Below are 57,282 nucleotides of genomic sequence, written 5' to 3'. Positions count from 1 at the left end.
CTCCAACTMAGACYGCTAAGTGGCTTAGTGAGGAGTTTCTCTTAGATGTTCCCGGCAAAGAAACTCAAATGTACGCGCAGGCGTGTAAAGAGGCGGGAGTCTTTGGGGTGTTCTCTGTGATGGAGCGCAATCCTGATCCTAATAAAAATCCTTACAACACCGCTATTATTATTAATCCTAAGGGTGAGATTGTTTTAAAATACCGCAAACTCTTCCCTTGGAATCCTATTGAACCTTGGTATCCCGGAGATTTGGGTATGCCTGTGTGTGAGGGTCCGGGTGGCTCAAAACTGGCTGTGTGTATTTGCCATGATGGCATGATCCCTGAGCTAGCGCGTGAAGCCGCCTATAAGGGGTGCAATGTTTATATCCGCATCTCTGGTTATAGCACTCAAGTTAATGACCAGTGGATTCTCACCAACCGCTCCAATGCATGGCATAACCTAATGTACACCGTGAGCGTGAATTTGGCGGGGTATGATAATGTCTTTTACTACTTTGGAGAAGGACAAATCTGTAACTTTGATGGCACCACTCTTGTTCAAGGGCATCGCAATCCTTGGGAAATTGTTACGGGCGAGATTTACCCCAAAATGGCTGACAACGCCCGCTTGAGCTGGGGCTTAGAGAATAACATTTACAACTTAGGCCATCGTGGGTATGTCGCCAAACCCGGAGGCGAAAGCGATGCGGGCTTGACCTATATCAAAGATTTGGCCGCTGGAAAATACAAACTCCCATGGGAAGACCACATGAAAATCAAAGACGGGTCTATTTATGGTTATCCTACCACTGGCGGACGCTTTGGGAAATAGGTTTTAGGCAAGTAAGGAGGGGGAAATTCAAATTCTTTTGGTAAAATCTAGGTAAAAAACCAAGGGGATTTTTCGTGTACAAAAAGGTTTTTTTGGCCATGGTCGGGGGCGTTTTGGGCGGCTTACTTTTTACTGGTTGCTCACCGGTCATAGATGCCAGAGTGCAAGGCTTTCAATATACTATTTATTTCAATGCCAATGATTTTAATATAGGGCGTGTTGTCAGTGCGGAGATTCCCTACGATCCGTCCAATCCTCATATCTACGAAATGTTGCTCAATAAGGCCATCGCGGATAATAAGTGTGATACCATCATTTTTCCGCGTTATGAAATCATTGGGAAGACCTTTGGGCGGGATAGAATCCGCCTCACTGGCAGGGTAGCGACTTATAAGGGGAAATAAGCCCCTAAAACTTCTTTTTGTTCGTATCCTCCAAAATATCTGTGGCGATGCGTTGGACATCCTTGCTTATGCTCAAACATTCATTGGCGATTTCAATATTATGACTTAAATTTCCATCAAAACGGGCAATCACTTGATTAATATCCAACACAGCATCGGCTTGTTCTTTGATCGCCATAGAGTTATCTGCAATGCTTTGTACCAAAACATTGATATTGCTCTCAATCTCTCCTAGAGATTTTTGTGTTCTCTCGGCTAGTTTTCTCACTTCATCAGCCACCACAGCAAAACCTCTGCCATGTTCTCCAGCTCTTGCAGCTTCAATAGCTGCATTGAGCGCAAGCAAGTTTGTTTGATCGGCAATATCTCTAATCATCTCTACCACGCTTTTAATCTCTTGACTTTGAGCAATCATGCTATCGCTCTTATCGCTCACATCGCTAATGCGTTGAGTGATGGTTTCAATGCTTTCTGTGGTGTTTTTGATTTCTTGACTTTGTTGTGCTGAGTTTTGCGCCAATTTGTCCATACTGGATTTAAGACCGACAGCTTTTTCACTCAAAGCGTTAGCAAAACTTAAAGACACATGGAGCATTTTTGTGATCTCTGTACCTAATTGATTAATGGCTAGTTCCACATCTCCGCTTGCATTTTCAATATTGCTTGTAAAATCTAAATTTTGATAAGCATGCACTACACTTAAGATTTTTTGTAAATCCGATCCGACATTTTTTTCTAAACTAGCGATCATGGTGTGCAGGGTTGTAATGAGTTCGCAAATTTGAGGAGTAGTTCCCTGCTCGCATTGCAAGCTCTTAGCTACAATCAAGCCTTTTTCTACATTAGTAGCACTCAAAGTGGCCTGACCTACCATCTTGTTGTCAATGTTAAAGGTGGTTTGGATTCGGCGGACATTCTCCATAATGCCTTCAGACATTTTTCCAATCTCGTCGTTGTAAACTACCTGATAAAATTGGACATTCTCGCCTTCATGGCGCAAGAATTTAAAGAAAGATTCGAGCATGCCCCCCATGCGTTGGAGACGCCTCAGCACCTGATTGTGTAGGAAGAAATAGAGCGCGATAATGATACAAATCATTGTTAAGAGGCCACCAAGAATGATGATTTTACGCATCACATACAAATCGCCAAACACCTTTTTCTTATCCAATACAGACGCAATCACCCAATTAAAATTGACATTGGGCAAAATTTTAGAAAAGGGAGCAAAGGCATAAAGAGTAGCAATGGTTGGGGCTTTAAAGATACTAGAATACCATTCCACAATCGCTAAATCTCCGGGTCTAGCTTCTTTGCGAAACTCAATGATCTTTTGTGCGCTAGCATCTTTCATCACATCTAAAAAGTTACGGCCCTGAACGCCGTGATCGGCATGGAGGGCTAGAATAGTATCACGCCGTCCAAGTAAGAAGCCATTTTGTTCCCCCTTAGGAAAGAATTGTTCTTGGATGCGCTCAAAGTCAATCAGTATGCCTACAACAGCGATCATTTTTCCATCACGCGTGATGGGTAAGGCGATGGTGTTACCAAAAATTGTGTCTCCATTTAGGGCTTTTATCAATGCTGTAGGACTTCTAGCACCATCTTTAGTTTCTAACACCTTGTGCACTATAGCTGATTCGGCGATATTAGTGCTATTGTGGAAAACTTCAACCTTGTTATCCTTTGTTTTAAAAACTCCCAAATTTTTCTGAGGATTGGATTGCGAATCTAGAGTAACTAGGAAAGCCTCACGAATGTGCCCCCTATCATTGGTTTCAATAAGGTTAGTGAGCATGGCCTGTATTTTGGCATCCTCTAATAAAATTTTAGGGTTAGATGCCATATAGCTTGTGAAATTTGTGATAGCACGGCTGATATTGCGCAATGCACGCACAAGCGTGCTAGCCTTGATCGTGGTTTGTTCCCTCAAGATTTTCTCAGCATTGTCCCTAAGCATAGTGGTCGCATTCGTCAGCAAAACCGCGCCTAAAACCCCATACGCAAAAAGTAGCACCAAAGAGATCACCAAAATAACCTTTGTGCCTAATTTCATATTTTTAACCATGCAGCTTCCCTTTATTTAGTGATTTGACAGCAACGCTTTAAAAAGTTTGAATATGATGGCCTTTGTAAATGAGTTGTGAGTTGTGAGTTGTGAGTTGTGAGTTGTGAGTTGTGAGTTGTGAGTTGTGAGTTGTGAGTTGTGAGTTGTGAGTTGTGAGTTGTGAGTTGTGAGTTGTGAGTTGTGAGTTGTGAGTTGTGAGTTGTGAGTTGTGGCACGTTGATCCTTAAAATTTCTTTTTATTAGTATCATCTAAAATATCCGTAGCAACAGCCTCAATATCTTTGCTAATATCCAAACACTTATTAGCGATGCTAACATTATGGCTTAAATTGGCATCAAATTGTGCAATCACTTGATTAATATCCAACACAGCATCGGCTTGTTCTTTGATCGCCATAGAGTTATCTGCAATGCTTTGTACCAAAACATTGATATTGCTCTCAATCTCTCCTAGAGATTTTTGTGTTCTCTCGGCTAGTTTTCTCACTTCATCAGCCACCACAGCAAAACCTCTGCCATGTTCTCCAGCTCTTGCAGCTTCAATAGAGGCATTTAAAGCTAATAAATTGGTTTGATCGGCGATGTCAGAAATCATCTCTACCACGCTTTTAATTTCATGACTTTGAGCAATCATCGAGTCGCTCTTACTACTCACAGCAGCAATATTTTGAGTGATTGTCTCAATGCTCTGTGTCGTGTGCTTGATCTCTTTGGATTGTTGTGCAGACTGAGCTACAAGTTCGTCCATACTAGATTTTAAACCTTGACACTTTGTATTGAGGATATTGGCAAAATTTAAGGAGGTGCGCAACATCGCCACGATCTCGCTACCTAATTGGTTGGTAGCGACCTCAAAATCACCTTTGGGGTGTGGAATCTTAGAAGTAAAATCTAAATTTTGATAAGCGCGTACAACTTCTAAGATCGCATTTAAATCCCCACCTACGCGCCGCTCCAAAAAGGCAATCATCGCGTTAGTTGTCAGTATCAATTCAGAGAGACTAGGGGTCTTGGCCTGCGCGTACACGCGCCGGGTGATATTTCCCCGCTCTATTGCAAGTGCCACAGAAGTTACATCTTGCATCACCGCGTTGTCATTCTTAAATGTTTCTTGGATATTGGTGATGTTTTTGTTAATCGAGCGCAACATATCTGCGATCTCATCCGTACCTTTAGGCTCAAGCATCACAATTTCAACATTCTCTTCATGATTAAGAAGTTTGAAGAAACTTCTAAGAGTTCTGGACACGCGTGCGATACGGCGCACAATACTATGACGCATATAGAAAAAGACTGCGATCATCGTAACAACATAAATGGCTGCAATAATGCCTGCTACTCCAAGACGCATGCGCGAGACATGCGATAAAGCTCTTTTTTGGAGATAACCGCACCAATCATCCAGTTATGATCTTGAGGGATGGCTTTCAGAGGGCGGAAAGTATAAAGAGCCAAAATTGCTTCTGAGTGCAACACTTCAGAATAAAAATTTGTGAGTTTTTGGCTATTGGGAGGGGCGTTTTCTCTGAACTCCTCAATCTCTTGCACTTCTTGACCCTTCATCACATCGCGAAAATCTCTACCTTGAAGACTATGATCGCGATTGATTGCAAAAAGACGATTGCCCCCTCCCATGAAAAATCCATTTTCAATACCTGTTGTAGGAAAATACCGATCCTGCACCATTTCTATACTCACAAACACACCAGCTACAGCAACAAGCTCTTGATGCACATCAAAAATAGGCATAGCCATGACATAACCAAAATGTTGTTTGCCATTAAGCAGGAGGGTTGGCCCAGTGGAACGGCGAGCAGGTCGCCCTGTAGAGATCACCTTTTTAAGCAATGGAGATTGCAAAATGATCGGCGTATTGCTATATAAGCCCACGCTACCATCAGGTCTTTCAAAGGCTTCGTAACTGAAATAGGGTTGTTTTTCATGCAGAAAAACTAACCACGCTTCACGTACAAACTCTTTATTGAGCACTAATTTTTTAACATTATCTTGCAGGCTTTGTTCTTTAGCATTTTTTAAAAATGCAAAACCATGACCGGAAAAATAGGTGGTGTAATTGAGTAAAGATTGCGTTACAGCATTAAGGTCTAAGGTAATCTTGTCAACTTTATTAGAAGCCTGTTTAGTAACTGATACATTGGCATTATGGAGTAAAACCTCAGTGGTTTCATGGACAAAATAAGCCCCCAACGCCACAAAAGAAGCAATCAAAATGATGGACATCATCAAGACGCTTTTAGTTCCAAGTTTTAACTTAGGCATTTAAATCCTTGAGTGGGGATTGCAGGCTTTTTGGCACACTTTCTAAATAAACACTTTGAGAAGGGAAGGCAAAGCTCAAGCCCAGCCCCTCTACAATTTGCATGATTTTTAGCATAACATCTTCCTTAATAGCTAACCATTCTCCCCAAACGACACTTTTGGAGAAACAATAAACTAGAATATTGATCGAGCTGTCTCCAAAATTATCTACAAAAACAAATAAGTTAGATTTGTAGCCCATTAAGTCATCAATAGAAACGATGTGTTCACGATCCATCATATAATCGTGCTGGGCACTCAGCTCGCGTTTTGCAGAGGCATCCAAATCGGAAACCTTAGCAATATGGGGATGTTCCTCTAGCATCGTGCGGATTGCTAGCACACATTGACTGAGTTGCTCCCTAGTAGAGCCATAGGTAAGACCAATACTCATTTTGATTCTGCGCCCCACTTTGCGGCGATTCCAGTTACGAATAGACCTACCTGCTAGTTCTGAGTTAGGCACAAATAAAAGGGCATTATCAAAGCCTCTCACCGTGGTGCGTCTAAGTCCCATCTCTACCACCGTCCCTTCTACCTCCCCGCACACAATCCAATCTCCCTGCCCAAAAGAATTGTCTAAAAGCAAGATCACAGAGGCAAAGAAATTGGCTAGTAAATCCTTAACCGCCAAAGCGACTGCCAAACCACCGATGCCCAAAGAAGCGATGATGGCCGAAATATTGAAACCTAGCTGTTTGAGCATAGCCAAAATTGTGATGGTAACGATGAAGAAATAAGCCACTTTCAAAATAAGATTCACCACTTCTCGCCTGAAGCCGTTCTTCTTAGAAGCCAAACTAGCTAAAAGAGCAGCACCATAAGCTTTAAATAGCGCAATTCCCAGCCAACCTAGCAAAGAGATGTAAATTACACCCAGATACATATTAAATTTAATGGGAGCGGGGTGAGGATAGTGCAAAATATCTATAGAAATGTCAAAGCTATAGATGAGTAAAAAAGTGGAAATGGGGGTGATAATGCTATTGCGGATTCTTTGCTGCACCTGTTCATTTTTACGACTGAAGCGCACAAAGAGATCTAAAAAGCGGATAAAAAGTGTAGTAATGAGCTTTCTTAAGGCAAGCAAAAAGAGCAACAAGACAAGGGAAAGTAAAATCTTAGCACTTTGTAACCCATGTGAAGAGGGAAAAAACTTATTAATGGTGGTAGCAATACGCTCCAAAACCCATTGCATATCAATATTAAAGAGGATATTCTTAGCAAGAACCTGACGGGGATGTTTGTGGATATAGTGAAGCACTTCTAAGTAGGTTTTAAGCTTGAGTTTGTAGTCGCTTAAAAGCTCTTGGAGCTGTTGCGCTTTGATAGAATCAAGGTTGGCTGGGATCACATAATGCCTAGAAGAAGCATCCTCGAATTTAAGCAGGGTAGCCATGCTGAGTGCATTAATATCCTTCTCTTGACTAAAAAAGTCAAGAGAAGTGCGTAACTTTTTTAGAAAATCATACATCTGCTGATCAGCTTCTAAGGTTTTGAGCTCGAGAGTGCTGCGCATATACACGAAAATATCATTCGTATGACTGCTCTTAAGTAAGGCCTTTTTGAGCTTATGTTGCTGTTCTAGGTTAGCTTTGATATTGATACCTATTTGTTCTTGACTATTGAGTAGGCGGAGTGCAAAGGTATGGATGAGATCATTTTTTTGATCGCTATAGAGGGGAATTTCTGAGCGTTTTGTGGGGTCTTGCTCATAGCGGGCAATCACTTGGTTAAGCTGATTAATCTGTTTTAAAAGCAAATAAAGATCAATGGTATCTGGATCGCTCTCTGCGCGCGCCAAAGAACACGCACACACAAGGCAGAGGAAAAGGATGCGTAGGAGCTTCATGGGGCTAACACACATGCCCTAAAGAGATCGCCCCGCTCTTGATAAGAGCTGAACTGATCTAGACTAGCCGCACTAGGTGAAAGAAGCGCGACTTGATCCTCTTTTAAAGAGATTTTAATTGCGTCCACCGCGTGCGCTAAATCTCCACATAATAGCGCGCTTACGCCATATTGATTAGCCATCTCAACCATCAAGTGTGCGCTAGCCCCAATGGTGTAAATGCGCGTTTGCATACCGGTTAAAACCTCAAAGAGCGGGGTCAAATCCACCCCTTTAGTGTCCCCCCCTACAATCAAATGCACAAAGGAATCTGTAAAACATGCTAAAGCCTTAAGAGTGGCATCTACATTAGTTGCCTTGCTGTCATTGATCCATGTGCGACCTTGTGAATCGGTGATCTTTTCTAGGCGATGGGGTTTTAGAGTGTAGCTATTGAGGCGATCGTAATCTACCTGCCCTGTCATCAGTTTAGTTGCGCTCAAGGCCAATAAAGCATCGAGCAAGAAAGGCTCTTTAAAGCGCACACGCGAGCTATCTAAACCCATATTCTTAGCTAAGTGGTTTGAATCTTCATAAAAAATTAGATCAAGGTCTTTGGCCTCACGCACTAAAACATGATCTCTAAGACTCGCTTGCAGAAACACGGGGCTTTTTTTGTCCATGAGGCGCAGAGGTTTTAACTTTGCTTCTACATAAGCTTCATAACTTCCATGCCAACTTAAATGATCTTGAGCTAGAGGAAGCAAGACATAGTAATGAGGAGCGTATCGTTGCGTGTAGTGTAGGCTAAAAGAGCTGGTTTCTAAAATCCATAGCGGGGCTTGTGGAAAAAGATTGATGAGGGGCGTGCCGATATTGCCCCCCACAACACTTCCAAAAGGGGCACAAAGCAGACCTAACATTTCTGTTGTGGTAGTTTTGCCATTCGTGCCACTCACAAAACAAGTTTTAGGCACAGACACACGGGAGGCAACATAGTCGTATTCGCTAATAAGATGTTCACTAGCCAAAACTAAGGGGTGTTTGGGGGGAAATCCGGGGCTGACAATCTCCAAGCAAGAAATTTGAGGATCAAAAAGAGTAGAGGGGAGGAGAGGTTGACCATACAAATCGCTTTTGGGTGTCAAGGTCGCATCGTCATAAATGCGGTAAGGAAGGGCACACCGGTGTAGGTAGTTAGCGAAAGCCCGGTTAGTGCGCCCATATCCAAGCAGAGAGATCATATCATCCACCTATAACCTAACTTAAAGGTTTCCATTCTAACATAGAAAGTCTGAATTTAGCGCACTTTCAGACTGAGCAAGGCTACAAGATTGCTTAGAATAGCCACAATCCAAAAACGCAAGATGATCTTATTTTCAGGCCACCCTTTCGATTCAAAGTGGTGATGCAAAGGTGCCATGCGAAAGATTCGCTTTTTGCGCACCTTATAGCTCCCCACCTGCAAGATAACCGAAGTAGCCTCTAATACAAAAACTAAACCGATTAAAAATAATAAAATTTCGTTATTGGTGATGATAGCCATGTAGGCAATAAAACCTCCAATGCCCAAACTCCCACTATCTCCCATAAAAACTTCTGCTGGAAAAGCATTGAACCACAAAAAGCCCAATAAAGCCCCCATCAGTGCAGAAGAAACTACCACGACCTCCCCGCTGTGTACGACCTTTGGGTAAAGCAAATATTTACTAAACTCTGCATTACCCACAACATAAATAAAAACACTGAGACTTAATAGGGCGCAGACACTAGGCACGGTTACCAAACCATCTAAACCATCGGTTAAATTAACGGCGTTTGTTGTAGAGAGAAAAACAAGCACCCAAAAACCTAGCAACAAGAAAGGATGATCTTGGAAAGAAAAAACTGGGTTTTTCAAAAAGGGCACATAGAGATTTTTTTCTTCCATTAGAATATACAGACAATAAGCAATACTCAAAGACACCACAAACAGCAAGCCCATTTTGAGGCGTGCAGAAATACCAGCATTCTTGTTTTGACGAATTTTGGTGTAATCATCTTGCATGCCAATAGCACCAAAAGCCAACAGGCTGAAAATGGCTAAAAGCACGAATGGATTATCTAATCTGGCCGTAAGCAAAGAGGCTATAATGGCCGTACCCAAAAACACGATACCTCCCATCGTGGGGGTGTCTTTCTTATTTTGGTGGGGAATGTAGTTAGAAATGGGCTGACTTCTCTTGGTTGCCTTAGCCCAAGCAATAAATCTAGGCATCAAATAGACACAGGCAAAAAAACTGATAAAAAAGGCCAAACCCGCACGAAAGGTGAGGTATTGGAAAATATTCACGCTAAAGTAGGTGTAAAGGTAGTAGAGCATGGCCAATCTTTAATGAAGTGGAATGTCAAATTCTAGCACAAGCACCTTAGCTTTAAGCTTGTAATCTCTGAATTTAAGTGTAATAAAGTAACTCAGACATTCATTCATCCTTCATAGTATAAGCAATGGGTATCTTGAGGCGCACGGTTTGTTTGGGTGTAGGAAAGAGCCTAGAAGCCTCTTTGACTGCCTGCACAGCCGCATGGTTTAAAATATCCGATCCTGAACTCTTGGCGACTTTAATATCTGTGGTCGTGCCATCCATATTGAGTACAAATTCCACCAACACTTCTCCCTCAATTCCGCGTATCATTGCCATGCGAGGGTATCGATTTCTTGAAGAAATGGCCATTTGTATTTTCATCAAAAATTCATTACTTACCCCGGGGTTATAGGCCATAGCACTTGTTTGTGCACCCTCAGATTGCTGGTTGGATGCTTCTTGTTTTTGTTGTTTGCGATCAGTTTTTGTAACACTCTTGGCAGGTTTGGCATCGCTGTTGGCATCGTGAGAAGTTTCTTGGGGTGCAGACTTGGCAGGCTGGGGTGCGGGTTCTGGCTTAGGAGGAGTTGGCTCGGGTTTGGGTTCTGGTTTGGGAGGTGCTGGCTCAGGTTTAGGCTCAGGTTTGGGTTCTGGTTTTGGCTCAGGTTTGAGGATAGGAGTAGGTTTTGGGGTTGGTTGTGGTTTGGGTTCTGGTTTAGGGGTGGGTTTAGGCTCGGGTTTGGGTTTAGGCTTTGGATGAGGCTTTGGTTTATGATGGGGTTTATGTTCTTCTTTTTTTGGTTTTTCTTGAGGTTTGGGTGCTGGTGCTGCGGGCTTAGAAGCTTGGGCATGTTGGAGCTGATCAGAGCGTGTATTAATACTGGCCAAACTCATGGTCATGCGCTGTGTGCCCATATGCGCTAATTGCTCTATTTTAGGCGGATTAGTCAAGAAAAACCACAGGCCTAGGGCATATACTCCAACAGCACTTAAAAAACCTGCGCGGTTAGAAAATTTACTTTGTTGCTGTAGAGATGGAGAAGTTTTCATGATTTTGAGCTTTGAGAATATCCATAATCTCAATGAAAGTGCCAAATTTAGAGTCTTTATCGCTACGCAAATCCACTAGGGTTTTAGGGTCGGCCTTGGCGATCAAGTTTTTTAAATCCTCTAAACTTTGTGGTTTGTCATTCACATAAATCTCATCAGATTTGCTGACTACAATGGTGATTTTTTTCTCTTCCTGGTGTATTTTCTGTGCACTGCTTGCACTAGGGAGATTAACCTTGATCTTGCCCTCTGCAATAAAAGTAGACACGCTCAACACCAATGCCAAGAGCACAAGCATTACATCAATGAAAGGCACAACATTTAGGCCGTCCCCTCGCCTTAGTCTAACCTTCATGTTCTAAGCCCCTTTTTTATGCAGTTTAAAGCGTTCTGAAAGAATGTCTACCTTGCGCAAAAAGGCATTATAAACAATTAGGGTAGGAATAGCCACCAACAACCCAAAAGCGGTGGCTTTAAGTGCTAAGGAAAGCCCTAAAGTAATGGCTTTAGCGTCCAAACCGGTCGCGCTTGTGCTCATGTCATAAAAAGTAACCATCACGCCTAAAATCGTGCCCAAAAGCCCCACATAGGGAGCGTTAGAGTAGATGATATAAAGCATGGTGAGATTTTTTGTTAAATCCATATCCAATCTATCCGGGTCTTCATAAAGGCTAAAGTCTATACGCGCGTAAAAGATGATGCGCTCAATAGTGAACCATAGTGCCAAAAACCCCATAATCCCTAGTGCGCTAAAAACCCCAATATCTACATATTCACCGACTAGCTTTGCTGAAAACCCTTCACCCATCATGTACCCTTCAATGTTTAATGTTTAAAAATAGGGAAAGATTGTATTTGTTTTGTAATAAAAAGTCAAGTTAAAAAAAATTTTCGGTAATACTATGCTAGAAAAGATACGCATAGCCTAAAAAAAACTGGCTAAGAGGGGTAATGCTCAGAGTTTGCGTTAAGGTTTGTTGTGTGCCAGGATTACTATTGCCATAGTTGTACCAGTTTTGCGCGCTGAATTTATAGTAAGGAAACTTCCATCCTAGAGTGAGGCGGTTACGCTTGCCTACATAGAGTTGTGTGCCCACATTCACAAAAAAGCCACTCCCTGCAGCAAAAAAACGGGTTTTCTTGCCCAACGCCTGATTGACAAAACGATCGCTCCAAAACATTGTGTATTCCACACCCCCACCCACAAACACGCCCCACTTCAAAAAGAGAAATTTAGGATTGTGCTTTCTCACCCAGTAATCTATAGGCACATTGAGAAAAAAATCAACATTTAAACCCAAAGAGATCGCATTGGACGGGTGTTGGAGTAAACTCTCTTGAGGGGTTGGAGTGGGACAAAGTCCTAGAGGATTACTTGCACCCAATCTAGCGCAAGGGGAGCTGTAGTTATTAGGCACAGCCAAATCACCCCCCACATTTTTAAAGCCATCAGGGGGAGGGTTGCCATTTGTAACCGCTTGAGGAATCACATTTCCGGTAGTTGGATCGATGGCTTTGATGTATTGAGGATCGTAATTTTTGCCCCCTTTATTTTCCACCTTGTAACGCTCTCCTAGTGTTGCATTAGTGTATTGCATTGTCCCATAAATACGCAATCCACTAATAGCCAATTTATCAAAAAAAAGCTCATCACCCACCGCGTAAGTGAAGGCAAAACTAGGCTGTTTGGCATGGGTATAAAAACCCACAAGTTCATCACCCTTACAACTGCTATTAGGGCAGGCAGATGATCCATCCGGTTTGGTGCTCGGATTAACCATGCTCGCCTGTTGGCCATAACTGCTATTAAAACCCAAGCTTCCCCCCAAACGCGCGCCTGTAAAAATATGATTGCTCACCCCCATTAAGGGCAAAAAACTCACCCACAAAACTATTGAATTTTTAAACATTGATTAAATACTTTGGTTATTTAAAGAAATAATCTGATGGAGATCGCGTAAATCTTGCGCTTGACTAAAAAACTCCTCCACCTGCGCGCGTGCGATGAGCGGATCGCTCATGCTATTGACCACTCCCTTAAACGCGCTTGCTCCAGCATGCCCTTTAGCATAGGCGTGTAAATTCTTGCGAAACATCACCACCCCCCTGTCTCCATAAAATTCCACCATCTTATCAAAATGTTCCAAGACCAAATCTTTTTTGAGCACAGGAGGTAATTCCTGCGTATTGTGTTTGATCTGCCAAAAAATCCAAGGTTTGATCAAACTAGCCCGCCCGATCATCACCCCTTGAGCTCCCGTATAAGCACGCACCTCTTGGGCTTTGGCTACGCTGTCAATCTCCCCATTGACAATCAAGGGCCTATTTAAGATAGAGCGCATCAAGCGCACACTTTCATAATCAATCTTTTCTTTTTTGTAGCGATCTGCACGCGTGCGCGCATGCACCACCACAAAATCCACAGGGGCATCATTGAGCGCATGCGCGATTTCTTCTGGAATTTTGCGCTCAAAGCCTAAGCGCACTTTCACGCTGGTATAAGGTTTATTAGTGTGCTCGCGCACTACGCTTAAGAGCTTAACCAAATGCTTTAAGTCTTTGAGAAGTCCGCTCCCATTGCCATGGTTGGCCACTTTGGGGGCTGGGCAACCACAATTAAAATCTATAATGTCGATTCCTTCCACCTGGTTGAGCAACTCGACCGCTCTTTGCACAATCTCTACTTTAGAGCCGGCAATTTGCACGCTAAAGGGGTTTTCATGGGGGGATTTCTCTAGCATCTTAGCAGTTTTCTCAAAAGCATGCACGAGCGCGTGGCTACTCACCATCTCACTCACGGTTACATCTACCCCAAAGCGTTTCACCACACTTCTAAAAGGCAAATCCGTATAACCCGCTAAAGGGGCTAAAAATAATAAATTATCAAATTGGAGTTTAGACATGCGAGGCATTTTAACTAATTTTCTCTTAACACGGGGCATTCTTTGGCATATTGCAATAACGCTTCTCTCTGATTGCACACAACCCCGCACATTACCCCCTCCAAACACGCTATTAAAAGCACGCCCACTTGCGCGCCTTGAAAACCAAGTTCTAACAAGTCCGTGCCCTTGATCGCCAAATGGCGCAACGCATAAGCTTCGCGTTTGTGCAAAATATCTTTAAGTTCACTTTTTAAGCGCGCGCTTAAAACGGGGTCTTGGGTTTGATAAAAGCCTAGCAAAGCGCGCAGTTCGCCTAAATACAAACTTTGTAATTGTGTTTTGAGCCAAAGGCGGAGAGGCTCTTTAGGCTCTAAGGGGAGGTGGGCATGCAGTTTGTGTAAGGATTGGGTGAGTTTTTTAGAAAATTTTAAACGTGTGCAAAAATCACGCAGGGTTTGGGTATCCCAAGATTGGGCTAAATAGAGCAAGCGCGCGCGCAAATTCAAAGGGGTGTTTTCTAATCCCTCTAAGGGCTTTAAGCGCGCTTTTAAAGTCTTTTCTAAGAGAGATTGAAAAGGCGCACAAGAGCGCACAAAATCCCCCAACAAGAGTTTAAAAAACTCCATGCAGATGCGCTCTTTGGCGATGTGTGTTAATAAGGGAGCTTGTTTCCATAGAGCTTTTTGAGTAGCGTCTTCCAAACTAAAACCTAGCACGCTAGCAAAACGCAAAGCGCGTAAAATCCGCAAAGCGTCCTCTTGCAGGCGCAAAGTCGGATCACCCACTAATCTTAAAACCCCCTTTTTTAAATCTTCCAACCCACCATATAAATCTAAAAGTCCTTTTTGAGGGTGGAGGGCTAGGGCGTTGATGGTGAAATCACGCCGTGCTAAGTCGCTTTCTATAGACTCTACAAATCTTAATGCGCTAGGGTGGCGGTGATCTCTATATTCTCCCTCCTGCCTAAAAGTGGTGATCTCAAAAAGCCAGCCCTCAAAGCTCACTCCTAAAGTGCCAAAGGCGCGCCCTAGCTCTATAATTTTTATCCCCTCTATGCCCTCTAGGAGAGCTTTTAACTGGTCTGGAGTCGCGCTAGAGGCTAGATCGTAATCTTTGGGCTTTTTACCCAAGAGCAGATCGCGCACACTTCCCCCCACGATACATGCTTGATAACCGCCCTGCTCGATCATGGTATGCAAAGTTAGCAGACTGGAGGGCAGAGCGCGTTTTAAGCGCAAAAAAGAAGCGTTCCAATCTGCCATGTTATAATGATTCTAAAAGGTCAATCATGTTTCATCCCTTTGATCTAGCAAAAATGCTCGCCATTCAAGATTTTAAAACACACACCTGTGTGATCTGCTTTAGCGGGGGGCAGGATAGCACCACTCTAGCCCTTTGGGCAAAACGCGTTTTTGAACAAGTTTATTTATTGGGCTTTAATTACGATCAAAAACACGCCATCGAACTCGCCCAAGCGCGCAAAATCGCGCGCATGCTAGAGTTGCCCTATAAAGTGCTAAGTTTACCTTGTTTACAAGAAATCAGCACTTCTGCCCTTTTTGCCCACACTTCCCATGCGCTCAACACACCCCACCCCCAAGCTCAAGACCTGCCTAGCTCTTTTGTGCCCGATCGCAACGCGCTTTTTACCACGCTAGCGCACGCCTACGCTTTTAATTTGGGCGCGCAAGCGGTGTTGCTAGGGGTATCTATGCAGGATTATAGCGGGTATTTTGATTGTCGGCAGAATTTTATAGAAAGTTTGCAAATTAGCTTGAATTTGGGGGCTTTTGGCACACAAGAGGGGATCAGTTTGCTAGCTCCCTTGATGTTTGCTAGCAAAGCCCAAGAGTTTCAGCTCGCTCACGCTTTGGGGGGGTTAGAGCTGATCTTAGAGCACACCCATACATGCTATGAGGGAGTGCGAGAGAGTCGCCATAAGTTTGGTTATGGGTGCGGGGTTTGTCCTGCATGCCAACTGCGCCAACAGGGCTATACAGAATTTTTAGACACTAAATAAAATTGATAGTATAAGACTAAAGTTTTATGCTATAATGATTCTAAATTTTTAAAAAAAGGATCACAATGGGAAAGAGTCTCTACCAAACTTTAGAAGTCAGCGAAAACGCCAGTCCTGAAGAAATCAAGCGATCCTATCGCAAATTGGCGCGCAAATACCACCCCGATCTCAACAAGGGCAAGGAAGCCGAAGAGAAGTTTAAAGAGATCAACGCCGCCTATGAAATCTTGAGTGATAACCAAAAACGCGCCCAATACGATCAATTTGGAGATAGCATGTTTGGGGGGCAGAATTTTAGCGATTTTGCCCGCACACAAGGGAGGAATGCCAATTTTGATGACATTATATCCCAAATTTTTGGGGGAGGTTTTGGAGGTTTTAATACGGGTTTTAGGAGTGCGGGTTTTGGTTTTAATCGAGAAATGCTAGATATTCAAATTGATTTGCAAATCAATTTGAAAGAGGCAGTGCTAGGCACGCAACGCAAGATACAAGTTTCTGCCAATGAGAGTTTTGAGATCAAAATTCCTGCGGGTGTGAAAGAGGGCGAGGTGTTGCGCGCGCGGGGCAAAGGACACCAACAAGCGGGCATGCGCGGGGACGCGCTTTTAAAAGTGCATGTGCTAGAAGACACAGAATACACTAGGAAAGGGGACGACCTGATTAAAAACTTTGATGTGCCTTTAAAGACGGCGTTGTTTGGGGGTAAAGTAGATGTTCAGACCCTCTATAAAGATGTGTCTTTGAAAATTCCCCCCAATACTAAAAACGCCCAAAAATTCCGCCTCAAAGAACTCGGGGTTAAAAACCGCAAGAGCGGACAGATAGGAGATTTATATTTAAACGCCAATGTGATCTTGCCTCACACCGATCACATGAGCATAGAGGTCAAACAGGCTTTACAGCAACTCCCCTAAAGGATCGCCCATGCTAGATTATGATGCGCCGCTGTATTTAATTAGCGTGGTGGCTAAGATTTTAGGAGTGCACCCCCAAACTTTGCGCCAATATGAAAAAGAAGGTCTAGTAGAGCCCAAGCGCACGGATGGCAAAATGCGCCTCTACTCACAAAGAGATGTGGACAAAATCAAGACAATCTTGCGTCTCACGCGCGATATGGGTGTGAATTTGGCCGGAGTAGATATTATTTTGCGTCTTAAAGATCGCCTAGATGAATTAGATCGCTTAAATGAGGAGCTTCAAACTCATTTGCAAACAAATGTCCCCACAAAGCCCGAAGTAAAGCGTCTTGAAAAGACCTCTTATGAATTGATTTTATTTAAGAAAGCTTGAGAGTTTTGCCCCGCCTGTAAGGCAGGGCAGGCAGACTACAGAACTATTTTTCTTTAAAAGTTGCCGCTCTGCCAGTAACTCTGAGTACAGGCTCTTTGGAACCTTGACGCACAACTTCATATCTTGGCAAAAGAAGTGTATCGCATTTGCAAGCCCTAATCGCTTTGCTGAGCAATAATTCAGTCAGATTAGGATTAGCAGGATTGTAGGGCATTTCTGCACTAACTACGCCACCTATTTTAAAATCATTACTACTAAATTGCACAGAATAGTTGACATTGCGATCGAACTTTGCTGCCATTACTTTTTTCACCGGTGGCGCACATCCACTCACCAACAAAGCCACACCAATACCCGTCAACAACAGCTTTGGATGCATAAACGCCCTTCTGTAATAAATTTCCCCCAACTTGAAATTATACTCTATTTTTCAACCAAAATCTGCATTTTACCCTTTTCAAGTGCCACAAAAAGGACTTTAGTCCCATGAGAGGAATAGACAAGTTTTTTATTCTTGTAGGCATCGTAGTCTTGATCAAAAGCAATACGGAAGATGCGCTTATGGTCGTTATTGGGGTAAGGAGTGATATTGACTTTAGAGAAGCGGATAGTTTTATCCTCATTTTTACCAAAAACATGGGTTTTAAATTTTTCATAAGTCTTATAATCCATACCATTGGCGTGCTTGAAATCTGGAGCATAAAAACTCATGTAGCTCACAAGGTCATTTTTCGCCCATGCACTGCGCCATGTATAAAGGGAGCTAAGCAAGGTCGCTAACTCATCTTGAGTTGCGTATTTAAACTCTCCCTCATAAACAATGAGCAAGGTTTTTTTATCCTTGAGGCGTGTGCCATAATCTTTTAAAATGGGGTTTTGTATGGCAATGCAACCTTTGGTGTTGAGCTCATCGCGCTTGCCATCTAAAGGCAGCCCATGAATCCAAATACCATGTCCGCTTCGCTTACGCGCCACATCAAAAGGATTAGGGTAATTAGTTTCTAGGGCAAAAGGTCCATAGTAGGCATTTAAACCTGTGAGTTTTTTTAGAATCTGATAAACCCCAATAGGCGTGGCCTTATCCCCTTCTGTAATTTTCTCTCCCGCTTTAGAGCCTACTAAGGCGGTGCTCTCATTGACCTTAACAATCTTTTCGCCCTGCAAAGCATATAGAGTTAATTTTGGATCGGCCTTATTGATGACAAAAAGGTAATCAAGATCTTCATAGTAGCCATAGCTGATGTCATGTTTTTCTAGCACATCTTCCCAAAACTCTTTTTGGGTCAAATAGGATTGCAAGAGCCGTTCGATAGAGGCGATCCCTTTTTTATGATAGGCCTTAACAAAGCCCATCAAGGTGTCTGCGCGCAGACCCACAGCGCAAAGAAATGCAACTAACAAAACCCTTGCCCATAAAACCCTTTCTAACATAAATACCCCTATAAAATTAAAAAATGTCCCTATTCTACCACATAACCCATTTTTTTTAACCCCTCTCTTTCCCTACTCCAATTTTTACACACCACAACCTCCAATTGCAAAAAAACTTTTTTGTCCCCCAAAGATTCCATCTGTAAGCGGGCTGCACGCCCAATTTTTTTAATAACATTCCCCTCCTTGCCAATGATCATCTTTTTTTGACTTTCTTTTTCCACAACAATTTGTGCTTTGATGCGATCGAGTTTGTCCTCCTCCTTAAAATGCGTCAATACAACCGCGCTCGCATAGGGAATCTCCTCACTCAAATACACAAAAAGTTGTTCGCGGATCATCTCTGCATAAATCTCTTTTATTTGCGCATCGCTTAAACTTTGGGGATCGTAGTAAAAGGGAGATTCGGGCAAGAGTTCTGCCACATTGGCTAATAAAATGTCTATGTTTTTATATTTGCTCGCGCTCAAGGGCACTAAGGCATGGAATTTATCGCTATAAGCCTGATAGGGCGCGATCTTGGCGAGCAGATCTGCATGAGTGAGGGTGTCGATCTTATTGAGAGCTAGAATGTGGGGTTTTGTGCTAGCATAACTTAAAAAGTTCTCATAATCTCTTAAGTCATCATGCACGCTTGCTAAGAAAAGCACCAAATCGCAATCTTGCAAAGCCCGCATACTCTCCTCTTGCATGGCTTGCTCTAGAAGTTTTTTGGGCGAAGCGATTCCAGGAGTGTCTACAAACACCATTTGGCAGGCATTTCCTTGAGAATCTGTATAAGGCACAATGGCTTTAAGAGCCTTGCGTGTGGCGTGCGCTTTGTGCGAAGTTAAAGCTAAGTGTTCATTCACCAACGCATTTAACAAAGTGCTCTTACCCGCATTGGGGCGACCAATGAGGGCAATAAAACCGGCTTTGCTCATAAAATAAAACGGGCGCGATCCACATTATCCACAAGATTTTCTAGCTTCTTAGCAACATTTTCTTTTGTGATCAACACTTGTTGCCCCTTGTAGCTAGACGCATTGAAGCTCAAATCTTCTAAGACCTTTTCAATAGTGGTGTGTAAACGGCGCGCACCAATATCTTCGGCATTTTGATTGGCCAAATAAGAAAGTCTAGCTAGCTCTCTAAGAGCCTCCGGGTCAAAGACAAGTTCTACGCCCTCCACAGATAAGAGAGCTTGATATTGTCTGATGATCGAGCTTTTAGTGCGTGTGAGAATAGCAAACATGATCTCCTCAGAGAGACTTTCTAATTCCACCCGCAAGGGGAAACGCCCCTGTAGTTCAGGAATGAGATCGCTAGGCTTGCTTAATTGGAATGCGCCCGCTGCAATGAATAAAATATGATCAGTGGCCACAGGGCCATATTTGGTATTGATCACACTCCCCTCTACAATGGGTAAAAGATCGCGTTGCACGCCCTCCTTGCTGGGGTCTTGGCGGCTTCCCTCTTTGACACCAACAGCGATCTTGTCAATTTCATCAATAAAGATCACCCCAGATTGCATGGCGCGCTCCACGCCCTCAGCCTGCACGCGTTCCATATCCAAAATCGTTTGGGAAACATCATGGCGCAGAGCTTCCTTCGCCTCCTTGATACTCATCTCTTTGCTGACTTTCTCCCCCTCACGATTTAAGACTTTAATCAGACTCTCTTGCACTTTAATAATTTCAGGAGGCACGTTAAAGTCTCCCTCTAAATGCTTTTTACGCAACTCGATCTCAATTTGCACATGATCTAAAGCCCCGCTCTTGATCTTCTCTTTGGTTTTTTCAAAATTGGAGGCGTATTCCTCCTTTTTGGTCTCACTCACCCCATTAGGCAAAGCCGGGAGCAACTTTTTAGCAATGCGTTCCACAATAAGCTCTTCGATCTTTCCTCTATTTCTTTCCTTGTGTTCGTTCTCCACTAAATTAATGCTCGTGGCGACCAAATCGCGCACCATAGACTCCACATCGCGCCCCACAAAACCCACTTCAGTATACTTGCTTGCCTCCACTTTGATAAAGGGTAAGCCCATCATCTTGGCCATGCGCCGTGCGATCTCTGTCTTGCCCACCCCCGTTGAGCCGATCATTAAAATATTCTTAGGGGTTACCTCTTCTTGCAACTCTTTGGGCAGTTGTAACCTGCGCCAGCGGTTGCGCAAAGCAATGGCGATCATTTTCTTAGCGTCTTTTTGTTCGATAATATAATCGTCCAAATAATCTACAATCTCTTGGGGAGTCATCTCTAATTTCATGGTAATTCCAAGATTTTAATGTTGGTGTTGGTGTAAATGCAGATTTCTCCGGCAATTTTGAGCGACTCTTCTACTAAAGTTTTAGGGGGCAGTTTGGCGAATTGATCTAGCGCGCGCGCTGCACTCAGCGCGTAATTGCCCCCACTCCCAATAGCGGCAATCTTACCATCCTCAGGTTCGACCACATCCCCCGTTCCACTCAAAATAAAGATGGATTGCTTGTTGAGGACAATCATCATCGCCTCTAAACGGCGCAAAAATTTATCTCTGCGCCATTCCTTGCTAAAATCCACCACACTTTTAAATAAATCCCCTTTTTTGCCCTCCAAAATGCGCTCAAACATATCAAAGAGACTAAAAGCGTCCGCAGTGCTTCCAGCAAATCCGCTTAAAATTTGTCCGTGATAGAGGGTGCGAATCTTGGTCGCGTTGCCCTTGAGGACACAATTCCCAAAACTCACTTGCCCATCGCCCCCGATGATGGCGTAATCCTTGCCCTCAAAATGCGTTTTATAGCCTAAAATTGTAGTTGCATGGAACATCTATTACTCAGCCACCACATCAATTTTTAACACGCCATGCACCCCAGACCCTAGTTTGACTTCGATTTCATAAATCCCGGTGCTCTTGATAGGGGTTTTTAGCTCGAGTGTTTTTTTATCTATCTCTAAAGAATGTTGCGCGCGCAGGGCTTCGACAACTTCTTCTTTGGTGATCGATCCAAACAACGCCCCATTTGCCCCCACTTTTTTAACGATTTGTAGAGTAATGCTCTCTAACTTTTTGGCAATCTCTTGTTTGTGGGCGAGTTCTTGGGCTTCTAACTCTGCGCGTTTTTTCTGATTAGCCTTGTAGTGGTTGATAGCAGCTGAAGTGGCAAGTTGGGCTAAATTTTTAGCTAAAAGAAAATTTTGACCATAACCATCTTTCACCTCGCACACATCCCCTGCTTTGCCCAAATTTTTCACATCTTTTAGTAGCAAAACTTTCATGCAACTCCCTTTTTTGTTAAAAGTGGCTATTATAAAGCATTAGATTTAAAATGCCTTTAATAAAATCCTGCTTGCTTAAGGGCTAAATGGCTTGCTTTCTACACCCATAAAAAGGGGGAGACATTCCCAAGCTCACCTGTAAAATCTTATGTTTTTAAAATTTCATCTCTGATATGGCTTTCTAATTCTTGTTTTTCCAATAGTGGATCAAAAGCACTCAAATCAAGAGAATCTGGATTTTGTTTAAAGGCTTCGATTGTTTCAAGAAAACTTTTAAAATCTGGACTTATATCATACAACTCTGCGGCTAAAGAACGCTCCAATTTCAAGTTTTCTTTAGTTTCAGCTTCATGGAGTATGTTACTACTACTAATGTCTTGCAAGTTAAACAATATGACTCCAATTCCAAAGCGACAAGCTAGGCGTTCAAGTAAGTTCATTAACTCTGTATCATTTTGATCAATTTTTTCAGCCACCAAATAGCCTTCATTTGCCCAAGAGCTGTTATGAAAGGCTTGAGAAAAGTAATCCTTGCAATTATGGCGACTAATTTCTCTTTTAAGCTCAAAAGAAACTATCTTAATGGGTGGTTTATTAAAACTCTCCAAAATATTGGAGCTTTTGCGACCAAAAGACACGCCAACCATATCTGGATGTGACCATTCATGGATGTGTTTTTCGCCTTTTTGACTCTTCTCATGATAAATAGTCTTAGTACGCAGTCCCATTTTGTGAAATGCAAAATAAGTCAAGAGAGGGTGTAGGGCGCGTTCCCCGTAACTTTTATACTCTTCGTAAATTTCTAGCGTAGAAGATGCTTGTTGCTTTATGTGCGTGTTTTCTTTTATCGTGGGCATTTTTTCAACCGCTGGTGCTAGTGGTACTTTTCTATTTGTCATTTCTTTTGGAGCAGTTTTAGGGCGACCTGTAACCCTAAAATCATCTTGTGGAATTGCGCTGAACACAGCCATTAAATCTATAAAGTAATCCGCAATTTCTCCCATAGCTATGTCTAAACTGCAGTTTTCGTACCCATAAAGAAGATAACCCTCACTGCTAAACAATTTTTTATAAGCGATACATTGCTTACATGCTTCCAAACCATCATTAGCGCGCCCTATGTAAAGGTCAAAAATTTTAGGCTGCGCCCTGCGTGAATACTCAAACCAAATATAAAAACCTTTTCTAGGAGTTGCCTTTTCAGAGTTAATAAATCCCTTCCCCAAAATATCTTGTCTGAAAAAAGCAATTGCGGGCACATTAGCTAGGTTTCCAAAACCCGGACTTATAGTACATACATAGCCCCACCTTTCTAAAAAAGCATTGATTCTTTTTTGAAGCGCGTTACATGCGCCCTTTGGAGCTATTGGAGCTGGGGTTTCCCCTTTTACCTTCCATTCTCTCACCGCTTCATCTACCAAATTCACAAATTCTTGCAACATCCCACGAAACACCCGTTTTTGCTCTTGATTCCATGTCGTTTTTTCCACAATAATCCTTCGTTGTAAAGATAATTTGCCAAAATGAAATCCTAGAAGAACTCATTGAATACCAGCCTTCTTAATTTTAATAAATGATCAACAATCCTCTACTTGCCTTCTAAAAAAGTGCGCCGATTAAGGCAACAAAGAGCTTTGGAGATTGAGGCACTAATCCCATACCTCAACCCAAAAAGACTAAATTCTAATCCTGTGGCCTCTAGGGCAAGTTCGGTTTGCAAAGACTTAAGGTTACCTTGAAAATCTGCTTTTTTGGCATCTAAATAGGCGCGTGCGTGCGCGTCGTCTGTGTAAAGCGGTTCGCCCACAATGGGAAAGCCTAGCGCACTCAGATGCAAGCGGATTTGGTGAGTGCGCCCGGTTAGGGGGGTGATTTTAAGGCGCGTGCGCTGAGAGTGGGGACAAAAGTCTAAAATTTCTATAGTGGTCGCGCTAGGTTTACCCTCTTTGGCAATTTGGCAACGAATAGCTAAATCCGCGTGCTTGATCTTGGGTTCTAAAATCTTTAAAACCACACTAAAAGCACCTTGTGCATAAGCACGCACATCCCCCTGCACCCACGCCTCATAAGTTTTACAAATTTGACGCGCGCTAAAGAGCTCCCTTAACACATTTTCATAACGCTTCTGTGTGCTCACCATCACCAATCCGCTGGTTTCATAGTCAAGACGATGAATCAATCTAGCCTCAGGATTGTGCGCATGCACGCTTTCATAGAGGCTATGGCTATTGTAATTTTTAGGGTGAGAGTAGAGATTTTTAGGTTTATAGTAAATGTCAAAATAAGGGCTACTAAAGGTGGGATGCAATTTTGCAGACTCTAGGGCTTTAAAGTATAAAAGAGCGACTTGACCGACTATATGCGCAGATTTGCGTACACGCGCACCCTCAAGAGTGCGCAAACGCCCACGATCAATATGGCTTTGGGCGCGTGCAGGAGTGCAGTTTAATACCTGCGCGACAAAACGCCATGCAGGCGTAGGAGTGCTAACTTCAAAGATTTGTTGGACAAAGGGCATTAAGACAGGCTTGGATAAAAGCAACAAAGAGCGCATTGGGAGCTAGAGGCCTAGAGGTAAATTCAGGATGGTACTGCACACCTAAGAAAAAGGGGTGCGTTCTTAAGGCTAAAGCTTCCACAATGTGATCTGTGCCATCCACGCTATTTCCCACCACCTCTAGGCCATTTTGCACATAGGAATCCAAATAATCCGGGTTGATGGTGTAGCGGTGGCGGTGGCGTTCTAAGACCTCCAGCTTGCCATAAGCTTTAGCAATTAGGGAATCTTTTTGGAGAGAAATGGCGTGTGTGCCCAAGCGCATACTCGATCCCTTGTGTGTTGTGTACGCTTGACTATGTAGCAAATCCACGACTTTATGGGAGGCTTTCTTATTAAATTCACTTGAATGTGCATCTTTTAAACCTAAAACATGTCTAGCAAACTCTACGACCATCAACTGCGCCCCTAAACACACCCCTAAAAAGGGGATGGCTTTTTCTCTAGCATAAGTAATAGCATTGATCATCCCTTCAATACCTCGTGATCCAAAGCCTCCGGGTACCAAGATTCCGGCCAAATTTAAACTTTTAAGAGTGGTGGCGATGCGTGTGCTTAATTGTGCTGGATTTTCCCCAGCTTGCATTTCTAATTCCTCGCTATTGATAAACACCACTTCTATTTTAACCTGCAAATGCGCCCCAACACAGACCATACTTTCTAGGTAGCTTTTATAGGATTCGCTCAAATGCACATATTTACCCACAAAACCAACTTTGATAGTGCGTTTGGGATTAAGGATATTATGCACTAATCCTTCCCAACGCTGGAGAATTTGGCTATCTGGATTAGCTTTGATCTCAAAATGCCTAAAAATAGCGTCTAACAAACCCTCTTTGAGATATTCGGAAGGACAAGCATAGATACTGGGCACATCTCTAGCTTGAATGACATTTTCTACAGGTACATCGCAACTACTGGCGATTTTCTTTTTAATGTCATCACTTAACGCCTGAGAGCAACGCGCCAATATGATATGTGCGCTCACTCCCAAGCGGCGCAATTCAATAATAGAATGCTGGGTAGGCTTACTTTTGAGCTCTTGGCTGGTGGAAATAAAAGGAATGAGACTCACATGCACATTGGCCACCTGCTTACGCCCTAGCGTATTTTTGAGCTCTCTAATAGCCTCTAAGTACACCATCCCCTCAATATCTCCTACCGTGCCCCCCACCTCCACAATGAGAAAATCCTTACCCTCACCAAGTTTTAAGATTCGCTCTTTGATCTCATCTACGATATGTGGAATAACCTGAATCGTTTTGCCTAGATATTTTCCCTGCCGTTCCTTTTCAATCACGCTTAGGTAAATCTGCCCGGTGGTGAAATTATTTTCTTTGGAAAAATCTTTGTTTAAAAAGCGTTCGTAATGCCCAATGTCTAGATCTGTTTCACTTCCATCAGCAGTAACAAAGACCTCTCCATGTTCAAAGGGGCTTAGAGTTCCTGGATCAATATTAATATAGGGATCGATTTTGAGAATATCCACCTTAAAATTACAGAGTTTAAGCAAATGGGCAAGGCTACTGGAGGCTACACCCTTACCCAAAGAGCTTAACACACCCCCAGTGATAAAAATAAATTTCGTTGTTGACATATTACTCCTTTTCTAGTAGAGGGTAACGACCAGATAGTTATCTTTTTGAGCAATCTTATAACTATAGCGCCCATCAAGGGCAATGGCAAATCTATAAAAATTTGTGTGAGTTGTCAGCACCACTTCATTAACCCGTTTTTTGTAAATCTTGAGAGTTTCTCTTAGCGTAGGTTCTTCCCGATCGATGTCAATCACAATGCGATAAGGATCAAGCAAAATAAAAGATCGCTGGATTTTGGAAGTGGTGCGCAAATAAAGCTTGTTTTCACGAATCCAAAAGCTGAAATTGGCGATCTGATAAGTACTTTCCTCAGGTTGCAAAAATGCCTTTTCTTGAGTGAGCCTAAGGGGATAGTGCCAGTCGATGCGTTGGCCAATATTGATCTCTTTGGTGTGTATAGAGGCATCGAGGTCTTGATAAGTGATAGTGATTTTAGTGAGCACGCGCGCGGTGGTAGGAAGAGTAAACTTGATGGATTTAAAATAATCAGCCACATTTTCTTCAAGCATGTCTAAGTGATTGTCTACTTTTTTGACTGGCTCAAAGGGATCATCTCTAGCTACAAGTAGGCAAAACATAAAGACGATTAAAGGAAATAAAACGCGCATTAGGGCGTACTTAAATGTGGTTCAAGCTCTTTGAGCTCAAAGAGTTGTTTTTGCAACTTAGCGTTTTCATATTGCAGATTCTGCGCGGTGGTTTGCAAGCTTGCCTGTTTTTCTTTGAGAGTATTGAGCACCTCAAAAGAAGTATCTCCAAACAGCAAACTTCCAATATAAAGCCCTAAAACTACAAGTCCTACAAAACCAACAAGTACATAGCGATACAAATAAGTCAATCGCCATAGAATTAAAAGCATGGAAATCCTTTAAGAAAGGGGCGAGGCTTTCTGGGAAGAATGCAATTTCTCCTTAATTTTTGTCTCAATCTCTAGGGCTAGTTCTTGGTTTTCCTTGAGCAATAGCCTAGAAGCCTCCTTGCCCTGCCCTAATTTCCTATCTTGGTAACTAAACCATGCTCCATTTTTTTCTACAATATCAAGTTTCACCCCATAATCGATCAACTCTCCAACACGACTAATCCCCTCGCCATAAATCACATCAAATTCTGCCTCTTTGAAAGGCGGGGCGACTTTGTTTTTGACTACCTTAACCTTGACGCGATTGCCTATAGATTGATCATTTTGTTTGAGGGTAGCAATACGACGGATATCCAAACGCACACTAGCATAAAATTTTAAAGCATTGCCCCCAGTGGTGGTTTCTGGACTCCCATAACCCATTGTACCAATTTTCATGCGGATTTGATTAATGAAAATGAGGGTGGTATTCATTTTGTGCAAAACCCCCGTAATCTTACGCAACGCCTGACTCATCAATCTGGCTTGCAAACCCACATGTTGATCTCCCATATCCCCTTCAATTTCAGCGCGTGGAGTGAGCGCAGCCACAGAATCCACGGTGATAATGTCCACAGCCCCGCTTCTGGCTAAGGTTTCTAAGATTTCTAAGGCCTCTTCTCCCGTGTCTGGTTGAGAAATCAAAAGGTTGTCAACATCCACCCCTAACTTTTTAGCATACTCCACATCTAAGGCATGTTCGGCATCAATAAAAGCGCAAACTCCACCATTCCTCTGCGCTTCAGCAATAACATGCAAAGTCAGCGTAGTTTTTCCACTTGACTCAGGTCCATAGATTTCTATGATGCGCCCTCTAGGTACACCTCCAATGCCTAGTGCCATATCCAAGCCTAAAGAACCTGTAGAGGTGGCTTCGATGGGCTCGATCTCTTTATCTCCCCAACGCATGAGCGCACCCTTTCCAAAGGTTTTATCAATTTGTTTGATTGCCAAATCTAGGGCTTTTTGCTTTTGTTCGTCCATGATTTTCCTTAATAAAAGTTACCATTCTAACAAAAGTATCGCTAAAACAAACTTAGTCAAAATAAAGAAATATTTAACTTAAATATGGCAAAATCGGGCATATTTTTTGCGTTTTTCAGGAAGTCCATGCTGAGATTACTAGGGTTTATGTGCATGTTGTGCTTGATGGGGTGTTTGCAACCCATGCAAGATCCACAGGCAGAGAAAGTAGATTCGCAGGTGCAGTGTGGTTTTGGTTCAAGTGGATGCTAGAAAAGGATTTGATTGTCAGGTGAGGTGATAGGCATTAAAAAGGCGGGGGTACTTTACGATGTGCAGAGTGCGCAGGAATTGGGCTATTTGCGTGGGGAAGAAATTATAGAGGGTGAGAGAATCAGCTTTGGAGAAAGTCCAGAGGCCTTAGAAATCTTAAGACATTCATGTGCGCACCTTTTGGCTCAAGCAATCAAACAGCTTTATCCAGACGCGCAGTTTTTTGTAGGCCCTGTGGTAGAAGAAGGTTTTTACTACGATTTCAAAACAAGTGTCAAAATTTCTGAGGAAGATTTAGAGCGTATCGAAGCAAGAATGCTAGAAATTGCCAAGCGCAAACATACCATCACTAAGATTCACATGAATCGTCAAGAGGCCTTAAAGCGCTTTGAGGGCGATCCTCTCAAACATGCAGTGATGTCCAAAATTGAAGGAGATCACTTCAGCGTTTATACTCAAGGAGAATTTGAGGATTTGTGCCGGGGGCCTCATTTGCCCCACACCGCCTTTTTGCGTTATTTTAAGCTCACAAAATTAGCCGGGGCTTATTTAGGTGGAGATGCCAGCCAGGAGATGCTCCAGCGCATCTATGGAATTGCCTTTGCGACAAAAGAAAGTTTGAAGGACTATCTCTTTCAAATCGAAGAAGCTAAGAAACGCGATCACCGCAAGTTGGGCCAAGAACTTGGGCTCTTTAGATTTGATGAAGAAGTGGGAGCAGGATTGCCTATTTGGCTACCAAATGGTATGCGTTTGCGCCAACGCATCGAGAATCTTTTAAGTGCCGCTCTTTTTAAATACGGCTACGAGCCCGTGCGCGGGCCTGAAATCCTCAAAAGTAGTTTGTGGAAAATCAGTGGGCATTATGACAATTACAAAGAAAACATGTATTTTACGACCATTGATGAAACTGAATATGGTATCAAGCCTATGAATTGTGTTGGGCACATTAAGGTCTATCAACATGCCCTGCATTCTTATCGCGATTTACCCTTGCGTTTCTATGAATACGGCGTGGTGCACAGACATGAGCAAAGCGGAGTTTTACATGGGCTTTTGAGGGTGCGTGAATTTACACAAGATGACGCGCATATTTTTTGTCGTTTTTCTCAGATTAAAGATGAGGTGCGCGCCATTTTAGAATTCACCAAAAAAGTCATGTCAGCCTTTGGGTTCAGTTATGAAATGGAACTTTCTACCAAACCTGATAAATATATTGGAAGTGATTTGGTGTGGGAGGAAGCAACAAAAGCCCTTCAAGAAGCCTTAGAAGAACAGGGTGTGTTTTTTAAGATCGATGAGGGTGGGGGAGCCTTTTATGGACCTAAAATTGATATTAAGATTACGGATGCACTCAAGCGCAAATGGCAATGTGGCACGGTGCAGGTGGACATGAATTTGCCTGAGCGATTCGATCTAAATTACACCAATGAACAGGGAGTATCTGAAAGACCGGTGATGATTCACCGCGCTATTTTAGGGTCTTTTGAACGCTTTATTGCTGTGCTCACAGAGCATTATGGAGGAAACTATCCCTTTTTCATTGCGCCTGTACAAGTCGCTCTTGTACCTGTTTCTGAAGATCAAGCTCCCTATGCAAAAACCATCCAAGCCCAACTTAGCACGGCTGGAATTTTTACAGAGTTTGTTGATAAAAATGAAACGCTTGGCAAACGCATCCGCACATTAGAAAAACAAAGAGTGCCTTTAATTGTGGTGGTGGGGGCTAAAGAAGTGGAGCAACAAAGCTTGGCGATTCGGGACCGCTTGCAAGGGAAGCAATACGAGTTAGATGCAAAGGAGTTTATCAAAATGTGTCAAAAAAACATGGAAGAGGTTAGTTTTTGAGCAAAGAAGTCTTGTTAAATGAGTCTATAACCTATAAAGAGGTGCGTTGTATTGGTGATGGGGGTGAGCAGTATGGAATTATTTCCGCAAATGAGGCGTTGCGCATCGCTAGAGGGAAGGGTTTAGATTTGGTGCTCATCTCGCCCACAGCAAAACCACCTGTGTGTAAGGTGATGGACTATGGTAAATTTTGTTACCAAGCTGAAAAAAAGCAAAAAGAAGCTAGAAAAAAACAAAAGCAGATCGAAATTAAAGAGATCAAGCTCTCCACGCAGATTGCCCAAAATGACATTAATTATAAAGTTAAGCATGCAAGGGAATTTATCCAAGAGGGCAAGCATGTAAAATTCAAAGTGGTGCTTAGGGGGCGAGAAAGCCACGATCCCAAAGCTGGCTTTGCTGTACTTGAAAAAGTAGGAGCGATGATGAGCGATATTGCTAATGCGGACAAAGAGCCAAAAACAGAGGGGCGTTTTGTGATGTGGCTCTTTGTACCTCAAAAAAAACCAAATTCATAGAAAGGAGAGAGTATGCCAAAGATGAAAACCAATCGTGGGGCAGCCAAACGCTTCAAGGTGAAAAAAAACCTCATCAAGCGTGGGAGTGCTTTTAAAAGCCACATTTTGACTAAAAAAAGCCCCCAAAGAAAAGCCAATCTCAATGGCCCCCACTATGTGCACTCTACCAATATGCACTCTGTAGCAAGCATGTTGTGTAGGGCGTAGTAAATCCCCCTTGCGTGCACACACAAACAGGGAAAGTTTGATTTTAATCACACCTATAGGGTAAAGGAAAGTAATGAGAGTTAAAACCGGAGTGGTGCGCCGTCGTCGCCATAAAAAAGTCTTAAAACTAGCGCGCGGATTTTACAGCGGTAGGCATAAACATTTTAGAAAAGCTAAAGAGCAACTAGAACGCAGTCTGTGTTATGCCTTTAGAGATCGCAAACAAAAAAAGCGCGATTTCAGAAGTCTTTGGATTGTGCGTATTAATGCAGCATGTCGCATGCACAACACAAGTTATTCTAGGTTCATGCACGCCTTGAAAAGCGCAAATATTGAACTCGATCGCAAAGTCTTAGCGGATATGGCAATGTCAGATGCGCCCGCTTTTAGTGCATTACTAGATCAAGTCAAAACTCATCTTTAAGAACAATGTGCGCGCCTAGCGCGCACCAAATATCTTTAATAATTTCACTTTCACGCGCTTTGCTAATCCATGTAACCCTCCAGCTAGAAGATGTGCTTTGACGGCCCTTAGATACTGATACAAGAATTTAAGAGGAATCACAAAGATAAGCGTTAGAGCGGTGTTTTTCTTGGAAAAGTAGTACTGATGAGCAAGCTGTTTTGCGATATTTGGTTGCTCATAGGCCAAATTTTTGAGAAAACCTGTATCTAGGATAGTTTGACAAAGAGTTTCTAACCACAGACCACATCTCAAGCTAGGGGTAACTTAGGTGTTCTTTTGCGTGTTGTAGACATGTTAATAAGGAGCGAATTGCTACCGCCGCTGGAATGCGATAATTGCGATCGAAGGCTAAGGCGATGGGGATATGGTGAGTATACACAAAGACTCCTTGCGGATTTTTAAGACTCTAAAAATACTAAATTCTAGCACAACGCATTTGAAGTTGCTTGAATGGTGGCGGTGTATTTTTGTTGATTAACCCTGTTATTATATAATTTAGACATGCCGTGTTTAAAGAGTTTTTAGTATGGATTCAGCGCATTTGTATTTCAATAGGGAGCTTTCGTGGTTGCAGTTCAACACGCGGGTCTTGGATCAGGTGTGCGATACTAAAAAGCCCCTTTTGGAGCGACTAAAATTCTTGGCTATCTATGGAACCAATTTAGACGAATTTTACATGATTCGGGTGGCTGGGCTCAAACATCTCTCTGAAGATCAAGGTCTCAAGGTGGGTGCAGACCAAATGAGCCATGACAAACAACTCAAACATATCCGCCACTATTTACGGACAGAACAACATGTAGTTGAAGATCAATTTCTACAATTAAAAGAGAAGCTCGCCACTTGTGGACTCTTTCTTGTAGATGGTATGGACACGCTCTGCAAGGCACATTATGAGAAACTCCAAGACTATTTTGAAACTACTCTTTATCCTTTAGTCGTGCCCATTGTCCTAGACCCCGTACGCCCTTTCCCCTTTTTAAGCAATCTGAGTTTTGGACTTGTTCTGAGTTTAAAACGCCACAAGCATGCCCACAAAACGCATGGGATTATCAAAATTCCTTCTGTAATTGAACGCTTTATAGAGATTGAAAAGGGGATGTTTATCCCTGTGGAGGAAGTGGTGCGTAAATTTGCACCCTTGTTGTTTGAAAAACATGATGTGCTTGCTAGCATGGCATTTCGTGTAACCTGTGATGCGGATATGGAGATCATCGAAGACGAAGGGCACGATTTAGCAGAATTGATTAGTGAGGGTTTAAGAACACGCAATCGGGGCGATGTGGTGCGCTTAGAGGTGAGTGGGGCGCATGAAGGTTTGTTAGATTTTATCCGTCATAAAATGGCCAATGTTGATGTTTATAAAAGCCAAATCCTTTTAAATTTAGGTTCTTTGTGGGAGCTTGTCAACGCCAAAGGCTATAGCACGCTTAAAAATCCCATCTTCCATCCTAAAATACTTCCCCCTTTAAGTGATCTAGAGACTGGCAGAGCCTTTTTTGATCTGCTGGATAAACAGGATGTGTTTCTCTTTCATCCTTATGAAAGTTTTGACCCAGTGGTACAATTCATCCAAGATGCAGCCAAAGACCCCCATGTGTTAGCAATCAGGATGACTCTTTATCGTGTAGGTAAAGAATCTCCCATTGTCAAAGCGTTGACAGAGGCTGCACCCCATAAACAAGTGAGCGTACTTGTAGAGCTCAAAGCGCGCTTTGATGAGGAGAATAATCTGCACTGGGCTAGGGAATTAGAAGATGCAGGCGCGCATGTCATTTATGGCGTGCCTAAGCTCAAAGTGCATGCCAAGCTCGCCCTTGTGGTGCGCAAGGTGGATGATCAAATTAAAGAATATGTGCATTTAAGTACGGGTAATTACAATATCCAATCAGCTAAAGTTTATACTGATATTAGTTTGCTCACCTCTAATAGACAAATCGCCTACGATGTGTTAAAACTATTCCACTCGCTAAGTACTAGTGTTGCTAGCAAAACCCGGCTACAGACCCTCTTTATGGCCCCCAAGCAAATCCGCAATCAAGTTCTTGATCTCATTGCTACAGAAATGCGTTTCAAAGAAAAAGGGCACATTATCCTCAAGGCAAACGCATTGGTTGATCCAGAAATCATTCAAGGCCTCTATGAAGCTTCTTGTGCGGGCAATAGAATTGATTTAATTATCCGTGGGATTTGCTGTCTACGCCCTCAAATTCCCGGAGTGAGTGAGAATATCCGTGTTTTTTCCATTGTGGGGAAATATTTAGAGCATGCCCGCATTTATTATTTTGCTCATGACCACGCCAAACTCTATTTTTCTAGTGCGGACATGATGACACGCAATTTAGACAAACGCGTAGAGTTGCTTATCCCAGCCCCCTCTAAGACTATTCAGCGTAAATTATTCCATATTTTGCACACCCAACTTAGGGACAATGTGCAGTCTTACGCGCTTGAACCTGATGGCACTTACACTAAAATACCTTGCGAGGGAACATGTTTTGATGCGCAAGCTTTTTTTGAGCAAGAGGTAGAAAAAGTGCATGGCTAAACCTTATGATACCATCAAAAGATTCTTATTCCAATTAGAGCCTGAGAGCGCGCACATGCTAGCCGAGCAAGCTTTAAGAGTGCTAGGCTGTTGTTCTTGGCTGACACGCCCCTACAAACACTTCATGTTAGAAAATACGATTTTGGGCATGGACATGCCCAATCCTATTTGCCTAGCTGCTGGATTTGATAAAAACGCCACCATGTTAAAAGGGTTAAATCAGTTGGGTTTTGGGGGAGTTGAGGTGGGCACGGCCACCCCCCGCCCTCAATATGGCAACCCCAAACCCCGTTTGTTTAGATTTGCCAAGCAAGAGAGCTTGCAAAATGCAATGGGCTTTAACAACAAAGGGGTAGCGCGCTTGGTGCGACATTTAGAGCGCGTCAGCCCTCTTGCATGCCTTGTGGGGGTTAATGTAGGCAAAAATAAAGACACCCCCCTAAAAAATGCTCTTAAAGATTATCAACAAGCCTTGCAAGCCAGTTTGGGCGTGGGAAATTACTATGTTTTTAATCTTTCTTCCCCCAATACTCCCAATCTTAGGGATTTACAAAATAATAGTTTTGTGGGCGAACTCTTTTCTATGGCGCGTGGTCTCACACATAAACCCCTTTTTTTGAAAGTTGCACCAGATATGTCTACAGACGCACTTTTGAGCGTGTGTGCAGGCGCACTTGAGCATGGCGCGCATGGCATTATTGCAACTAATACTACGATGGATTATGGTCTTTTGCCCGGGGCAAAATCTTTTGGAGGGATCAGCGGGCGAGTTTTAAAGGCAAAGAGTAGAGAAGTTTTTAAGCAGATTGCACAGGCGTTTTTTGGAAAAGCGATCTTAGTTTCTGTGGGAGGGATTGATAGCGCACAGGAGGCTTATGAGCGCATTAAAATGGGCGCGCATTTTGTGCAAATTTTCACAGCCTTTATTTATCAAGGTCCCTTGATCTGTAGACAAATCAATCAAGATATAGTAGAATTGCTCCAAAGAGATTCTCTAGCTTCTTTGAAAGAGGCTATCGGGATTGGGCGGTGATTAGGAATGTTAGCGTGGATTTTGCGAGTTTTAATCTTAACTCTAGTAGGAGCGTTTATGGCTGATGCAGCAGAACAGAAATGCCCATCTTGCGCGCTTTTGCCCAAGTATTACAGCACGACCTTAGACAATGGTTTGCAGGTGGTCGCTGTGCCTTTGGCCAATAAAAGTGGCGTGATCGAGGTGGATGTACTCTACAAGGTAGGTTCAAGAAATGAAGTGATGGGCAAGAGTGGTATAGCCCACATGCTCGAGCACATGAATTTTAAAAGCACCAAACACCTTAAAGAAGGTGAGTTTGATTCTATTGTCAAGAGTTTTGGGGGGGTGAGCAATGCCTCTACGAGCTTTGATTACACCCGCTATTTTATTAAGGCAAGCAACACTCATTTGGATAAATCCCTAGAGCTTTTTGCAGAAATGATGGGATCTTTGCAACTTAAGGAAGAAGAATTTTTGCCCGAGAGAGAAGTGGTGGCTGAAGAGAGATTGTGGCGCACAGATAACTCCCCTTTAGGTTATTTGTATTTTCGCTTCTTTAACACCGCTTTTGTTTACCACCCTTATCACTGGACTCCCATTGGTTTTATGGAAGATATTAAGAACTGGAAAATTAAGGATATTAGAGATTTTCACTCTCTATACTACCAGCCAAAAAATGCTATCGTGCTTGTAGTGGGAGATTTAGACCCTAAACAAGTATTTGAGCAGGCCAAAAAGTATTTTGGTCCTATCAAAAATAATACGGCTAGTAATATCCCCGGGGTTTATATGCAAGAGCCTCTACAAAATGGCTTGAGAGAAACCACCATCCACAAACAAGACCTTTCTTTGGAATGGTTGGCTATAGGATATAAGGTCCCTCCTTTTGCTCACAAAGATCAAGTTGCTCTCAATGCGTTGGCCAAATTGCTCACTCAGGGTGATAGTAGCTTACTCAAAAAAGACCTTGTAGATCAAAAACGCTTGGCTTCTCAGGTTTTTGCGCAGAATATGGAGCTCAAAGATGCTAGCGTGTTTTTATTCATTGCTGGAGCAAACCAAAATGTGGAAGCACTCAAGATCAAGCAGGAAATTTTGAATATCCTAGATCAGATCAAGCATGGGGGTATCACCCAACAACAATTAGATAAGATTAAGGTTAATCATCGGGCAGACTTTATTGCTAGTTTGGAAGACTCTTCAGATGTTGCTGAGATTTTTGCCGAATACCTCACACAAGGGGATATTAAAGACATTGCAGAATACCAAACTCGCTTTGATGCCCTAGAAGTGAAAGATATTGTGCGAGTAGCCAATGAATACTTTCGCGATGAAGTCTATAGTAGCGTTGTGCTAAAACCTTAAGGTTGTGCCATGCATGCACTGAGCGCGTTAATCACCCCCTTTAAAGCGGATTTGACTATTGATGAGAAAACTTATACAGCCCTCATTGAGCGTCAAATCAAACACGGCATGGATGCGTGTGTGCCTGTGGGCACAACTGGAGAATCAGCCACCCTCACTCATGAAGAGCACATGCGTTGCATTGAAATCGCCACTGAGGTATGCAAACCTAAGGGTATCAAAGTCTTAGCAGGTGTGGGGAGTAATGCCACAAGCGAGTCTGTCATGCTTGCTAGCTTTGCTCAAAGGGCAGGTGCTGATGGGATTTTGTGCGTCAGCCCCTATTACAATCGCCCCACCCAAGAAGGGCTTTTTGAGCATTATAAAACGATTGCCAATTCTGTGGAGATTCCTTTAGTCCTCTATGATGTACCCGGGCGCACAGGGGTACAGATTGCTACACAGACGGCTGCTAGGCTTTTCAAAGAAGTAAAAAATGTTGTGGGCATTAAGGAAGCTTCTGGAGCTGTGCAACGAATTGCAGATTTAGATCGCTTCGCGCGGGGGATTTTGATTTATAGTGGTGAGGACAAGCTTAACCATGCTATTCTGGCCTGCGGAGGTGTAGGGGTGATTTCTGTAACTGGAAATCTGCTACCTAATAAAATCTCTGCATTGGTACAAGGCGCGCTTAAGGGGGATTTAACTATTTCGCGTGCAATCCAAACAGAACTTTATGACATCAACACAGCTCTTTTCTGTGAAACTAATCCTATCCCCATCAAGGCAGCGATGCATATGATGGGCTTGCTCCCCCATCTAACATATCGGCTTCCTCTAGTAGCTCCTAGTTTGGATCACATGCACTACCTAGAAACCATCTTAGAAAAATATGAGGTACCGGTATGAACACAGCAGAAGCAAAAATGCAGGGTAAAACTTTAGTAGTAAGTGGAGCGACTCGAGGGATTGGCAAAGCTATTCTTTACAAATTCGCTCAAAACGGCGTGAATGTGGCTTTTACTTACCACAAGAATGAAGAAGAAGCTCTCAAAATTGCCACAGAGGTTCATGAGCTCTATGGCATCAAGGCTAAACCTTACCGCTTGGATATTTTAGAACCCGAGCAGTATGTGGAACTTTTTAAGCAGATTGATACAGATTTTGAACGCGTGGATTGTTTTGTTTCCAATGCGATCATTTATGGCCGTTCTGTAGTGGGCGGATTTGCCCCTTTCATGCGCCTTAAGCCTAAGGGATTAAATAATATTTACACAGCCACGGTGCTAGCTTTTGTAGTGGGTGCACAAGAAGCTGCTAAACGCATGAAATTAGTAGGTGGAGGGGCAATCGTCTCTTTGAGTTCTACGGGCAATTTGGTTTATATGCCCAATTACGCTGGACATGGCAATTCCAAAAACGCAGTAGAAACCATGGTCAAATACGCTGCTACAGACTTGGGTGAGTTTGGAATTCGCGTAAATGCAGTGAGTGGAGGGCCTATTGATACGGATGCGCTCAAAGCTTTCCCTGATTACGCCGAAATTAAACAAAAGGTAGCAGAACAATCTCCCTTAAAGCGCATGGGAAATCCTACGGATTTGGCCGGAGCAGTGTATTTTTTATGCGACCCTACTCAAAGCGCATGGGTAACCGGGCAAACCATTGTCGTAGATGGTGGCACAACTTTTAAATAGTCAATGCGCGTACAAATTCACGAGAGTTACGATCTTCAGCTTGCTAGGAAATATATTTTGTGTTCTAGCCTCCTATGGCTGACAATGCTTCTTGTTGCCCTAGTAGCAGCAGCAGTCTTGTTGCCTAAGATGGCTCAAATGACTCAAAAAGATTTTGGTAAAATTTTAAGTACACCCTGGATAGGTTTTTATCTCGTGTGCTGGTTGGCCATGTTTATAACCCAAGTTACTGGCTACTATAAATTAGCCAAAGCAAGTCGCAATCTTTTGCTCTTTAGATGTATCGCTTTTCCTTATATCGCCGATGCAATTCTCTCTTTAATAGCACTTCTTGCTTTCAAAGATCCCCATTCTATGCTTTCCTTTAAAACATTGAGCTTTTCACTCTATGCCTATTATAACTATCGTCTTTTTGCAGAGCTCAGTCGCGTAACTCAAGATCAGGTTTTTAAAAATGGGATTATACTCATTGGAATAGGTTTAGTATTTGCGCTTTTGGTGCTGGTGAGTGGGGGTTCTGGAGGCTCGAGTTTTTTGTTTTTGGGTTTAGGATTGTTCTCTTTGGTGGGGGCATTAGTAGGGTGGGGAATGATCTTTGTGGGTTTTGTACGCTTCAAAGAGATTTCTTATCCTTAGAGGGGCATTATGCTAGTCAAATTAGCCCGCAACATCCCCAATATTTTGACTATCTTGCGTATTTTCTTGGCAATTTTTTTACTCTTTTTTATCTTGCATGGGGAATCTGTATTTAAAATGTCTCGAACTGATATTAACCATGCCGAAGCTCTTATTTTTTTAAGTGCCGCGCTCACGGATTTTTTGGATGGCTATATCGCTAGAAATTACCATCTTAAGACCTTATTTGGGGAAATCTTTGATCCTCTAGCTGATAAAATCCTCATCTTGGCTGCATTCTTAGGCTTGCTCTATTTGAGTCGCATTAATCCGTGGATTCCCTTTGTGATCTTGGGACGGGAGTTTTTCATCGCTGGACTTAGAATTTCAGTCTCAAATATGGGCAAGAGCATTGCGGTAAGCCGACTAGGCAAGTATAAAACCTTTTTGCAAATTGTCGCCATCGCTTCCCTTTTAGACAACCTGCACCTAGGAAATGTTGTAGTGGGGCATTATTTGGTCGCACTGGCACTTTTTGCTACCTTGTATTCAGGCATGGATTATGTAATCAAATACTACCGCCTTGTGCGCGCTTTGGAAGTGTGATGGGCTGGTTTGCCTCTGTTTTAGCCTTAGGTTTTTTAATTTTTTTTCACGAGTTGGGGCATTTTTTGGCTGCGCGTGTGTGTGGAGTGGGTGTAGAGGTTTTTAGTATCGGTTTTGGACGCAAGCTTTGGACTAAACGCTTAGGCAACACCCAATACGCCCTCTCTGTCATCCCACTGGGAGGTTATGTTAAACTCCAAGAAAGCCCCGCAGAGAGCCCGCGAAGTTATCCCAACCAGCCCCTTTTCAAAAAACTTATCATCTTAAGCATGGGTTCTTTTTTTAATCTTTTGCTTGCTTTTGGGATTTATCTGGGCGTAGGCTTGGTAGGACATGCCAGTTTAGCCCCTGTGGTGGGCGCGCTCACCCCTGATATGCCCGCTATCAAAAGCGGGATCAAAATAGGGGATCGCATTGTTGCAGTAAATGGCACGACTATTAAAGATTGGGAGGCCCTCTACAAGGCAATCCAGCGCGCACAAGGGACTATTACTCTGCAAATTAGGCGCGATCATCTCCTCAATATCACTCTTACTCCCATCATTAAAACAACTCAAAATGTTTTTAAAGAGAGTGTGCAAACCAAACTTATAGGTATTACCCCCACCCAAGAACAGGTGTGGGTGCGCTATGGGTTTTTAGAATCTATGCAGCGCGCCTTGGGCCAACTTGTAAATATGTGCGCGTTGATTATCAAGGGGATTGAAAAGTTATTTACAGGTGTGGTACATATTTCTGAAATTAGCTCTGTGGTAGGAATTGTAGACTTTATGGCACACCAGCAAAGTTTCGCCCTGCTTTTGAGTGTTGCCTTTATTTCCATCAACTTGGGTATTTTAAATCTCCTGCCTATTCCAGTTTTAGATGGAGGACAGATAGCCATTGTGCTTTATGAGAGTCTCACTAAGCATAAACTCAAAAGTGAGCACCTAGAAAAACTTAACTTGCTAGGCATAGCTTTACTCATTGCCTTGATGATTTTGGGCTTGTTTAATGATGTGCGGCGCTTGATAGGTTAGTGCCTATGCACAATACATCGTTAATATTTGCCTTTGCAATCTTGTGGTGGTCTTCAAGCAAGAGAGCTGAACAGCTAGCAAAACCCCTACATAACTGCCACCAAAAAAGAGCATATTCTCCAATGATTTGGAAAGTTAAGGAACAATTTTTTAGTGTGAATTTCTGCTTTAAGAGACTCTAAGAGTCTTGACAAATATTTAAGGTATTGCTACCATGCGGATTTATTTCATATTGATAAAGGAATTTATGTTATGCTGAAACCAGCAACCAGACGCGTCCGCCCCCCCCCCCCCCTTAAAACTCTACCTTTCTAAAACTCTTTTTATGGGTGGATTAACCCTTTTGACTTTGATCCCCCTGGGCGCAGAAAGTAATGGCGGATTTATCACAGCAGGGATTAATTACTACTCAAATTTTTCAGGTGTTAGAACTTCTGTTATAAAACCAGTGAGCGTGCAGGAGTTGATCCAAGTAGAAAAACAAGATTATATTGAATGGCTTGTGAGAGAGGGAGACACGCTAGAAAGAGCGAAGGAGCTCGTGCAACAATGGCTTCCGGCTAGGGAAAATGCTATAAAAAGCAAGCATCCCAATGGCATACCCGGCTCCACGACCAAAAGCAATTATAATGGCAATCTTTATGGCGGGAATATTCAGATTGGATACAAGCAGTTCTTTGGCAAAAAAAAGCGCGTTGGCTTGCGCTACTATGGTATGTTTAGCGGACAGGCGGGGAATTATTATAATGCCAATGACCAAACAAGTCAGCAAACCGATCAAAACAAATCATATGCCCAACCTTCTGCTAACCTTTTCTATGGCGTAGGGATCGATGTGCTTTACAATTTCTACCAGAAGGATCACCAAACTTATGGCATTTTTGGTGGCGTGATGGTTGGAGGCAGTACCTGGTTGATGGGAGAACCTCTTATAGACCCCACACAAAAAGATAAAACATGTGTTTATACAAAAAACGGGAATTGCGCAAACATGAACGATGGCTTCAAAAATTTAGCAGAACAAACCAATAAAGAAGGCATCAGTAAAGCCTCATTTTCTCCTACCTATGTACAATTCGTGTTCAATTTTGGCTTTAGGATGAATTTTACCAAACATCAAGGATTTGAATTTGGAACGCGTATCCCCACAATCAATGACCCTTATTATAAAGCGACACAAACAAAAATGACAGAAACAAGTAATAAAGGGAGTGAACTAACTCTAACCTTTAGACGCAACGCATCTCTTTATTGGAACTATGTTTATAATTTCTAAATCGTGGTTTTTGTGTCTATTAGTTGGGAAGATTGAGAGTGGATGAATTTATGGAAGGGTTGGCTAGCCACATGCAGGGGGGTGTGTTGTTCCCCTTGCACCCAAAACGCACCCCCATCAGGCATGCCATATACGATCGCTTGAGGATTGAGGGCTAAAAACTCTGTAATTCTCTCTTGACGACTTTCTCCCTCGTGGTTGGATTTAGCGGTGGGAAAATGCGGATTAATTTGGTAGGGCACTAAATTTAAGGCTTGTAAGCTTGGGGGGTAAGTGATGGGCATATCGTTGGTGGTGTGGATACTGGGCGTAGCCACATTAGATCCAGCCGACCAGCTCAAATAAGGCACACCCGCTTTAACGCGCTCTCTAATGGTCTCCAGTAAATTATGTCGATACAAGCCCTCTAAGAGCTTAAAACTATTGCCCCCATGCATCACAATCCCAGCGCAATTTTGCAACACCTGCGCCCCTCTATACGCACCCACCACCTCCACGCCAAAATCTTTTAAGAGCGCGCGCATATTGGTTTCGCATTCCTCTTGACTTCTAAGCACACTTCCATAGGCAACCAAAGCGAGTTGCTTTCTTTTAAGTTGGTGCACCTCTATAAACTTTTCCATCCAAGGCAGTGCGTAGGTCAAAAACTTGCCCTGATAGAGCGCGCCTGAGAGTAGGAGCAAATTCATGCCTGATTCTCTAGTTGTACAATCCGATTCCAAGTGGCAATGACCGAGTCAGGGTTGAGCGAAAGGGAGCTAATGCCCTGTTTGACCAAAAACTCTGCCACCTCAATATAATCGCTGGGGGCTTGCCCGCAAATCCCACAATACTTGCCATGCCTTTGGCACGCTTCAATAGCGCGCTTAAACATCTCTAACATCACCGGGTTGCGCTCATCAAAAACATGGCTGACTAATTGTCCGTCCCGATCCACGCCTAGAGTGAGCTGGGTTAAGTCATTAGAGCCAATGGAAAAGCCATCAAACAAGCTCAAGAAGTCATCGGCTAAAATCACATTGACGGGCAACTCACACATGATGTAGAGCTCTAATCCATTTTTGCCCGATTCTAGTCCGTTTTTGCGCAGAATTTCTAAGACCTTCTTAGCCTCCTCAATGGTGCGCAAGAAAGGAATCATAATTTTCATATTGCTCAGTCCCATTTTTTCACGCACCATGCATAAAGCCTCGCATTCCCAAGCAAAGGCCTCTTTATAGAGGTCAGAATAATAACGACTCGCCCCTCTGAAGCCTAGCATGGGATTTTCTTCATGGGGTTCGTATGCGCTCCCTGCTAACATGCGCATGTACTCATTGGATTTAAAATCGCTGGTGCGCACAATCACCGGCTTTGGATAAAAGGCCGCACTAATCATGCCCATCCCCTCGGCGATCTTTTTGACAAAGAAATCTTTGGGACTCTCATAGCCAACTATGAGCTTTTCAAGTTGAGCGCGCTCAGGTACACTTTTATTGTGGTGTAAATCCACTAAGGCTAAGGGATGCGCCTTAATTTGATTGAGCATGATAAGCTCCATGCGCGCTAGCCCTACGCCATGGTTAGGTAATTGGGAGAATTTAAACGCCTTCTCTGGATTGCCAATGTTAAGATAAATTTTAGTTTTAGGCTCTTGCATGGCATCCAAAGCGATGCGCTCCACTTCAAAGGCATGCGCGCCCGCGTAAATATAGCCCGTTTCCCCCTGCGCACACGAGATTGTAACCTCCATGCCCGTATAAAGTGATTCTGTCGCCCCAATGGCCCCTACAATGGTGGGCACGCCAATTTCTCTAGCCACAATGGCGGCATGGCAGGTGCGCCCGCCCCGATTGGTAACCACCGCACTCGCCTTTTTCATAATGGGTTCCCAATCTGGATCGGTGTTATCTGTTACTAGAATCTCCCCTTCCTTGAAAATGTTCATGTGATCTAGACTATTGATCACGCGCACTTTTCCAATGCCAATTTTGCCCCCAATCGCCTTACCCGTGAGCAATACTTCTTTAGGGGGCGCGCCTTTGAAGTGATACTTTTCATACACCTTTTGGCTCTGTTTTTGACTCTGCACGGTCTCTGGGCGCGCCTGCACGATGAAAATCTCTCCACTATCCCCATCTTTAGCCCATTCAATGTCCATGGGGCGGTATTGCCCAGCTTCTTTGGTGTAATGCTCTTCAATGATGGCCGCGTTGCGCGCCAGATTTAAGATATCGCCATCGCTCAAAGAAAAGCTTTGCTGTTCTTTGGAGTTAGTAGAGATGGTTTTGGTGGGGTGTTCGCTTCCTCTAGAGGCATACACGATTTTATGGGTTTTATCGCCTAACTGGCGTTTGATAATGGGCTCTTTGCCTTGAGCTAAAGTGGGTTTAAAGACATAAAACTCGTCTGGATTGACTAATCCCCCCACCACGCTCTCCCCCAAGCCCCAAGAAGAAGTGATAAAGATCGCGTCTTTAAAGCCCGTTTCCGTGTCAATAGAAAACATCACCCCCGCGCTGGCTTTATCTGCGCGCACCATTTTTTGCACCCCCACACTCAAAGCTACCTTTAAGTGATCAAAGCCCCTAGAAGCGCGGTAACTAATAGCACGATCGGTAAAAAGCGAGGCTAAACACGCCTTGATGTAGTGGATGAGCTCGGTTTTGCCCTTGACATTTAAATAGGTATCTTGTTGGCCCGCAAAGGAGGCATCGGGCAGGTCTTCTGCCGTAGCCGAGCTGCGCACCGCTACATCGGCTTCACGCATGTTGTACTCATCACTGAGTGTTTGATAGGCTTGCAAGATTTCATCGCGCAAGTCTGCAGGCAGGGGCGTACCAAAGATAAGATCGCGAATCTGTTTAGAGCGCATTTTGAGCACATCTAATTCGGTCGCATCTACGCCCTCTAAGAGCTCTACAATCTGGGCTTTAATGCCCCCCTTTTCCAAAAGATACCAATAGGCATCACTGGTAATGGCAAAACCATTGGGCACTTTAATCCCGCTGGGCACGAGTTCTTGAAACATCTCCCCAATGCTGGCGTTCTTGCCACCCACTAGGCTAACATCTTTATTGTTGATTTCTTTATAAAATTTAATATAGCGCATAAAACCCCTTTAAATGTGGTATGGAAATTATAACATGGGCTTTTCTAGCTGTAGCTCTACCACCCCTCTAATAGCGTTGGTAGCATAAATCTTAGAAGCTCTTTTTAAATCCTTTAGGCTTAATTCTTTAGGAGTGCAACGCCCCGCCTCAATCAAGCCAGTAATCCCTACTCCCTTTAAAAGCCCTCTATCAAAAGCGGGGGTGTAGAGTTGCCCCTCTATTTCTAAAAGCAAATTGCTACGTGCTCCCTCGCTCAAGAGTCCCTCAGGAGTGTAGTGCAAGACATCAAAACAAGCCCCTCTTTGGATAAGCGCGCGCGCCTCTTCATACCACGGGGTGTAGGTACTCTTGTGGGCCAAAAAGTCGTTATGGGGGTCTAGGGGTTTTTGGGCCAAGAGGAGTTTAGTGCTCTTGGGAGGCTCTAGGGGGCTATATTCGAGGCTATGGCTTCCATCCTTATGCCATAAAAGGCGTAAAATGCCATCTTGGCTAGGTAGGTAGGTTTCTAGCCAATTTTCATAGACAAAGTTAAAATAGTGCGCGCTTGCTTTTAAACGTTGCGCGTGTAGCTTTCTATGGCAAATGTCTAAATGGCGCACTAGCATGGTTTCAATCAGGCTAAACTCCACTTTAGGCAGAATAAAGAAACTCTTTAAATAGCACTCTTGGTATTCGGATTCGAGCTGGCTAGCTTGAGTTACCCCACTGCCCACGCACAGAGTGTAGGTACAACTGCGCGCGGGCGCGCATATGGTGCGGATGGGCACATTAAAGAGAGCGCGCTCAGAGTCCACTACCCCAATCGCTCCGCAATAAACCCCCCTTTGATGTTGCTCTAAATCTGCAATGAGTTGCATGCTTTGTATTTTGGGTTCGCCAGTAACCGAGCTGGAGGGAAAGATTGCCTGCAAAATGGGAAAAAGCTGGGGACTTTTGAGCGCGCCCACTAGCGTAGAGGTCATTTGAAAGAGGGTTGGGTGGGCTTCCACTTCGCACAGCTGTGTAACCTCCACCTTGTGGGCGATTTGGGCGAGTTCTTGAGCGAAGAGATCGACCACCATCGTATTTTCGTTGCGGTTTTTAGGATCGTTTTGCAAAAAGGCGCGATTGTGCGCGTCTTGCTCGGGAGTTGCCCCGCGCGCGATCGTGCCCTTCATGGGTTTGACTCGTATGCTCTGCGCGGCATAATCCAAATCAAAAAACAATTCGGGCGAAAAGCTTAAAATACTCTCAAAGGGACTAGGCAAAAAGGCGCAATAGGGGGTGTGTTGGTTGAGCAACACTTGCTCAAAAATAGCGCGTGCGGGGGCGTGGGTTGTAAGATGCAAGGGCAGAGTTAAATTTACCTGCGCGCATTCTCCCTGAGCAAATGCCTCTTGAATGCTCTTAAATTGATGGGCATAGGTGTTAAAATCTATGGGGGTTTTAATCTGGGGATAAAAGGGCATGTGTTTTGGGGGTGTGGGCGTGTAGGCTTGTTTGTGGGCAAACTGGGTAAAGTAGGCGATGGGGATAGTGCTATGGGTTGTGCTTAGAGCGTTGTAGTGGATATAGCCCACAAAATAACCTCTATGGCGTTGCTCATCAATGCGCTCTAATAAGTCTTGGAGTTGGGCGTGGTGGAAGGCTTGAAAACTCTGCAGAGGCTGGGTGTAGTGAAACTCCCCAAAGATGGCTTCTTGCATGTTAATCCTTATAGATGGCGTGGAATTTTTCCAATAAAAAGGCGGGATGATAGCCCATTTTAGCTTGGCGCAAGCCCTCAATGCCTAAATCTTCTTCTCTATTGACAAACGGGCAATCTTTAAAGGTGTGGGCTAGGAGTTGCTGGTTGATCATCTGGTAAGCCCCGCGCACGCGCGGATCGGCTTTTTCAATGTGAATCACTGCCATCTCTGCATTAATTTTTTCCCCAAAACTTAGTGCTACAATACACCCCTCTATGCAAATAACCCCCCCCTGTAATTGCAATTCCTCAAAAACTTCTAACGCGTCTAAAATGCCTTGATGTTCATGATCTAGCGCGCTGTCCTCCTGCCCTAAGGCGCGCCACTCTGTGAGGACATCTATAGTCTGATTGCGGTTGTGCGCGCTGATGGGCTCGTAGGTGAAGTGGGGGTATTGCTTTAAAAAGGCGTTGAGGTGGTTTTTCTTTTTGTGATATTTTTTGCCCTGTAGGGCAATGAGCTCGGCGGTGCGATAGACATAATCAAAGCGATCCCGCTTGGCTTCAAAGTGAAAGGTATTAGGAAAATAGGTTTCTAACTCCTGCTTGTGCCGCTCCTCTAGGGCGCGTAATTCTAGCTTAGACTCTAGTTCTAGGAGGGTTTGAATAAGTGCTTTTTTATCTCCTGTACCCATAGGATAGAAGTAAAAGGGAGCGCTATTGGGGTAGCGCGTGCGAATCAAGAGGCAATCATGCGAGGTAGTGTAGGCAATTTCGCGGGATTTGCGCCATAAATAGAGATTGTTAAAGACTACATCAGAGACTAAAAAATGATCTTGTTGTAAATAATGTTGCACGCATGCCCTATCTTCTAGGGCAATGGGTTTAAAAGTCATGGAGTTTCCTTATATGGTAAGTGCCCAGCACCACAGGGCTCAGATTCTCTAAAGAAGTTTGTAAATTTGCAGGGACTTGCAAGAGAGTGTATTCTCCCATATCTAAGGCGTGTATAGAGGGTTCTAAGAGATCGCACAACACTTCTAAACATGCATGGCAGTAAAGCCCCACATAGGGCGCACTAGGATCACTAGGAGCAGTAGAGAGCGCTAAATAATTAGTGTGAGGGAATTGGAGCATTTGAAGAGGGCGTATTTGCGGGGTGTTGATCAAGGGTGTTAGGCAGAGTTGCGCGCTCAAGCGCACACAGGCTAAGTCTAAGCGCCTTTGCAAAAGCCCTTCTAAAAGCTCTTTTAAATCCATCTCCAGCAGTTGCGCACACCCTCCAAACGCGCGCCGTACCTCCAGAGCATCGCCACAAAAACCGATGCGCTCCACTTGGCTCAAACTGCGCGCATGCCCTAAAATCTCAGCATAAATCCCCTCTAAGCGCGTCCCCACTTTGGCATAAATCTGTGCCTCTCTAGCAGGGCTATAGATGGGCAAATTTTGTGCGCGCTTTTGCTGGGCAATTTGACCAGCCACCTCAAAGCGTTTAGTCAGTAACGCGCTAATCTGGCTATCTAGGGCATTGATTGCTATGCGTGCATTTTCTAAACTCTCTGTTAAACACACCTGCTCATCTGTGATCAGGCTATTAAAATCCTCTCTGGGGCGAATTATGCGTGCCTCTCCCCTCTCAAGGGCAAGCTCTAAAATCTTAGGACGGCTATTATAGTGGCTTGCCATGCTCGCTCCATAAGCCCCCACCTGCTTAAAGAGGAGTAAATCCCCCCTAGTTACCCCCTTTAAAGACACTTCTTTTAAAAAACAATCCGCGCTCTCACACACCGGGCCCACGATGTCATAAAGAGCCTCCTCGCCCTCTTGGGCATTGAGCGCCTCCACACTATGGCGCGCCCCATACAAGGCAGGACGAATCAAGTCATTCATCCCCGCATCCACGATAATAAAATTCTTACGCGCCCCGGATTTGACATATTGCACACGGCTCACCAATACCCCACTATCTGCCACAATTCTGCGCCCGGGCTCACAGATTAAAGTGAGGTCTAGTTTTTGTGCGATACTTTTAAGGGGTTTAGCGTAGTCAGCAATACTGATCGCGCCCTTGCCCTCATCCACGCCCAAACCCCCGCCCATGTCTAAAAACTTGAGTTCTACTCCGCTAGCTAATAAAAAGCGTGCTAAAGCGTGCATTTTTTCGCCCGCTTCCTTGATGGGTTCTAACTCGATGAGTTGCGAGCCAATATGACAATGCAAACCCACGGGTTCTAAAAAACTAGATTGCTTGGCAAACATGAACATTTGCACGGCTTCTTTTTCTTCCACGCCAAATTTATTTTCCCAAAGACCGGTAGAGATATAGGGGTGAGTTTGGGCATTGATATTAGGATTGACCCGCACACTGATACGCGCAGGGGTGTTTAATGCTTTGGCGACTTGCTCAATGAGGCGCAACTCGGCAAAGGATTCCACATTTAAAAATAAAATCTTGCTCTCTAGGGCTTCTTGAATCTCACTCTCTAGTTTGCCTACCCCACTAAAGATAATCTTGTAGGGGGGAATGCCTGCTAGCAGGGCGCGGCGCACTTCATAAATGGACACACAATCAGCCCCCGCGCCCAAGCGCGCTAAATGGGCTAACAAGCTCAAATTAGAATTCGCCTTTAGAGCGTAGCAAATCAGAGATTTGCCCCCGCTAAAGGCATTCTTAAACTCTAAAAACGCCCCTTTGATCTGATCAAAATCATAGAGATAAAAGGGGGTAGGGTGTGCGCGCGCTAGGCGCGCAATGCTGTCTTTATTCAAGAGATTTTTTTGGCTTCCAAAGCCTTTAGTGCGTGCGCTTGCCCAATTTCAAAGGCTTTTTTATTCAGCTCTGCTACTTTAGCGGGCACTTTAGAGATCATCGTTTCAATCACTTGAGCGCGATCCACGCATTCTGTAAGAGTGATCGTGATCGCTAGGGCGACCACGGATTGGGTGATGATATTGCCCACCTCATCTTTGGCGATGGTGATGATGGGGATTTTATAGAGCGCAAACTTGTCTTCATCCTCTGGGGTGGGGTGGACTAAGTTAGGGTCAACCACCACTACTCCCCCGGGCTTGACATCTCCCTTAAAGAGGTTATAACTGCTTTGGGCTACTGAGAGCATAAAATCGATTTCGCCCTGTTTGGCATAGGGGTAAATGATCTCCTCAGAGCTTAAAATAATATCTACCTTAGTGGGCCCACCCCTTACTTGGCTGGTGTAGGTAGAGGTTTTCGTGCCAAACCCACCAGTAGCGATCTTAGCTTCGGCTAAAATCTCCCCAGCTAGCAAAACCCCCTGCCCGCCTACGCCCGTAAAACGCAATTCTAAACTCATGCGCGCCCCTCTCTTTTTTCCATCGCTTTGGCGATCACGCCCTCATAAGCTTCACAATACTCCACCCTAGAGGTGTCGTGTTTGAGCACACCGGTAGGATACTTGCCCTCTCTCTCCTCTGGGCTCAAGGCCTCGTATTGGCGTTTGCTCACTAAGCGGGATTGAATCCACGCTAGAGTTTGGGCCGCTTCGCCCATTTTGTTTTTACGCCCCAAATTGATATGGCAATTGCTATGTACATCCACAAAGCTAAAGCCCTTATGACTAAAGCCCTCTGCCAAAGTGCGCTCCAATCTCTTAGGATCGAGCACGCTCTCGCGCGCCACAAAACTCGCCCCAGCTGCCATGGTGATCTCGCAGGGGTCAAAGTGGTTGTCAATATTACCCCCTTGTGCAGTAACCGTCCACATGCCATTAGGCGTTGTGGGGGAGGTTTGCGAATTGGTCAGTCCATAAATGAAATTATTCACCAAAACCAAATTTAAATCAATATTGCGCCTGCAAGCGTGGATGGTGTGATTGCCCCCGATTGCAAAACTATCCCCATCTCCAGAAACCACGATTACATGTTTTTTAGAGTTGGCTAATTTGATTCCCGTGGCATAAGCTAGCGCGCGCCCATGTGTGGTGTGCACGGTGTTGCAATTCACATAAGAGCTCATGCGCCCGCTACAACCAATCCCACTCACCAAGCACACATCATCCATATTCCAGCCCAAGCTATCGATCGCGCGGATAATACATTTTAGGATCACCCCATCCCCACAGCCCCAACACCAAAGCGTAGGGGTTTTATCCACGCGTAAATATTCGTCATAATCAAATGCCATTTAGAGCTCCTTTATTTTTAGCGCGATTTGTCTAGGAGTAAAGGGGCGACCATCTGCTTGCAATAACGCCTCCACCCTGCGCCCCATGGCATGCTCAACCTCTAGGACATACTGCCCCTTATTGAGCTCTACCATCAGAATTTTTTCAAACTTTTTCCCCAGTTCTGCCAATCTAGCGCGCGGGCTGGGCCAAAGTGTGAGGGGGCGGAAAAAGCCAATTTTTTTATTAAACCCTTGTGCCTTTAAATCTCTAAGGGCTTCTTTGATCGCTAACGCGCTAGAGCCATAGCCAATGACCAACACCTCTGCGTCCTCTAAACCGATTTCTTCATTTTGGCACACAATGTGACTCTTAGAGTCAATCTTATTAAAGAGCCGATCGATGAGCGCGCCCCCAATTTGGGCGTCTTCTGTGGGAAAGCCAATGGGGCCATGGTGTAGCCCTGTAATGTGGTAGCGATAACCTTTAAAAAAGGGGTTAAGAATGGCCGATTCATCTTGAGATACGGCATAGGGTTTATAATCCTTAGGATCACCCTCAAAGACACGCCGATTCACCACGCTTTTTTGCACTTCCTGCAAATCGGGCAGTTGCACCCGCCCATACATGTGCCCGATGGTTTCATCTAGGAGTAAAAAGACCGGAGTCATCAACATCTCTGCTAAATTGAAGGCGCGCAGGGTCTGGCTATAGATTTCCTCTAAATTGCCCGGAGCCAAGGTTACAGATTTGAAATCTCCATGGGAGGGGTGTTTCAAAAAACTCACATCTCCCTGAGCTACGCGGGTAGGCATCCCTGTGGAGGGACCTGAGCGCATCACATCCACGATCACAAGAGGGGTTTCTGTCATGAAGGCATAACCAATCTGCTCTACTTTCAAAGAAATTCCCGGGCCTGAGCTAGCCGTCATTGCCTTTACCCCGCTCATGCTAGCCCCCAAAGACACGCACACGCCCCCAATCTCATCTTCCATTTGGATAAAATGCCCCCCATGTGCGGGCAAAAGTGTGCTCATCGCATGCATGATGTCTGAGCTAGGAGTAATGGGATAGCCTCCAAAAAAGCGGCAGCCCGCATCAATAGCTGCACGCGCGACTAAATCATTGCCATCTGAAATCACTTCTCTCATTGTCCCCTCCCCTCAGCTACACTCTCTTCTAAGAGCATGTAATGATTAGCCCGCACCCTAGCCCCTCTCTGCTCAGCATCCTTAGACACTTTGGCAAATTTAAACTCTTTTTTCTCCGCGACATAAATGGCAAAATCTGGACAACCCAACTCGCATTTACAACACCCAATACAGCTCTCTGGGTATGCCACCTTAGCCACTTTTCCCAAGATGTGATCCAATCTCACACCCATACCCAACACCCCGGCCGGGCACACAGACACGCATAAATCGCAACCCTTACAACGCGCCTCATTTACCCAAACGGGCACGCCTTGGGGAGCTACCATCTTGGACATTAAAACTCCTTATCTTGCGAAAAAATCCCGCAATTCTAGCATTTAAATGTTAAAATGCAACTAATGTTTTCACTTTGCCGTGTCAACAACCTCTACTTTAATCTCTCCCTCTTTGGGAGGGGGGAAGAAAATATCTAAATTAGGCGAAATAAACACACGACTACCCTCCCTAATCACGATCACCGGGTTTAATTGACTTTTATCTCTTAGAATTTGAGCCACGATTTGATTTAATCCCATACCGGTTTGGCGTGTCATCTGCATTAAAAGATAATCTCCAAAAAAATTATTTTTACCCGTTTTATCTGCAATTGCAGAGGTTAGGGCAATCAAAAGGCCATTAGAGAGAGTGGAAACCAGCAAGGGCAAGCCATAGCGTTGAAGATTGTGAGTCATCATCTCGCCTACAAGACCACTATAACCTTTAATATCTGCACCTTTCGCATTAGTGAGCATAATATTAACCCCTTTGGGCGTGATGATTCGAGTCCACACGATGTCCAAGCGGTATTCCCCTACTTTATTAGTGTTGTTGTAATACCCAATGACCTTAGAACCCTTAGGGATCAATATGATGTTGCCCATACTAGCAAACACATCGCTTTCTACTTGCGCGATAGCCTTGCCTGCTAATTTAGAGCTAATAGGAGTGATTAAAAAAGCTGGGATCATTTTATCGGCTGTAATTGTCCTAAAAAGTCTATTTTCATGAGTGGCAGTGTCTTTTGCTTTGAGGTTATCAAATCCTTCTGTGATATTTTCTTGCATCTTTTCTACATGGTCAGATTCAAAAGCTTGGATGCGTGTTGCTAATAAATCGCTTCTTTGAGTGTCCTCTTGGGGCGGTGGAGATGATGGGAGGCTTTCAGAAGCAGATATTTTACGATCTAATTCCTCTTGCAGTTGTTGGATGCGCGTGGTAGCTTCGCGTAGCTGTGTTTTAAGATCTGCATAATCAAGGGGAGTTTGCGGGGGAGGGGGAGGGGGTTTTTGAGGAGGAATGAAATGGTAATCTGCTAGAGGGTATTTAGTCTCTATGAGTGGGGGTGATTGGGGAGTTTTAGGGCGATGCACCCATAATGAAAGGGCAATGATGGCAATGGCGATTGCACTAATGGAGAGAATTTTTTTAAGCCATGTGTCTTTCATTGTGCGGATTGGCGGGTGCGCCGGATACAAGCATGAAGTTTGCCCTCTCGAAGTGTCCATTTATCCGCAATGTCTTCAGCAACGAGATAATCACCTACAACGCGCGTATTAATAGGGTTGTCATAGCCATCTACAACTTTGTAGGCGACAGGAAACTTGATTTGAGAGAGAAGATGGTTGAATTTAAAGTAAGTAAAATGCGTGTCATTGAAGATCTCTAAGGGTTTGATAGGCTGTTTTCTAGCCACTTTGCATAACCACAAACAAAACCATGCCCGTTTTTTAGCTCCAAGCACTTTATAATTGCGTTGGATTTGGGATCGATCTATGCGCATCGCGTTCACTCCCTGTCCGATGATCAAATAGCGTTTATTGTCTGTTGCAGGTTGATATGGAGCTTGCTCTGAATTTAAAAGTGCTAGAGAACCTGAAGTGTCGAGGTGATGTTCAAAGAAATGCCGATCGGAGACATAAATGTTAAGGGCAGGGTTTTTATTGCTGGTGTAGGTTGTAGAAAAGATATAAAAGGCATAGACTTTGCCACTTTTGCCAATGACATTCAGATTAGAATCGATCCCAATTTGCAAGGGTTTGAGCAACAAAACATTGCTATTTTGCTGTGTTTCTCTGAGCATTTTACTACTAAAGCCTATCGAATCGCCCAAGATCACTTCCGCGATAGGTTCATTAAAAATAAACATGCTAACCATTGCATAGCGCAGGCGGATTTTATAGGTTTCACCCAAATGGGCATCAATAAAGAGAGTGTTGTCTAAATCTGTGCGTTGCTTGTAAAAGAAGCTTTCTTGAATGGCATGGAGGTCTTGCATGGAATGGGATGGCTCATCCTCCTCTTGCATCTCCTCTTCATCAGATTCTTCTGTGTGGGTGGGTGGTGGCGTGATAACGGGCGGATCAGAGATCGCTTTTAATACAGAGAATCCCATGAATAGAGCTAAGAAAAAGAGAGGTGCTTTGAATCGACACTGCAAAAGAAACTCATAGACCAGCTTTGGCATATGTTGTAAAAAATAATGCCTAGCTATCTTGAGTCTGTGTTGCGTTATAAAGGTTTTGTAAACTCCAGAGAACGCACATGCGATCGGGATAATAACTTTTGTTCCACGCTTTAGCGTCCATAAAATTAAGATAATACAAGCTTACTTGGTTTTGAAAACTTGCAAAGTCAACAATTTTGGCTAAAATGACCTTATAGGTTTTCTGTGTGGCGAGCTGATCAAAATTATCATAAAGGGCGTTAAAATCAGCGTTTTCAAGCTTCAAGAAAGCCCCCACATCTAGGAGGGCTTCTTTAGCTTCTTCTTGCAAAAACCCCGGTGCGTAAGCCAACACAAAGAAAAATTCCACAAGTTTAAGGCGTTTTTTGTATTCACCATGCGCAACCTCCATGAAGTGCATACAAAGATCCTCTAGGGGGGGAGTTTCTGAATTTTCATAGAGTTCTTTTAGCTCTTCTTGTTGGTTTAAAAAGAGGCCAATGAGAGCTTTTTTGAGAGGGCTATCTGGCATGCGTGTTGCCACTTGCGCCATCAAAAGAGTGGTGATACCCACTTCGCTTTGGCGCAATTTTTCCTCAGGAGTGGGTAGAGCACAAAAGGCGGGAGCTTCTGACACGGGTGATGTAGATGAAGGGGCGTGCAAAGGGTTTTTCAGATAGTTTTGCAAAGTGTAGTAAAGATAGATCAACACTGCTGCGACAGCTACCACTAAGATCACTTCCATATAACCTCACTTAAAAAAATTTATGATCGAATCGCTTGTTTCTTTCGCGCTCTTTTTTGTAATCCCGCTCTGTAACGGCTTGAGAGAGTCGCTTTTTCTCCGCTTTTTCTTTCTTTTTTAGATCCATCTTACGCTCGTAATTGTGTTTGAGCTGTTGGATATAGTCTTCACGCTTTTCAGGTGATTGGAAAGAAATAGGCTTGAGCAATAAAAGGGCCAACATAAACAAAAAAATAAGCAAGGAGAGTTGGGCCGAATCCTCTCCATTGATCGCATACCATCCCATGCTCAAGGCCATAGCAAAAAGAATTTTTAAGCCTATCTGCACTTTAGAATCCTTAGAGGAAAATAAAAGGATGCTGGTGTGCGTCTAACCCAAGCGTGTGGGCATCTTTTTCACCCATTCCAAGCAGAAGGAGTTGGGATAAAAAGAGGGTACTGGTGCTATCATGATCTCTTTGGCAAACTTTGGAGGCTTGTTTAGCCAAACTATCCAACATGTGGAACTGGCTTATAGAAGTGGTGAGTAAAAAATCAGCACCTAGATCGATGGCATCATAGCGCATCGCTCCAAAACGCTTTAACGCTAAAGGCGTGTTAATATCTAGCAGATGGGCGCATGCCTGTTTGGCAAAGAGAGGGGTTTTACAAGTCAGTTTCAAGGAATCAAAAAGGGGCGTGTAACTTTCTTCTTCGGGAGCAAATAGCACGCTTGAAAAGCCCTCAAAAACCTCTTTGAGCTCTAAGCCTAAACTTTTCAAGTGCGTGTTCAAATACACTAAGGACGCGTCTTGATATTCCAAGCCATAGGAGAGGAGGGCAGTATTAATTTTCTCTCTAAGCTCCTGATCTTTTAAGAGTTCTTTGGCATAGAGCGCATTGGCATAGGAATCTTGATCGCACAACAGCAAGGGCACGCCCATTTTTTGAGCAAGAGCCATGTTATAGGCGTTGGCACTTAAGAATTTTTCCAAATCTCCTAGTCGTCCCCAATAACCCCCATCAAAACAACATTCCATTTCAAGTATGTGTATCCCCAAACGCTTTAAGAGAGCTTTCACACTTGTTAAAAGTGGGGCACTATTAAAGGCTTTGTCGTAGGCATTAAAGAGTAAAAAATCGCCTTGATCTTTGGAAAGAGCAGGAGTTTTGAATTGGTACTTGGATTCTAAATTCTTGTTTAAGTGAGCCCAAATATTGCTGGCCACTGGGCAATTAGAACTTTGAATAAGCATTTTTTGCAGATCGTAAATCTCAGTATCAATGCGCGCACTTGTGGGGTAAAGATAAGGATAGGAGCTCACAAATCCCATCACGCCGTATTTAGGATCGGCAATACTTTGGAGCAAATCCTTAGCGCGGTGCGGGTAGCGACCCATTAACCATTTAATATAGAGAAAAAAGCCATCTCCAAAATACCCCTCAGGATAGCTAGGCTGGATAAAATTGATATTAGTGTATTTGTTCAGCGCACAGCGTTCCTCTTGAGTGAGGAAGGGTGCACTATGGAAAAACCGCTGATACTCTTCTAAAATTGCCCCTTCATCCATAAGCAGGTCGTGGCGGGCGTATTTTGTGCTCAAGGGTTCTAACACCCACTCTTTAGAAAAGCGCGCTACTAAATCTAAGATAGGTAAATCCTCAAAAACAGCCATCTCATTTAAGCGCAACCCTAAGTAGGTTTTATCGTAGCCAAAATCTCTAAGGGGAATATGACTTAAAACATCACTCAAACGCCAGTCTGGAGCGTATTCTACGATGCAGGGCTGATAGGCAGGGTTGTAATCTTTGGTGGCATCAAATCTAAAAACCTTGAGATGTAATTTTAAGATACTCATTCATCACCTTGGAGAGTCTGCAAGACTTTTTGGTTTCTAGGATCGGCTAAAAAAGCGTCCTTAGAGTCTTGAATCTGCGCTTCATTATTATCTGCAAAAATATTTTTAGGATCGGAGCGATTAAATAACACCACATTGGCATCGTTTTTATCCTTGATGATGATTTGCACAATCCCTTCAAGGGCGATATTCACCGTGGTTTCAATATCATCACCTAGCCCAGCTTCAAAGCTGATTTCTTGGTGTTGGATTTTAAGGCTCTCAAAGGTATAGCCTGCGAGCACAAACAAAACAAAAGTTCCAAAACCTTCTAAGAGATCCCGAGGTAACAAAGGCTCAAAACGCACTTTAGAGAGATCGCAAAAGACGCTGAAATTCACACGATTGGCGTGTAGAAAATGGAGGTTATCCAAGCAGTGTTGGTTAACCATTGCGTTATAGCGTGCGCTCAAATCCCTCAAAGCAAGCCCTCAAATTCGCCTAGCATTTTTTCAACCTCACCCATGCCAATTTTCCAAAACTCTTTATCAGCGATGTCTAGCCCAAACATGCCTACCAACTCTTCAGGGCTTTGGCTACCCCCCTTGCTTAAAAATTCCGTATAGGTTTCCACAAAAGCCTTTTTCTCGCTAGGGGTTTGTTTTTGGCGGTACAACCCAAAGAGGGCGAGCACTAAAAGTTGCCCATAGCTATAGGCATAGCAGTAAAAGGGTGAATGGATAAAGTGGGGGATATAGCTCCACCAACGGGCATAGTTTTTAGTGAGCTTAACACTTTTACCAAACATCTTGGCGTTTTCTTCCTGCCAAATAGTGTCAAAATCCTCTGCTTTGAGCTCGTTCTCCGTGCTGTGGATACGGCGTTCAAAATTGGTCATCACCACCTGTCTAAACATGGTTGAAAACATGTCTTCTAGTTTGCCTGCATAGATATTGCGTAATTCTTTTTTATTTAAACTKTTGTTTTAAGACTTTTACAAACAAAAAGTCATTTCACCAAAAACAGAAGCGGTTT

Annotated in this window: 58 protein-coding genes and 1 pseudogene; 18 read left to right on the top strand and 41 right to left on the bottom strand. The window is 43.7% G+C overall.

Going from position 1 to position 57,282, the window contains the following annotated elements:
• Together C6H00_RS05940 and C6H00_RS05935 are read left to right on the top strand one after the other, a co-directional pair.
• The coding region (locus C6H00_RS05940) for a formamidase (protein WP_104750082.1) at positions 1 to 815 on the top strand (815 nt) is incomplete at its 5' end.
• 74 nt (positions 816 to 889) lie between these two features.
• Positions 890 to 1,219: a hypothetical protein gene (locus tag C6H00_RS05935; protein WP_104750081.1), complete on the top strand. Its 330-nt coding sequence runs from the start codon at positions 890 to 892 to the stop codon at positions 1,217 to 1,219.
• A 4-nt stretch (positions 1,220 to 1,223) separates the two neighbouring features.
• On the opposite strand, the gene C6H00_RS09135 is transcribed toward C6H00_RS05935, so the two are convergent.
• From C6H00_RS09135 to C6H00_RS05880, 12 genes are all read right to left on the bottom strand, one after another.
• Positions 1,224 to 1,748, bottom strand: a complete 525-nt coding sequence (locus C6H00_RS09135) for a methyl-accepting chemotaxis protein (RefSeq protein ID WP_267892003.1) — start codon at positions 1,746 to 1,748, stop codon at positions 1,224 to 1,226.
• A gap of 1,762 nt (positions 1,749 to 3,510) precedes the next feature.
• On the bottom strand, positions 3,511 to 4,638 hold the full coding sequence (locus C6H00_RS09080; protein ID WP_158655739.1) for a methyl-accepting chemotaxis protein: 1,128 nt from the start codon (positions 4,636 to 4,638) through the stop codon (positions 3,511 to 3,513).
• Complete coding sequence (locus tag C6H00_RS08555) at positions 4,623 to 5,567, bottom strand: cache domain-containing protein (RefSeq protein WP_158655738.1); 945 nt, start codon at positions 5,565 to 5,567, stop codon at positions 4,623 to 4,625. The genes C6H00_RS09080 and C6H00_RS08555 overlap by 16 nt, the downstream gene beginning before the upstream one ends.
• Positions 5,560 to 7,458 (bottom strand): mechanosensitive ion channel family protein, encoded by a 1,899-nt coding sequence (locus C6H00_RS05920; protein ID WP_199769206.1) that lies wholly within the window; start codon positions 7,456 to 7,458, stop codon positions 5,560 to 5,562. The genes C6H00_RS08555 and C6H00_RS05920 overlap by 8 nt, the downstream gene beginning before the upstream one ends.
• Entirely contained in the window at positions 7,455 to 8,681 is a 1,227-nt protein-coding gene (gene murD / locus C6H00_RS05915; protein ID WP_104750079.1) for a UDP-N-acetylmuramoyl-L-alanine--D-glutamate ligase, read from the bottom strand. Before murD ends, C6H00_RS05920 begins: the two co-directional genes overlap by 4 nt.
• A 56-nt stretch (positions 8,682 to 8,737) precedes the next feature.
• The gene (gene mraY, locus C6H00_RS05910) at positions 8,738 to 9,799 is read right to left on the bottom strand and encodes a phospho-N-acetylmuramoyl-pentapeptide-transferase (RefSeq protein WP_104750078.1); all 1,062 of its coding nucleotides are present in this window, start codon (positions 9,797 to 9,799) and stop codon (positions 8,738 to 8,740) included.
• A 100-nt stretch (positions 9,800 to 9,899) separates the two neighbouring features.
• Positions 9,900 to 10,832 carry an energy transducer TonB gene (locus C6H00_RS05905; RefSeq protein ID WP_104750077.1) on the bottom strand — a complete coding sequence of 311 codons (933 nt, stop codon included), beginning with the start codon at positions 10,830 to 10,832 and terminating at the stop codon, positions 9,900 to 9,902.
• Complete coding sequence (gene exbD / locus C6H00_RS05900) at positions 10,798 to 11,187, bottom strand: TonB system transport protein ExbD (RefSeq protein ID WP_104750076.1); 390 nt, start codon at positions 11,185 to 11,187, stop codon at positions 10,798 to 10,800. The genes C6H00_RS05905 and exbD overlap by 35 nt, the downstream gene beginning before the upstream one ends.
• Positions 11,188 to 11,190: 3 nt before the next feature.
• The gene (exbB, locus tag C6H00_RS05895) at positions 11,191 to 11,640 is read right to left on the bottom strand and encodes a TonB-system energizer ExbB (protein WP_104750075.1); all 450 of its coding nucleotides are present in this window, start codon (positions 11,638 to 11,640) and stop codon (positions 11,191 to 11,193) included.
• A gap of 97 nt (positions 11,641 to 11,737) precedes the next feature.
• Positions 11,738 to 12,742 (bottom strand): outer membrane beta-barrel protein, encoded by a 1,005-nt coding sequence (locus tag C6H00_RS05890; RefSeq protein ID WP_104750074.1) that lies wholly within the window; start codon positions 12,740 to 12,742, stop codon positions 11,738 to 11,740.
• Positions 12,743 to 12,745: 3 nt separating this feature from the next.
• Complete coding sequence (locus tag C6H00_RS05885) at positions 12,746 to 13,735, bottom strand: tRNA dihydrouridine synthase (RefSeq protein ID WP_104750161.1); 990 nt, start codon at positions 13,733 to 13,735, stop codon at positions 12,746 to 12,748.
• 14 nt (positions 13,736 to 13,749) lie between these two features.
• On the bottom strand, positions 13,750 to 14,979 hold the full coding sequence (locus C6H00_RS05880; RefSeq protein ID WP_104750073.1) for a CCA tRNA nucleotidyltransferase: 1,230 nt from the start codon (positions 14,977 to 14,979) through the stop codon (positions 13,750 to 13,752).
• Between the two features lie 26 nt (positions 14,980 to 15,005).
• On the opposite strand from C6H00_RS05880, the gene queC reads away from it, so the two are divergent.
• The 3 genes from queC to C6H00_RS05865 all read left to right on the top strand — a co-directional run bounded on the left by queC (position 15,006) and on the right by C6H00_RS05865 (position 17,030).
• The gene (gene queC / locus C6H00_RS05875) at positions 15,006 to 15,737 is read left to right on the top strand and encodes a 7-cyano-7-deazaguanine synthase QueC (RefSeq protein ID WP_104750072.1); all 732 of its coding nucleotides are present in this window, start codon (positions 15,006 to 15,008) and stop codon (positions 15,735 to 15,737) included.
• 65 nt (positions 15,738 to 15,802) lie between these two features.
• Positions 15,803 to 16,654 carry a DnaJ C-terminal domain-containing protein gene (locus C6H00_RS05870; RefSeq protein WP_104750071.1) on the top strand — a complete coding sequence of 284 codons (852 nt, stop codon included), beginning with the start codon at positions 15,803 to 15,805 and terminating at the stop codon, positions 16,652 to 16,654.
• Positions 16,655 to 16,664: 10 nt separating this feature from the next.
• The gene (locus C6H00_RS05865; RefSeq protein ID WP_013469339.1) at positions 16,665 to 17,030 is read left to right on the top strand and encodes a heat shock protein transcriptional repressor HspR; all 366 of its coding nucleotides are present in this window, start codon (positions 16,665 to 16,667) and stop codon (positions 17,028 to 17,030) included.
• Positions 17,031 to 17,073: 43 nt separating this feature from the next.
• Here the strand turns inward: C6H00_RS05865 and C6H00_RS05860 are convergent, their stop codons facing one another.
• The 12 genes from C6H00_RS05860 to recA form a co-directional block, all read right to left on the bottom strand.
• The gene (locus C6H00_RS05860; protein ID WP_233704448.1) at positions 17,074 to 17,439 is read right to left on the bottom strand and encodes a hypothetical protein; all 366 of its coding nucleotides are present in this window, start codon (positions 17,437 to 17,439) and stop codon (positions 17,074 to 17,076) included.
• A 14-nt stretch (positions 17,440 to 17,453) separates the two neighbouring features.
• Positions 17,454 to 18,461 carry a L,D-transpeptidase family protein gene (locus tag C6H00_RS05855; protein WP_199769199.1) on the bottom strand — a complete coding sequence of 336 codons (1,008 nt, stop codon included), beginning with the start codon at positions 18,459 to 18,461 and terminating at the stop codon, positions 17,454 to 17,456.
• A gap of 29 nt (positions 18,462 to 18,490) precedes the next feature.
• Positions 18,491 to 19,384, bottom strand: a complete 894-nt coding sequence (gene era / locus C6H00_RS05850) for a GTPase Era (protein WP_104750069.1) — start codon at positions 19,382 to 19,384, stop codon at positions 18,491 to 18,493.
• Positions 19,381 to 20,697 (bottom strand): HslU--HslV peptidase ATPase subunit, encoded by a 1,317-nt coding sequence (gene hslU / locus C6H00_RS05845; protein ID WP_324728626.1) that lies wholly within the window; start codon positions 20,695 to 20,697, stop codon positions 19,381 to 19,383. The genes era and hslU overlap by 4 nt, the downstream gene beginning before the upstream one ends.
• Before the next feature lie 8 nt (positions 20,698 to 20,705).
• Complete coding sequence (gene hslV / locus C6H00_RS05840) at positions 20,706 to 21,251, bottom strand: ATP-dependent protease subunit HslV (protein WP_104578438.1); 546 nt, start codon at positions 21,249 to 21,251, stop codon at positions 20,706 to 20,708.
• 3 nt (positions 21,252 to 21,254) lie between these two features.
• A complete protein-coding gene (rplI, locus tag C6H00_RS05835; RefSeq protein WP_104682599.1) occupies positions 21,255 to 21,701 on the bottom strand; it encodes a 50S ribosomal protein L9 in 447 nt (148 codons plus the stop codon).
• A gap of 146 nt (positions 21,702 to 21,847) precedes the next feature.
• Positions 21,848 to 23,140 carry a hypothetical protein gene (locus tag C6H00_RS05830; RefSeq protein ID WP_233704447.1) on the bottom strand — a complete coding sequence of 431 codons (1,293 nt, stop codon included), beginning with the start codon at positions 23,138 to 23,140 and terminating at the stop codon, positions 21,848 to 21,850.
• Between the two features lie 149 nt (positions 23,141 to 23,289).
• Entirely contained in the window at positions 23,290 to 24,219 is a 930-nt protein-coding gene (locus tag C6H00_RS05825; protein ID WP_104750066.1) for a pseudouridine synthase family protein, read from the bottom strand.
• Complete coding sequence (pyrG, locus tag C6H00_RS05820; protein ID WP_104750065.1) at positions 24,194 to 25,855, bottom strand: glutamine hydrolyzing CTP synthase; 1,662 nt, start codon at positions 25,853 to 25,855, stop codon at positions 24,194 to 24,196. The genes C6H00_RS05825 and pyrG overlap by 26 nt, the downstream gene beginning before the upstream one ends.
• A 12-nt stretch (positions 25,856 to 25,867) precedes the next feature.
• Positions 25,868 to 26,464 (bottom strand): AMIN domain-containing protein, encoded by a 597-nt coding sequence (locus C6H00_RS05815; RefSeq protein WP_104750064.1) that lies wholly within the window; start codon positions 26,462 to 26,464, stop codon positions 25,868 to 25,870.
• Positions 26,464 to 26,715, bottom strand: coding sequence for a hypothetical protein (locus C6H00_RS05810; protein ID WP_104750063.1), 252 nt, complete (start codon positions 26,713 to 26,715; stop codon positions 26,464 to 26,466). The genes C6H00_RS05815 and C6H00_RS05810 overlap by 1 nt, the downstream gene beginning before the upstream one ends.
• 9 nt (positions 26,716 to 26,724) lie before the next feature.
• Positions 26,725 to 27,738, bottom strand: a complete 1,014-nt coding sequence (gene recA / locus C6H00_RS05805; protein WP_104750062.1) for a recombinase RecA — start codon at positions 27,736 to 27,738, stop codon at positions 26,725 to 26,727.
• A 264-nt stretch (positions 27,739 to 28,002) separates the two neighbouring features.
• On the opposite strand from recA, the gene thrS reads away from it, so the two are divergent.
• From thrS to rplT, 4 genes are all read left to right on the top strand, one after another.
• Positions 28,003 to 29,838 carry a threonine--tRNA ligase gene (gene thrS / locus C6H00_RS05800; RefSeq protein WP_104750061.1) on the top strand — a complete coding sequence of 612 codons (1,836 nt, stop codon included), beginning with the start codon at positions 28,003 to 28,005 and terminating at the stop codon, positions 29,836 to 29,838.
• Positions 29,835 to 30,356 carry a translation initiation factor IF-3 gene (infC, locus tag C6H00_RS05795; RefSeq protein WP_104750060.1) on the top strand — a complete coding sequence of 174 codons (522 nt, stop codon included), beginning with the start codon at positions 29,835 to 29,837 and terminating at the stop codon, positions 30,354 to 30,356. The genes thrS and infC overlap by 4 nt, the downstream gene beginning before the upstream one ends.
• Before the next feature lie 12 nt (positions 30,357 to 30,368).
• A complete protein-coding gene (gene rpmI / locus C6H00_RS05790) occupies positions 30,369 to 30,563 on the top strand; it encodes a 50S ribosomal protein L35 (RefSeq protein ID WP_104750059.1) in 195 nt (64 codons plus the stop codon).
• A gap of 73 nt (positions 30,564 to 30,636) precedes the next feature.
• Entirely contained in the window at positions 30,637 to 30,987 is a 351-nt protein-coding gene (gene rplT, locus C6H00_RS05785) for a 50S ribosomal protein L20 (protein ID WP_104750058.1), read from the top strand.
• Positions 30,988 to 31,282: 295 nt separating this feature from the next.
• Here rplT and C6H00_RS08985 read toward each other — a convergent pair whose 3' ends face one another.
• A complete protein-coding gene (locus tag C6H00_RS08985; RefSeq protein WP_267891999.1) occupies positions 31,283 to 31,408 on the bottom strand; it encodes a hypothetical protein in 126 nt (41 codons plus the stop codon).
• 147 nt (positions 31,409 to 31,555) lie between these two features.
• Here C6H00_RS08985 and ppk1 point away from each other — a divergent pair, with 147 nt between their 5' ends.
• The 9 genes from ppk1 (at position 31,556) to C6H00_RS05735 (ending at position 41,149) form a co-directional block, all read left to right on the top strand.
• Positions 31,556 to 33,577, top strand: coding sequence for a polyphosphate kinase 1 (gene ppk1, locus C6H00_RS05775; RefSeq protein ID WP_104750056.1), 2,022 nt, complete (start codon positions 31,556 to 31,558; stop codon positions 33,575 to 33,577).
• Positions 33,570 to 34,610 carry a dihydroorotate dehydrogenase (quinone) gene (gene pyrD, locus C6H00_RS05770; RefSeq protein ID WP_104750055.1) on the top strand — a complete coding sequence of 347 codons (1,041 nt, stop codon included), beginning with the start codon at positions 33,570 to 33,572 and terminating at the stop codon, positions 34,608 to 34,610. The genes ppk1 and pyrD overlap by 8 nt, the downstream gene beginning before the upstream one ends.
• A gap of 57 nt (positions 34,611 to 34,667) precedes the next feature.
• Complete coding sequence (locus C6H00_RS05765; RefSeq protein ID WP_104750054.1) at positions 34,668 to 35,957, top strand: M16 family metallopeptidase; 1,290 nt, start codon at positions 34,668 to 34,670, stop codon at positions 35,955 to 35,957.
• A 9-nt stretch (positions 35,958 to 35,966) separates the two neighbouring features.
• On the top strand, positions 35,967 to 36,845 hold the full coding sequence (gene dapA, locus C6H00_RS05760) for a 4-hydroxy-tetrahydrodipicolinate synthase (RefSeq protein WP_104750053.1): 879 nt from the start codon (positions 35,967 to 35,969) through the stop codon (positions 36,843 to 36,845).
• On the top strand, positions 36,842 to 37,633 hold the full coding sequence (locus tag C6H00_RS05755; protein WP_104750052.1) for an enoyl-ACP reductase: 792 nt from the start codon (positions 36,842 to 36,844) through the stop codon (positions 37,631 to 37,633). Before dapA ends, C6H00_RS05755 begins: the two co-directional genes overlap by 4 nt.
• 3 nt (positions 37,634 to 37,636) lie before the next feature.
• Positions 37,637 to 38,269 carry a hypothetical protein gene (locus C6H00_RS05750; protein ID WP_104750051.1) on the top strand — a complete coding sequence of 211 codons (633 nt, stop codon included), beginning with the start codon at positions 37,637 to 37,639 and terminating at the stop codon, positions 38,267 to 38,269.
• Positions 38,270 to 38,278: 9 nt separating this feature from the next.
• Positions 38,279 to 38,854 (top strand): CDP-diacylglycerol--glycerol-3-phosphate 3-phosphatidyltransferase, encoded by a 576-nt coding sequence (gene pgsA / locus C6H00_RS05745; protein WP_104750050.1) that lies wholly within the window; start codon positions 38,279 to 38,281, stop codon positions 38,852 to 38,854.
• Complete coding sequence (gene rseP / locus C6H00_RS05740; RefSeq protein ID WP_104750049.1) at positions 38,854 to 39,873, top strand: RIP metalloprotease RseP; 1,020 nt, start codon at positions 38,854 to 38,856, stop codon at positions 39,871 to 39,873. The genes pgsA and rseP overlap by 1 nt, the downstream gene beginning before the upstream one ends.
• A gap of 325 nt (positions 39,874 to 40,198) precedes the next feature.
• Positions 40,199 to 41,149: an outer membrane protein gene (locus C6H00_RS05735; RefSeq protein ID WP_104750048.1), complete on the top strand. Its 951-nt coding sequence runs from the start codon at positions 40,199 to 40,201 to the stop codon at positions 41,147 to 41,149.
• On the opposite strand, the gene pepE is transcribed toward C6H00_RS05735, so the two are convergent.
• From pepE to C6H00_RS05655, 16 genes and pseudogenes are all read right to left on the bottom strand, one after another.
• Positions 41,146 to 41,838 (bottom strand): dipeptidase PepE, encoded by a 693-nt coding sequence (gene pepE / locus C6H00_RS05730; RefSeq protein WP_104750047.1) that lies wholly within the window; start codon positions 41,836 to 41,838, stop codon positions 41,146 to 41,148. The genes C6H00_RS05735 and pepE overlap by 4 nt on opposite strands.
• A complete protein-coding gene (gene ppsA / locus C6H00_RS05725; protein WP_104750046.1) occupies positions 41,835 to 44,240 on the bottom strand; it encodes a pyruvate, water dikinase in 2,406 nt (801 codons plus the stop codon). The genes pepE and ppsA overlap by 4 nt, the downstream gene beginning before the upstream one ends.
• A 27-nt stretch (positions 44,241 to 44,267) precedes the next feature.
• Positions 44,268 to 45,926: a chorismate-binding protein gene (locus C6H00_RS05720; protein WP_104750045.1), complete on the bottom strand. Its 1,659-nt coding sequence runs from the start codon at positions 45,924 to 45,926 to the stop codon at positions 44,268 to 44,270.
• A 1-nt stretch (position 45,927) separates the two neighbouring features.
• A complete protein-coding gene (locus tag C6H00_RS05715; RefSeq protein ID WP_104750044.1) occupies positions 45,928 to 46,803 on the bottom strand; it encodes a DUF2156 domain-containing protein in 876 nt (291 codons plus the stop codon).
• Complete coding sequence (lysA, locus tag C6H00_RS05710; protein WP_233704446.1) at positions 46,793 to 48,676, bottom strand: diaminopimelate decarboxylase; 1,884 nt, start codon at positions 48,674 to 48,676, stop codon at positions 46,793 to 46,795. The genes C6H00_RS05715 and lysA overlap by 11 nt, the downstream gene beginning before the upstream one ends.
• Entirely contained in the window at positions 48,673 to 49,239 is a 567-nt protein-coding gene (locus tag C6H00_RS05705; RefSeq protein ID WP_104750043.1) for a 2-oxoacid:acceptor oxidoreductase family protein, read from the bottom strand. Before C6H00_RS05705 ends, lysA begins: the two co-directional genes overlap by 4 nt.
• A complete protein-coding gene (locus C6H00_RS05700) occupies positions 49,236 to 50,069 on the bottom strand; it encodes a 2-oxoglutarate ferredoxin oxidoreductase subunit beta (protein WP_104750042.1) in 834 nt (277 codons plus the stop codon). The genes C6H00_RS05705 and C6H00_RS05700 overlap by 4 nt, the downstream gene beginning before the upstream one ends.
• A complete protein-coding gene (locus C6H00_RS05695) occupies positions 50,070 to 51,200 on the bottom strand; it encodes a 2-oxoglutarate synthase subunit alpha (protein ID WP_104750041.1) in 1,131 nt (376 codons plus the stop codon).
• Positions 51,197 to 51,538 carry a 4Fe-4S binding protein gene (locus C6H00_RS05690; RefSeq protein WP_104750040.1) on the bottom strand — a complete coding sequence of 114 codons (342 nt, stop codon included), beginning with the start codon at positions 51,536 to 51,538 and terminating at the stop codon, positions 51,197 to 51,199. Before C6H00_RS05690 ends, C6H00_RS05695 begins: the two co-directional genes overlap by 4 nt.
• Positions 51,539 to 51,607: 69 nt before the next feature.
• Complete coding sequence (locus C6H00_RS05685) at positions 51,608 to 52,687, bottom strand: DNA type IV secretion system protein ComB10 (protein WP_199769198.1); 1,080 nt, start codon at positions 52,685 to 52,687, stop codon at positions 51,608 to 51,610.
• On the bottom strand, positions 52,684 to 53,706 hold the full coding sequence (locus C6H00_RS05680) for a TrbG/VirB9 family P-type conjugative transfer protein (RefSeq protein ID WP_104750038.1): 1,023 nt from the start codon (positions 53,704 to 53,706) through the stop codon (positions 52,684 to 52,686). Before C6H00_RS05680 ends, C6H00_RS05685 begins: the two co-directional genes overlap by 4 nt.
• 19 nt (positions 53,707 to 53,725) lie before the next feature.
• Positions 53,726 to 54,430 (bottom strand): tellurite resistance TerB family protein, encoded by a 705-nt coding sequence (locus tag C6H00_RS05675; RefSeq protein ID WP_104750037.1) that lies wholly within the window; start codon positions 54,428 to 54,430, stop codon positions 53,726 to 53,728.
• Between the two features lie 10 nt (positions 54,431 to 54,440).
• Positions 54,441 to 54,758: a hypothetical protein gene (locus tag C6H00_RS05670; RefSeq protein WP_104750036.1), complete on the bottom strand. Its 318-nt coding sequence runs from the start codon at positions 54,756 to 54,758 to the stop codon at positions 54,441 to 54,443.
• Positions 54,759 to 54,768: 10 nt separating this feature from the next.
• Positions 54,769 to 56,268 (bottom strand): DUF5644 domain-containing protein, encoded by a 1,500-nt coding sequence (locus C6H00_RS05665; RefSeq protein ID WP_104750035.1) that lies wholly within the window; start codon positions 56,266 to 56,268, stop codon positions 54,769 to 54,771.
• On the bottom strand, positions 56,265 to 56,729 hold the full coding sequence (locus C6H00_RS05660; protein ID WP_233704445.1) for a hypothetical protein: 465 nt from the start codon (positions 56,727 to 56,729) through the stop codon (positions 56,265 to 56,267). The genes C6H00_RS05665 and C6H00_RS05660 overlap by 4 nt, the downstream gene beginning before the upstream one ends.
• A pseudogene (locus tag C6H00_RS05655) lies at positions 56,726 to 57,223 on the bottom strand (M3 family metallopeptidase); the annotation flags it as partial. The pseudogene C6H00_RS05655 and the gene C6H00_RS05660, both read right to left, overlap by 4 nt.
• Between the last annotated feature and the right edge of the window lie 59 nt (positions 57,224 to 57,282).

Source organism: Helicobacter cynogastricus, from assembly GCF_900197855.1.
GTDB lineage: Bacteria > Campylobacterota > Campylobacteria > Campylobacterales > Helicobacteraceae > Helicobacter > Helicobacter cynogastricus.
Note: the sequence above shows the minus strand (reverse complement) of the source record. Positions and strands in the feature narration are given on the sequence as shown.

Bases quoted from the DNA above. Each gene is read 5' to 3' on its own strand.
- C6H00_RS05885 (WP_104750161.1), bottom strand. From the start codon at position 13,735: ATGTCTAAACTCCAATTTGATAATTTATTATTTTTAGCCCCTTTAGCG.
- C6H00_RS05815 (WP_104750064.1), bottom strand. From the start codon at position 26,464: ATGCGCGTTTTATTTCCTTTAATCGTCTTTATGTTTTGCCTACTTGTA.
- C6H00_RS05750 (WP_104750051.1), top strand. From the start codon at position 37,637: ATGCGCGTACAAATTCACGAGAGTTACGATCTTCAGCTTGCTAGGAAA.
- rpmI (WP_104750059.1), top strand. From the start codon at position 30,369: ATGCCAAAGATGAAAACCAATCGTGGGGCAGCCAAACGCTTCAAGGTG.
- exbD (WP_104750076.1), bottom strand. From the start codon at position 11,187: ATGAAGGTTAGACTAAGGCGAGGGGACGGCCTAAATGTTGTGCCTTTC.
- C6H00_RS05825 (WP_104750066.1), bottom strand. From the start codon at position 24,219: ATGCCCTTTGTCCAACAAATCTTTGAAGTTAGCACTCCTACGCCTGCA.
- murD (WP_104750079.1), bottom strand. From the start codon at position 8,681: ATGATCTCTCTGCTTGGATATGGGCGCACTAACCGGGCTTTCGCTAAC.
- exbB (WP_104750075.1), bottom strand. From the start codon at position 11,640: ATGGGTGAAGGGTTTTCAGCAAAGCTAGTCGGTGAATATGTAGATATT.
- C6H00_RS05735 (WP_104750048.1), top strand. From the start codon at position 40,199: ATGGGTGGATTAACCCTTTTGACTTTGATCCCCCTGGGCGCAGAAAGT.
- ppk1 (WP_104750056.1), top strand. From the start codon at position 31,556: ATGGATTCAGCGCATTTGTATTTCAATAGGGAGCTTTCGTGGTTGCAG.
- C6H00_RS05690 (WP_104750040.1), bottom strand. From the start codon at position 51,538: ATGTCCAAGATGGTAGCTCCCCAAGGCGTGCCCGTTTGGGTAAATGAG.
- rplI (WP_104682599.1), bottom strand. From the start codon at position 21,701: ATGAAAGTTTTGCTACTAAAAGATGTGAAAAATTTGGGCAAAGCAGGG.
- C6H00_RS05920 (WP_199769206.1), bottom strand. From the start codon at position 7,458: ATGAAGCTCCTACGCATCCTTTTCCTCTGCCTTGTGTGTGCGTGTTCT.
- C6H00_RS05675 (WP_104750037.1), bottom strand. From the start codon at position 54,430: ATGGAAGTGATCTTAGTGGTAGCTGTCGCAGCAGTGTTGATCTATCTT.
- C6H00_RS05680 (WP_104750038.1), bottom strand. From the start codon at position 53,706: ATGCCAAAGCTGGTCTATGAGTTTCTTTTGCAGTGTCGATTCAAAGCA.
- C6H00_RS05700 (WP_104750042.1), bottom strand. From the start codon at position 50,069: ATGGCATTTGATTATGACGAATATTTACGCGTGGATAAAACCCCTACG.
- rplT (WP_104750058.1), top strand. From the start codon at position 30,637: ATGAGAGTTAAAACCGGAGTGGTGCGCCGTCGTCGCCATAAAAAAGTC.
- C6H00_RS09080 (WP_158655739.1), bottom strand. From the start codon at position 4,638: ATGCGTCTTGGAGTAGCAGGCATTATTGCAGCCATTTATGTTGTTACG.
- pgsA (WP_104750050.1), top strand. From the start codon at position 38,279: ATGCTAGTCAAATTAGCCCGCAACATCCCCAATATTTTGACTATCTTG.
- C6H00_RS05715 (WP_104750044.1), bottom strand. From the start codon at position 46,803: ATGACTTTTAAACCCATTGCCCTAGAAGATAGGGCATGCGTGCAACAT.
- rseP (WP_104750049.1), top strand. From the start codon at position 38,854: ATGGGCTGGTTTGCCTCTGTTTTAGCCTTAGGTTTTTTAATTTTTTTT.
- C6H00_RS05755 (WP_104750052.1), top strand. From the start codon at position 36,842: ATGAACACAGCAGAAGCAAAAATGCAGGGTAAAACTTTAGTAGTAAGT.
- mraY (WP_104750078.1), bottom strand. From the start codon at position 9,799: ATGCTCTACTACCTTTACACCTACTTTAGCGTGAATATTTTCCAATAC.
- C6H00_RS05665 (WP_104750035.1), bottom strand. From the start codon at position 56,268: ATGAGTATCTTAAAATTACATCTCAAGGTTTTTAGATTTGATGCCACC.
- C6H00_RS05855 (WP_199769199.1), bottom strand. From the start codon at position 18,461: ATGTTAGAAAGGGTTTTATGGGCAAGGGTTTTGTTAGTTGCATTTCTT.
- C6H00_RS05765 (WP_104750054.1), top strand. From the start codon at position 34,668: ATGGCTGATGCAGCAGAACAGAAATGCCCATCTTGCGCGCTTTTGCCC.
- recA (WP_104750062.1), bottom strand. From the start codon at position 27,738: ATGGACGAACAAAAGCAAAAAGCCCTAGATTTGGCAATCAAACAAATT.
- hslV (WP_104578438.1), bottom strand. From the start codon at position 21,251: ATGTTCCATGCAACTACAATTTTAGGCTATAAAACGCATTTTGAGGGC.
- C6H00_RS05880 (WP_104750073.1), bottom strand. From the start codon at position 14,979: ATGGCAGATTGGAACGCTTCTTTTTTGCGCTTAAAACGCGCTCTGCCC.
- pepE (WP_104750047.1), bottom strand. From the start codon at position 41,838: ATGAATTTGCTCCTACTCTCAGGCGCGCTCTATCAGGGCAAGTTTTTG.
- C6H00_RS08555 (WP_158655738.1), bottom strand. From the start codon at position 5,567: ATGCCTAAGTTAAAACTTGGAACTAAAAGCGTCTTGATGATGTCCATC.
- era (WP_104750069.1), bottom strand. From the start codon at position 19,384: ATGAGCAAAGCCGGTTTTATTGCCCTCATTGGTCGCCCCAATGCGGGT.
- dapA (WP_104750053.1), top strand. From the start codon at position 35,967: ATGCATGCACTGAGCGCGTTAATCACCCCCTTTAAAGCGGATTTGACT.
- ppsA (WP_104750046.1), bottom strand. From the start codon at position 44,240: ATGCGCTATATTAAATTTTATAAAGAAATCAACAATAAAGATGTTAGC.
- pyrG (WP_104750065.1), bottom strand. From the start codon at position 25,855: ATGTCAACAACGAAATTTATTTTTATCACTGGGGGTGTGTTAAGCTCT.
- C6H00_RS05685 (WP_199769198.1), bottom strand. From the start codon at position 52,687: ATGAAAGACACATGGCTTAAAAAAATTCTCTCCATTAGTGCAATCGCC.
- C6H00_RS09135 (WP_267892003.1), bottom strand. From the start codon at position 1,748: ATGGACAAATTGGCGCAAAACTCAGCACAACAAAGTCAAGAAATCAAA.
- C6H00_RS05810 (WP_104750063.1), bottom strand. From the start codon at position 26,715: ATGCTTTTAATTCTATGGCGATTGACTTATTTGTATCGCTATGTACTT.
- C6H00_RS05695 (WP_104750041.1), bottom strand. From the start codon at position 51,200: ATGAGAGAAGTGATTTCAGATGGCAATGATTTAGTCGCGCGTGCAGCT.
- pyrD (WP_104750055.1), top strand. From the start codon at position 33,570: ATGGCTAAACCTTATGATACCATCAAAAGATTCTTATTCCAATTAGAG.
- queC (WP_104750072.1), top strand. From the start codon at position 15,006: ATGTTTCATCCCTTTGATCTAGCAAAAATGCTCGCCATTCAAGATTTT.
- C6H00_RS05865 (WP_013469339.1), top strand. From the start codon at position 16,665: ATGCTAGATTATGATGCGCCGCTGTATTTAATTAGCGTGGTGGCTAAG.
- C6H00_RS05720 (WP_104750045.1), bottom strand. From the start codon at position 45,926: ATGCAAGAAGCCATCTTTGGGGAGTTTCACTACACCCAGCCTCTGCAG.
- C6H00_RS05890 (WP_104750074.1), bottom strand. From the start codon at position 12,742: ATGTTTAAAAATTCAATAGTTTTGTGGGTGAGTTTTTTGCCCTTAATG.
- C6H00_RS05870 (WP_104750071.1), top strand. From the start codon at position 15,803: ATGGGAAAGAGTCTCTACCAAACTTTAGAAGTCAGCGAAAACGCCAGT.
- C6H00_RS05705 (WP_104750043.1), bottom strand. From the start codon at position 49,239: ATGAGTTTAGAATTGCGTTTTACGGGCGTAGGCGGGCAGGGGGTTTTG.
- C6H00_RS05905 (WP_104750077.1), bottom strand. From the start codon at position 10,832: ATGAAAACTTCTCCATCTCTACAGCAACAAAGTAAATTTTCTAACCGC.
- hslU (WP_324728626.1), bottom strand. From the start codon at position 20,697: ATGACTCCCCAAGAGATTGTAGATTATTTGGACGATTATATTATCGAA.